Source organism: Haloarcula salina, from assembly GCF_010119195.1.
In the GTDB taxonomy this organism is placed as follows: Archaea; Halobacteriota; Halobacteria; order Halobacteriales; family Haloarculaceae; genus Haloarcula; species Haloarcula salina.
In genome coordinates this window covers 336999-391185 of record NZ_WRXL01000004.1, presented here as the reverse complement: position 1 = coordinate 391185, position 54187 = coordinate 336999, and the positions used below count along the sequence as shown (strand labels likewise).

Annotated in this window: 59 protein-coding genes (2 of these 59 only partly in view); 31 read left to right on the top strand and 28 right to left on the bottom strand. The window is 68.6% G+C overall.

The window, feature by feature from the left end; genetic code table 11:
* On the top strand, positions 1-127 hold the final stretch of the coding sequence (locus GM656_RS13330) for a molybdopterin synthase (protein ID WP_162414159.1). The gene continues 701 nt to the left of window position 1, outside the view; the window shows 127 of its 828 coding nt (coding positions 702-828); the start codon falls outside the window, past its left edge; its stop codon occupies positions 125-127.
* Between the two features lie 7 nt (positions 128-134).
* Here the strand turns inward: GM656_RS13330 and GM656_RS13325 are convergent, their stop codons facing one another.
* Positions 135-938 carry an ABC transporter permease subunit gene (locus tag GM656_RS13325; protein WP_162414158.1) on the bottom strand — a complete coding sequence of 268 codons (804 nt, stop codon included), beginning with the start codon at positions 936-938 and terminating at the stop codon, positions 135-137.
* Complete coding sequence (locus GM656_RS13320) at positions 913-1794, bottom strand: extracellular solute-binding protein (protein WP_162414157.1); 882 nt, start codon at positions 1792-1794, stop codon at positions 913-915. The genes GM656_RS13325 and GM656_RS13320 overlap by 26 nt, the downstream gene beginning before the upstream one ends.
* Before the next feature lie 132 nt (positions 1795-1926).
* On the opposite strand from GM656_RS13320, the gene thiC reads away from it, so the two are divergent.
* The 3 genes from thiC to GM656_RS13310 all read left to right on the top strand — a co-directional run bounded on the left by thiC (position 1927) and on the right by GM656_RS13310 (position 4490).
* The gene (gene thiC / locus GM656_RS13315) at positions 1927-3369 is read left to right on the top strand and encodes a phosphomethylpyrimidine synthase ThiC (protein WP_162414156.1); all 1443 of its coding nucleotides are present in this window, start codon (positions 1927-1929) and stop codon (positions 3367-3369) included.
* Positions 3356-3481, top strand: a complete 126-nt coding sequence (locus tag GM656_RS19535; protein WP_277815056.1) for a hypothetical protein — start codon at positions 3356-3358, stop codon at positions 3479-3481. The genes thiC and GM656_RS19535 overlap by 14 nt, the downstream gene beginning before the upstream one ends.
* A 184-nt stretch (positions 3482-3665) precedes the next feature.
* Positions 3666-4490 carry a hypothetical protein gene (locus GM656_RS13310; protein WP_162414155.1) on the top strand — a complete coding sequence of 275 codons (825 nt, stop codon included), beginning with the start codon at positions 3666-3668 and terminating at the stop codon, positions 4488-4490.
* A gap of 28 nt (positions 4491-4518) precedes the next feature.
* Here GM656_RS13310 and GM656_RS13305 read toward each other — a convergent pair whose 3' ends face one another.
* On the bottom strand, positions 4519-5088 hold the full coding sequence (locus GM656_RS13305) for an NUDIX hydrolase (RefSeq protein WP_162414154.1): 570 nt from the start codon (positions 5086-5088) through the stop codon (positions 4519-4521).
* Between the two features lie 156 nt (positions 5089-5244).
* Between GM656_RS13305 and GM656_RS13300 the strand changes: the two genes are divergently transcribed.
* The 6 genes from GM656_RS13300 to GM656_RS13275 all read left to right on the top strand — a co-directional run bounded on the left by GM656_RS13300 (position 5245) and on the right by GM656_RS13275 (position 8683).
* On the top strand, positions 5245-5430 hold the full coding sequence (locus tag GM656_RS13300) for a DUF1918 domain-containing protein (RefSeq protein ID WP_162414153.1): 186 nt from the start codon (positions 5245-5247) through the stop codon (positions 5428-5430).
* 7 nt (positions 5431-5437) lie between these two features.
* On the top strand, positions 5438-5863 hold the full coding sequence (locus GM656_RS13295; RefSeq protein ID WP_162414152.1) for an RNA-binding protein: 426 nt from the start codon (positions 5438-5440) through the stop codon (positions 5861-5863).
* Positions 5863-6567, top strand: a complete 705-nt coding sequence (locus GM656_RS13290; protein ID WP_162414151.1) for an RNase P subunit p30 family protein — start codon at positions 5863-5865, stop codon at positions 6565-6567. The genes GM656_RS13295 and GM656_RS13290 overlap by 1 nt, the downstream gene beginning before the upstream one ends.
* A complete protein-coding gene (locus tag GM656_RS13285) occupies positions 6564-7049 on the top strand; it encodes an Rpp14/Pop5 family protein (RefSeq protein WP_162414150.1) in 486 nt (161 codons plus the stop codon). The genes GM656_RS13290 and GM656_RS13285 overlap by 4 nt, the downstream gene beginning before the upstream one ends.
* Before the next feature lie 2 nt (positions 7050-7051).
* Positions 7052-7843: an archaeal proteasome endopeptidase complex subunit alpha gene (psmA, locus tag GM656_RS13280; RefSeq protein ID WP_162414149.1), complete on the top strand. Its 792-nt coding sequence runs from the start codon at positions 7052-7054 to the stop codon at positions 7841-7843.
* Positions 7844-7954: 111 nt separating this feature from the next.
* Positions 7955-8683 (top strand): ribosome assembly factor SBDS, encoded by a 729-nt coding sequence (locus GM656_RS13275; protein WP_162414148.1) that lies wholly within the window; start codon positions 7955-7957, stop codon positions 8681-8683.
* Positions 8684-8705: 22 nt separating this feature from the next.
* Here GM656_RS13275 and GM656_RS13270 read toward each other — a convergent pair whose 3' ends face one another.
* The gene (locus tag GM656_RS13270) at positions 8706-9053 is read right to left on the bottom strand and encodes an FUN14 domain-containing protein (protein ID WP_162414147.1); all 348 of its coding nucleotides are present in this window, start codon (positions 9051-9053) and stop codon (positions 8706-8708) included.
* A 176-nt stretch (positions 9054-9229) separates the two neighbouring features.
* Between GM656_RS13270 and hflX the strand changes: the two genes are divergently transcribed.
* Positions 9230-10540 carry a GTPase HflX gene (hflX, locus tag GM656_RS13265; RefSeq protein WP_162414146.1) on the top strand — a complete coding sequence of 437 codons (1311 nt, stop codon included), beginning with the start codon at positions 9230-9232 and terminating at the stop codon, positions 10538-10540.
* A 15-nt stretch (positions 10541-10555) separates the two neighbouring features.
* Here hflX and GM656_RS13260 read toward each other — a convergent pair whose 3' ends face one another.
* Genes GM656_RS13260 through GM656_RS13250 form a run of 3 tightly spaced genes read right to left on the bottom strand, consistent with a single transcriptional unit; the run spans position 10556 to position 13281 of the window.
* Positions 10556-11998, bottom strand: coding sequence for an NAD(P)H-hydrate dehydratase (locus GM656_RS13260; protein WP_162414145.1), 1443 nt, complete (start codon positions 11996-11998; stop codon positions 10556-10558).
* 45 nt (positions 11999-12043) lie between these two features.
* The gene (locus GM656_RS13255; RefSeq protein WP_162414144.1) at positions 12044-12319 is read right to left on the bottom strand and encodes an acylphosphatase; all 276 of its coding nucleotides are present in this window, start codon (positions 12317-12319) and stop codon (positions 12044-12046) included.
* A gap of 53 nt (positions 12320-12372) precedes the next feature.
* Positions 12373-13281: a DNA-3-methyladenine glycosylase family protein gene (locus tag GM656_RS13250; RefSeq protein ID WP_162414143.1), complete on the bottom strand. Its 909-nt coding sequence runs from the start codon at positions 13279-13281 to the stop codon at positions 12373-12375.
* 260 nt (positions 13282-13541) lie between these two features.
* Between GM656_RS13250 and GM656_RS13245 the strand changes: the two genes are divergently transcribed.
* Entirely contained in the window at positions 13542-14015 is a 474-nt protein-coding gene (locus GM656_RS13245; RefSeq protein ID WP_162414142.1) for a DUF555 domain-containing protein, read from the top strand.
* A gap of 152 nt (positions 14016-14167) precedes the next feature.
* Here GM656_RS13245 and GM656_RS13240 read toward each other — a convergent pair whose 3' ends face one another.
* Positions 14168-14404, bottom strand: a complete 237-nt coding sequence (locus GM656_RS13240) for a UPF0058 family protein (protein WP_162414141.1) — start codon at positions 14402-14404, stop codon at positions 14168-14170.
* Positions 14405-14905: 501 nt separating this feature from the next.
* On the opposite strand from GM656_RS13240, the gene GM656_RS13235 reads away from it, so the two are divergent.
* The 6 genes from GM656_RS13235 to GM656_RS13205 all read left to right on the top strand — a co-directional run bounded on the left by GM656_RS13235 (position 14906) and on the right by GM656_RS13205 (position 22073).
* On the top strand, positions 14906-15550 hold the full coding sequence (locus tag GM656_RS13235) for an alpha/beta hydrolase (RefSeq protein WP_162414140.1): 645 nt from the start codon (positions 14906-14908) through the stop codon (positions 15548-15550).
* A 125-nt stretch (positions 15551-15675) separates the two neighbouring features.
* Positions 15676-16860, top strand: coding sequence for a vWA domain-containing protein (locus tag GM656_RS13230; protein WP_162414139.1), 1185 nt, complete (start codon positions 15676-15678; stop codon positions 16858-16860).
* A 56-nt stretch (positions 16861-16916) separates the two neighbouring features.
* The gene (locus GM656_RS13225; RefSeq protein ID WP_162414138.1) at positions 16917-18155 is read left to right on the top strand and encodes an FHA domain-containing serine/threonine-protein kinase; all 1239 of its coding nucleotides are present in this window, start codon (positions 16917-16919) and stop codon (positions 18153-18155) included.
* Positions 18152-19495 carry a PP2C family protein-serine/threonine phosphatase gene (locus GM656_RS13215; protein ID WP_241692768.1) on the top strand — a complete coding sequence of 448 codons (1344 nt, stop codon included), beginning with the start codon at positions 18152-18154 and terminating at the stop codon, positions 19493-19495. Before GM656_RS13225 ends, GM656_RS13215 begins: the two co-directional genes overlap by 4 nt.
* Before the next feature lie 61 nt (positions 19496-19556).
* Entirely contained in the window at positions 19557-20774 is a 1218-nt protein-coding gene (locus GM656_RS13210) for a double zinc ribbon domain-containing protein (RefSeq protein WP_162414137.1), read from the top strand.
* 6 nt (positions 20775-20780) lie between these two features.
* Complete coding sequence (locus tag GM656_RS13205) at positions 20781-22073, top strand: zinc ribbon domain-containing protein (RefSeq protein WP_162414136.1); 1293 nt, start codon at positions 20781-20783, stop codon at positions 22071-22073.
* 28 nt (positions 22074-22101) lie between these two features.
* Here the strand turns inward: GM656_RS13205 and GM656_RS13200 are convergent, their stop codons facing one another.
* From GM656_RS13200 to GM656_RS13180, 5 genes are read right to left on the bottom strand one after another with little or no spacing between them, the layout of a single operon-like run.
* A complete protein-coding gene (locus GM656_RS13200) occupies positions 22102-22410 on the bottom strand; it encodes an Hsp20/alpha crystallin family protein (protein ID WP_162414135.1) in 309 nt (102 codons plus the stop codon).
* Between the two features lie 48 nt (positions 22411-22458).
* A complete protein-coding gene (locus tag GM656_RS13195) occupies positions 22459-23013 on the bottom strand; it encodes a COG1361 family protein (protein ID WP_162414134.1) in 555 nt (184 codons plus the stop codon).
* 16 nt (positions 23014-23029) lie between these two features.
* Positions 23030-24718 (bottom strand): b(o/a)3-type cytochrome-c oxidase subunit 1, encoded by a 1689-nt coding sequence (locus tag GM656_RS13190; RefSeq protein WP_162414133.1) that lies wholly within the window; start codon positions 24716-24718, stop codon positions 23030-23032.
* Positions 24718-25284, bottom strand: coding sequence for a cytochrome c oxidase subunit II (locus GM656_RS13185; RefSeq protein WP_162414132.1), 567 nt, complete (start codon positions 25282-25284; stop codon positions 24718-24720). Before GM656_RS13185 ends, GM656_RS13190 begins: the two co-directional genes overlap by 1 nt.
* Positions 25285-25288: 4 nt before the next feature.
* A complete protein-coding gene (locus tag GM656_RS13180) occupies positions 25289-26506 on the bottom strand; it encodes a halocyanin domain-containing protein (protein ID WP_162414131.1) in 1218 nt (405 codons plus the stop codon).
* A gap of 163 nt (positions 26507-26669) precedes the next feature.
* On the opposite strand from GM656_RS13180, the gene GM656_RS19140 reads away from it, so the two are divergent.
* The 5 genes from GM656_RS19140 (at position 26670) to GM656_RS13160 (ending at position 30981) form a co-directional block, all read left to right on the top strand.
* Positions 26670-26846: a hypothetical protein gene (locus tag GM656_RS19140; RefSeq protein ID WP_174242981.1), complete on the top strand. Its 177-nt coding sequence runs from the start codon at positions 26670-26672 to the stop codon at positions 26844-26846.
* Position 26847: 1 nt separating this feature from the next.
* Positions 26848-27621: a sulfite exporter TauE/SafE family protein gene (locus GM656_RS13175; protein ID WP_162414130.1), complete on the top strand. Its 774-nt coding sequence runs from the start codon at positions 26848-26850 to the stop codon at positions 27619-27621.
* The gene (locus GM656_RS13170) at positions 27618-30008 is read left to right on the top strand and encodes a heavy metal translocating P-type ATPase (RefSeq protein WP_162414214.1); all 2391 of its coding nucleotides are present in this window, start codon (positions 27618-27620) and stop codon (positions 30006-30008) included. The genes GM656_RS13175 and GM656_RS13170 overlap by 4 nt, the downstream gene beginning before the upstream one ends.
* 110 nt (positions 30009-30118) lie before the next feature.
* Positions 30119-30292 (top strand): hypothetical protein, encoded by a 174-nt coding sequence (locus tag GM656_RS13165; protein ID WP_162413810.1) that lies wholly within the window; start codon positions 30119-30121, stop codon positions 30290-30292.
* Between the two features lie 377 nt (positions 30293-30669).
* Positions 30670-30981: a hypothetical protein gene (locus tag GM656_RS13160; protein WP_162414129.1), complete on the top strand. Its 312-nt coding sequence runs from the start codon at positions 30670-30672 to the stop codon at positions 30979-30981.
* A 217-nt stretch (positions 30982-31198) separates the two neighbouring features.
* Here the strand turns inward: GM656_RS13160 and GM656_RS13155 are convergent, their stop codons facing one another.
* Together GM656_RS13155 and GM656_RS13150 are read right to left on the bottom strand one after the other, a co-directional pair.
* A complete protein-coding gene (locus GM656_RS13155; RefSeq protein WP_162414128.1) occupies positions 31199-32956 on the bottom strand; it encodes a MutS-related protein in 1758 nt (585 codons plus the stop codon).
* 35 nt (positions 32957-32991) lie between these two features.
* On the bottom strand, positions 32992-33660 hold the full coding sequence (locus GM656_RS13150; protein WP_241692767.1) for a DUF2089 domain-containing protein: 669 nt from the start codon (positions 33658-33660) through the stop codon (positions 32992-32994).
* A 53-nt stretch (positions 33661-33713) separates the two neighbouring features.
* Here GM656_RS13150 and GM656_RS13145 point away from each other — a divergent pair, with 53 nt between their 5' ends.
* A complete protein-coding gene (locus GM656_RS13145; protein WP_162414212.1) occupies positions 33714-34451 on the top strand; it encodes a sporulation protein in 738 nt (245 codons plus the stop codon).
* A 25-nt stretch (positions 34452-34476) separates the two neighbouring features.
* On the opposite strand, the gene GM656_RS13140 is transcribed toward GM656_RS13145, so the two are convergent.
* Complete coding sequence (locus tag GM656_RS13140; RefSeq protein WP_162414127.1) at positions 34477-37311, bottom strand: DEAD/DEAH box helicase; 2835 nt, start codon at positions 37309-37311, stop codon at positions 34477-34479.
* Positions 37312-37440: 129 nt separating this feature from the next.
* On the opposite strand from GM656_RS13140, the gene GM656_RS13135 reads away from it, so the two are divergent.
* Entirely contained in the window at positions 37441-38286 is an 846-nt protein-coding gene (locus GM656_RS13135) for a class 1 fructose-bisphosphatase (protein ID WP_162414126.1), read from the top strand.
* Between the two features lie 15 nt (positions 38287-38301).
* On the opposite strand, the gene GM656_RS13130 is transcribed toward GM656_RS13135, so the two are convergent.
* The 3 genes from GM656_RS13130 to GM656_RS13120 all read right to left on the bottom strand — a co-directional run bounded on the left by GM656_RS13130 (position 38302) and on the right by GM656_RS13120 (position 42179).
* Positions 38302-39051, bottom strand: coding sequence for a metallophosphoesterase (locus GM656_RS13130; RefSeq protein ID WP_162414125.1), 750 nt, complete (start codon positions 39049-39051; stop codon positions 38302-38304).
* Between the two features lie 78 nt (positions 39052-39129).
* Positions 39130-40899 carry a hypothetical protein gene (locus GM656_RS13125; protein WP_162414124.1) on the bottom strand — a complete coding sequence of 590 codons (1770 nt, stop codon included), beginning with the start codon at positions 40897-40899 and terminating at the stop codon, positions 39130-39132.
* Positions 40896-42179 carry a Single-stranded DNA binding protein gene (locus GM656_RS13120; RefSeq protein ID WP_162414123.1) on the bottom strand — a complete coding sequence of 428 codons (1284 nt, stop codon included), beginning with the start codon at positions 42177-42179 and terminating at the stop codon, positions 40896-40898. The genes GM656_RS13125 and GM656_RS13120 overlap by 4 nt, the downstream gene beginning before the upstream one ends.
* A gap of 243 nt (positions 42180-42422) precedes the next feature.
* Here GM656_RS13120 and GM656_RS13115 point away from each other — a divergent pair, with 243 nt between their 5' ends.
* Both GM656_RS13115 and GM656_RS13110 read left to right on the top strand, forming a co-directional pair.
* Positions 42423-42881, top strand: a complete 459-nt coding sequence (locus GM656_RS13115) for a hypothetical protein (protein ID WP_162414122.1) — start codon at positions 42423-42425, stop codon at positions 42879-42881.
* Between the two features lie 52 nt (positions 42882-42933).
* A complete protein-coding gene (locus GM656_RS13110; RefSeq protein ID WP_162414121.1) occupies positions 42934-43599 on the top strand; it encodes a 2,5-diamino-6-(ribosylamino)-4(3H)-pyrimidinone 5'-phosphate reductase in 666 nt (221 codons plus the stop codon).
* A 29-nt stretch (positions 43600-43628) separates the two neighbouring features.
* Here the strand turns inward: GM656_RS13110 and GM656_RS13105 are convergent, their stop codons facing one another.
* The 4 genes from GM656_RS13105 to GM656_RS13090 all read right to left on the bottom strand — a co-directional run bounded on the left by GM656_RS13105 (position 43629) and on the right by GM656_RS13090 (position 48584).
* A complete protein-coding gene (locus GM656_RS13105; RefSeq protein WP_162414120.1) occupies positions 43629-43916 on the bottom strand; it encodes a DUF7545 family protein in 288 nt (95 codons plus the stop codon).
* A 106-nt stretch (positions 43917-44022) separates the two neighbouring features.
* Positions 44023-45105 carry a CARDB domain-containing protein gene (locus GM656_RS13100; protein WP_162414119.1) on the bottom strand — a complete coding sequence of 361 codons (1083 nt, stop codon included), beginning with the start codon at positions 45103-45105 and terminating at the stop codon, positions 44023-44025.
* A 105-nt stretch (positions 45106-45210) separates the two neighbouring features.
* Complete coding sequence (locus GM656_RS13095; RefSeq protein ID WP_162414118.1) at positions 45211-47133, bottom strand: Ig-like domain-containing protein; 1923 nt, start codon at positions 47131-47133, stop codon at positions 45211-45213.
* 401 nt (positions 47134-47534) lie between these two features.
* Positions 47535-48584: an NAD(P)/FAD-dependent oxidoreductase gene (locus GM656_RS13090; protein ID WP_162414117.1), complete on the bottom strand. Its 1050-nt coding sequence runs from the start codon at positions 48582-48584 to the stop codon at positions 47535-47537.
* 99 nt (positions 48585-48683) lie between these two features.
* On the opposite strand from GM656_RS13090, the gene GM656_RS13085 reads away from it, so the two are divergent.
* The 3 genes from GM656_RS13085 to GM656_RS13075 all read left to right on the top strand — a co-directional run bounded on the left by GM656_RS13085 (position 48684) and on the right by GM656_RS13075 (position 50670).
* Positions 48684-48968, top strand: a complete 285-nt coding sequence (locus GM656_RS13085) for a DUF357 domain-containing protein (RefSeq protein ID WP_162414116.1) — start codon at positions 48684-48686, stop codon at positions 48966-48968.
* Positions 48969-49447: 479 nt separating this feature from the next.
* On the top strand, positions 49448-50419 hold the full coding sequence (locus GM656_RS13080) for a transcription initiation factor IIB (RefSeq protein WP_162414115.1): 972 nt from the start codon (positions 49448-49450) through the stop codon (positions 50417-50419).
* Positions 50420-50490: 71 nt separating this feature from the next.
* Positions 50491-50670 (top strand): DUF7836 family putative zinc-binding protein, encoded by a 180-nt coding sequence (locus tag GM656_RS13075; protein WP_162414114.1) that lies wholly within the window; start codon positions 50491-50493, stop codon positions 50668-50670.
* Position 50671: 1 nt separating this feature from the next.
* Here GM656_RS13075 and GM656_RS13070 read toward each other — a convergent pair whose 3' ends face one another.
* The 5 genes from GM656_RS13070 to GM656_RS13050 all read right to left on the bottom strand — a co-directional run bounded on the left by GM656_RS13070 (position 50672) and on the right by GM656_RS13050 (position 53657).
* Positions 50672-51076 (bottom strand): translation initiation factor IF-2 subunit beta, encoded by a 405-nt coding sequence (locus GM656_RS13070; protein WP_162414113.1) that lies wholly within the window; start codon positions 51074-51076, stop codon positions 50672-50674.
* A 137-nt stretch (positions 51077-51213) separates the two neighbouring features.
* Positions 51214-51387, bottom strand: coding sequence for a DUF7556 family protein (locus GM656_RS13065; RefSeq protein ID WP_162413809.1), 174 nt, complete (start codon positions 51385-51387; stop codon positions 51214-51216).
* A 212-nt stretch (positions 51388-51599) separates the two neighbouring features.
* A complete protein-coding gene (gene thyX / locus GM656_RS13060; protein WP_162414112.1) occupies positions 51600-52343 on the bottom strand; it encodes an FAD-dependent thymidylate synthase in 744 nt (247 codons plus the stop codon).
* Positions 52344-52408: 65 nt separating this feature from the next.
* Entirely contained in the window at positions 52409-53062 is a 654-nt protein-coding gene (locus GM656_RS13055; RefSeq protein WP_162414111.1) for an RAD55 family ATPase, read from the bottom strand.
* A 10-nt stretch (positions 53063-53072) separates the two neighbouring features.
* Entirely contained in the window at positions 53073-53657 is a 585-nt protein-coding gene (locus tag GM656_RS13050; protein WP_162414110.1) for a response regulator transcription factor, read from the bottom strand.
* A 135-nt stretch (positions 53658-53792) separates the two neighbouring features.
* On the opposite strand from GM656_RS13050, the gene GM656_RS13045 reads away from it, so the two are divergent.
* Positions 53793-54187, top strand: partial view of an MBL fold metallo-hydrolase gene (locus GM656_RS13045; RefSeq protein ID WP_162414109.1) — the 5' portion only. Its footprint extends 181 nt past the window's final position; the window shows 395 of its 576 coding nt (coding positions 1-395); the start codon lies at positions 53793-53795; its stop codon lies off the right edge, out of view.

Here is a 54187-nt window from a genome sequence, read left to right as displayed (position 1 = left end):
CCTCGCGGGCCACCGGACCGAGGCGTTCCGCGCGGTCGAGGACGGCATCAACCGACTCAAAGAGGAGGTCCCGCTGTTCAAGAAGGAAGTGACCGTCGACGAGGCGTTCTGGGCCCACGAGCGGTAGCGCCGTCTTACCGCCACGGCGTCGCCCGCAGGCCGTGGACGATCAGCAGCGTCCCGAGCGCGACGCTGAGCAGGACGACCGCCACGGGCAGCGCCGCGTCCAGGCCGTCCGAGATGAACGAGGCCCAGATCTGGACCGGGAGCGTCCGCGGGTAGTACGCGAGCATCATCGTCGCGCCGAACTCGCCCATCGCGCGAGCGAACGTCAGGACGAGGCCGGCGAGGATGCCGGGCTTCGCGAGCGGGATGGTCACCGAGCGCATGGTCTCGGTCCAGTTCCGACCGAGCGAGCGCGAGGCCTCTTCGAGGTGGGCGTCGATGCCGTCGAATGCGGCCTTCGCGGTGACGACGAAGAACGGCGAGGCCACGAACGTCTGTGCGGCGACGACGCCGAGCAGCGAGCGGGTGAGCGCCAGGTCGGTCAGTCCGCCGAGGCCGCCCGGCCCGACGACCGTCAGGAGCAACATCCCGCTGACGACCGGCGGCAGGACGAGCGGCAGGACGACGGCCCCGAGCGCCGCCGTCGCCAGCGGCCCGCTGTTCTGCGAGAGCCAGTACGCGAGCGGCAGGCCGAACGCGACGGCGATGGCGGTGCTACACAGCGCGGCCACGAGCGAGGTCACCGCCGCGTCGACGACGTAGGCGTCGGTCAGGCTCGTCGCCAGCGCGGTCGGCGAGTACGTGACGACCAGCACCGCGACGGGAACGACGAAGTACAGCAGCAGCACCGCTCCGAGGACCGGAACGAGTTCGCGCACCCCCGCGCCTCCGTGGGCGGACGGGGCCTCACCGCGTGAGTGCGTCCGGGACATCTCCGGCTAGTCGTGGATACTCCTCGCGGACGGTAAATCCGTGGGGTGTGAGCCAGTCGCTCGCGAGGACGGCTTCGAAGGCGGTTCGCGTCCGCGGGCCGTCGTCGCGGCGGACGGCCCCGTACTCGATGGGACCGCCGCGCGCGACCGTCCCGTCGGGCAGTTCGTACGTAACGGTGCGGTAGCGCTCGGCGTGGGCGGGGTCGCCGAGATTGAGTTCCGGCGGGAACTCGCGGAACGGGTAGTCGCGCTCGACGGCCATGCTCCGGTAGACGAACGCGGCGTCGACCGCGCCCGTCTCGAACTGCGCGAGCAGTTGGGTCTCCGGGTAGGTCTGGTCGGCCGAGAGGACGGCGTCGGCCAGCCCCGGATCGTCGTAGTAGTCGGCGGCGAGGTCGAGGACGAACAGCGTCCGGTAGCCCAGCGGGTCGAGTGCCGGGTCGGTCCGCCCGAGCGAGACGCCGCCGTGGCGCAGCGGGTCGGTCCACCGGTCCGCGTCCCCGACGTGGCCCCCGCCGTCGGTGTCCGGGTTGTAGGCCAGCACCATCTCGTTGCTGGCGACGACCGCGTACCAGGCCGCCGACATGATTCGCTCGAACAGCGCGGGGTCGGCCAGCGCGACGATAGCGGGGTCGCGCTTTCCCTCCGCGACCAGGCGCGCGGCCTGGACCGACCCGCGGGCCTCGACGGCCAGGTCGGCGTCGGTCCGCCTCTGGAGCGTCTCGCTGGCAGCCTTCTGGAGGCTGCCCGCGACGAGGACGCGTACGCGGTCCCGCCCGAACGCCCCGCAACCGGCCAGGGCGGTCGCGGCGCTCCCCAGCGTCGCGAGCACCGCCCGGCGACTGGAGGCGTCCATCGTCCCTCTGTTTCGCGTTGGGACACATCCCTGTTCGGGTCGCCCCCACAATTGTCGGGGCGTTGTTGGCGGCCGCCTGGTGACGGCGCGGCCGGCCGGAGATTTATAATCTAGTAGTATAACCTAGTGATTATGACGCAGATCGAGGCGGCCCGCAACGGCACCGTCACCGAGGAGATGGAACGCATCGCAGCGCGCGAGAACGTCGACCCGGAGTTCGTCCGGCGACAGGTCGCCGACGGGCAGGCCGTGATTCCGGCGAACGTCAACCACGACTCGCTGGACCCGATGGTCATCGGTCGCGAGTTCGCGACGAAGGTCAACGCGAACATCGGCAACAGCGAGGAGACGAGCGACATCGAGGGCGAACTGGAGAAGCTCCACACCGCCGTCCACTACGGGGCGGACACGGTGATGGACCTCTCGACCGGCAGCGACTTGGACGAGATTCGGACGGCGAACGTCGCGCACTCGCCGGTCCCGGTCGGGACCGTCCCCATCTACGAGGCCGTCAAGCGAGCGGGCGACGCCGCGGACATCACGCACGACCTCCTGCTCGATGTCATCGAGAAGCAGGCCCGACAGGGCGTCGACTACATGACGATCCACGCGGGCGTCCGGATGGAGCACCTCCCGCTGACGGACGGCCGGACGACCGGGATCGTCTCCCGCGGTGGCTCCATCCTCGCGCAGTGGATCGAGGAGAACGGCATGGAGAACCCCCTGTACGCGACGTTCGAGGAGATCTGCGAGCTATTCCACGAGTACGACGTGACGTTCAGCCTCGGCGACGGCCTGCGGCCGGGCTGTCTGGCCGACGCCGGCGACGACGCCCAGTTCGCCGAACTCGACACGCTCGGCGAACTCACGCGGACCGCGTGGGACCACGACGTGCAGGTGATGGTCGAGGGGCCGGGCCACGTCCCGATGGACCGGGTCGCCGAGCAGGTCGAGCGCCAGCAAGACGTCTGCGACGGCGCGCCGTTCTACGTCCTCGGACCGCTCGTGACCGACGTAGCGCCGGGGTACGACCACATCACGAGCGCCATCGGCGCGACCGAGGCGGGCCGGGCCGGCGCGGCGATGCTGTGCTACGTGACGCCAAAGGAGCACCTCGGACTGCCCGAGAAGGCGGACGTCCGCGACGGACTGGCCGCGTACCGCATCGCGGCCCACGCCGCCGACGTGGCCAACGGCCGCGAGGGCGCGAGAGACTGGGACGACGCGCTCTCTGAGGCCCGCTACGCCTTCGACTGGCGCGAGCAGTTCGACCTGGCGCTGGACCCGGAGCGGGCGCAGGCGTACCACGATCAGACGCTCCCCGGCGACAACTACAAGGAGGCCCGCTTCTGCTCGATGTGCGGCGTCGACTTCTGCTCGATGCGCATCGACCAGGACGCGCGTGCCGAGGGAGAGATGGACGAGATCGAGACCGACGGCGACGACCGCACGGATCTCACGGACTCCGCGGCGGCCGAGGTGAACCGCCCGCCGGTCGGCACGCACGACGAAGCGGCGGTTCCAGAGACAGACCGCGCTTCGGCCGCCGAGACGGAGGGGCGTGCTGACGACTGACACGGCGATAGTTCTTTATAATTGGTGTCCGTCATCTGAAACGATGCAGAAGAAGCTCATTGCCCTCGTCGCGGTCGCGGCCATCGCGCTCGCGTACGTCGCCAAGCGGTAGGGTCACGTTTCACCGGCGTATCGCCACTCGAACAGCGCTGTCGGCCGCCCCGTTGGTCCCCGGCGGTCTCGACTCGCCGGACCGTCGCCCGGTACCGGCCGACAGTGTTCTCACAGGCTTCTCTTCCAGCGGTCGCTCCGTCGCTTTCCGAACCCTTACCCGCGGTTGCGCCGTACCCGACGGTATGTACGGCGTCGTCACCCGCAACGAGGAGGAGACGCAGTGGTCCGAGTTCGACCGGGCGTTCTACGAGGTCAAGGACGTGACCGGCCGGGCCGCGGAACCGGTTTCGGACGCGGTGAACATGGTGTCCTGCTTCGGCGACAACGCGGTCGAGAGCGAAGAGGAACTGCTCGCCTTCGACGACGAGGGCACGCCGGCGACGCGCAACCAACCGTACTTCGACTGGACGTACGTCTGCCCGACCCACGACCGCTATCGCGAGGGCCTGCTCGACATCATCTCTGACGCCGCCGCGGTCAACGAGGACGTTCGCCTCGACGACGTGGGCTTTCCCCGCGACGAGTACTGCCACTGCGACCGCTGTGAGCGCCGGTTCGCCGAGAGCGACTTCGAGGACTGGTCGGCCTGGCGGACGAACGTCATCACCGAGTTCGTCGCCGAGGCCCGCGAGCGCGTGCCCGGCGACCTGTACCTCACGCTGTATCCCGACCCCTATCCCGGCCACCTCGAAGCCCGCTCTGGCGTCGCCGTCGACGACATCGCCGCGTACGCCGACGAGTTCGTCGTCCCCATCTACGACATGGCCTACTCCACGACGTACTGGCTGGAGATCCTGGCGAAGGGGTGGCAGGACCGCCTCTCGACGCCGTTCAGTATCGAACTGTACGCCGTCGACGTGGACGTGGACGACCTCTCGAAGGCCGTCGAGGTGGCCGCCGAGTACGGTGATTCCGTGCTGTTCGGCTACGACGCGAGCAACGCTCGGGCAACCGTTCGACGGCTGAACGCCGACGCCAGAGAGGGGAAGTCCTTCGGCCCAGAGTGAGTGACGACTGAGTTCGGCCGCCGCTCGGCTACGCCCCGCGCTCGAAGCGCCGGTCGCGCCACTCCTCGATCTCCTCGCGGTCGCGCGTGTCCGCGGGCAGGTCCTCGAACCACCGCGCCTCGCTGATCTCGAAGTCCGGGTCGTCGACGCTGACTTCTGTCGTCTCGGCGCGCGCCTCGTACACCGGGAGGACCCCCCAGGCCATGTTGCCGTCGCAGTAGAACTCCACGCGGCCGAGCAGTCCGAGGCCCTCGATGGACGCCTCGATGCCGCCCTCCTCGCCGAGTTCGCGGAGCGCGGCCTCCCGGAACGACTCGTTGCCGTCGAGTTCACCGCCCGGCAGGACCCACATGTCGACGCCCTCGTGGCGGACCAGCAGCAGTTCTCCGGAGGGCCGGTAGGCGAGCGTGTGCGCGCCGTAGGGCGCGCCGTGGTCGCGGGCCTCGCTGGCGACCGACCGGAAGTGCTGGCGCGGGACCCGTCGGTGGCGCGTGAACTCGACGAAATCGTCGTGACGGTCTCGGAGGCTGTGATACGTCTGCTCGGCGGTCTGGCGCGCTCCGTCGGCGAGGTACCACAGTTCGTCGACTCGCGTCATGTGTCTACCGGGCGTAACTCCGAAGCGTCGACGGTCGTCTGGGACTCCCTGCCGTGGTGCACATGGCGGCAGGTCGTTCCGAGTCGTCTATAACCCTTCGACACCGCGCCGGACCGAATCAGTCCCTTTTTGACGAGCCACCGAGTACCGCCGGGTATGGCATTCGAAGAGGACGACAGCGTCATTCTCCACGACGAGCACAGCGACTACGACGGCGAGACGGGCACGGTCACGCAGGTCGTCGAGACGATGTTCGGCGACGCCAACTACACGGTCTCTTTCGAGGACGGGCAGGAGCAGGGCGTGCCCGAGGACAACCTCGAAGCCGCCGAGGACGAGTAGGCGCTCGATGTCGTCGGTCCCGTTCCACTACGTCGACCTCCGGACCTTCTGCTACGCGACCGAGGACGACAAGCGCGTCGAGCAAGCGTTGCGGACGTTTCTGCCCGAGGACTACCCCATCGAGCGGGCGAAGAGCGAGGGCCACTACGGCGACCGCATCGTCGTCCTCTCGGCGCGGGTCGAGAACGCAGACGAGGTTCGCCACGTCCTCTCGCAGGTCGCGAGCGCCCCCGACATCGAGGCGGTGCGAGCGGAGCTCGACGACCGGGTCGACGACAACTGCTCCTTCTTCCTCACCTTCGACAAGCAGGCGGCGTTCCGCGGCGACGTGGAACGCGGCGACGGCATCACGCTCCGGGCGAAGGTCGAGGCCTACCCCGCCAAGCGCGAGAAGGCCGTCGAGAACGCCCGCGAGGTTCTAGAGGAGCTGTGATGTACGAGGCCGTCTACGCCCACCCCGACGGCGACAGCACCGTCGCCCGGCACGCGCTGACGGCCGCCGAGTCCGGCTTCGACGGCATCGTCGTCAGGAACCACGGCGACGAGCCGGCCGACTACGACGCCGACGCCATCGCCGACGAGTACGGCGTCGACGTGGCCGAGGGCGTCGAGGTCCGCGCAGAGAATCCCTCGCGAGCCAGCGGCTTCGTGGGCAACCACCGCAGCGAGGCGACGGTCGTCGTCGTCCACGGCGGCGATCCGACGCTGAACAGGTTCGCGGTCGAACAGCCCGCGGTCGACGTACTCGCCCACCCGATGCGCGGCGACGGCGATTTCAACCACGTCCTCGCCAACGAGGCCGCGGCGAACGGCGTCCGGGTGGCGTACTCGCTCGGGCCGGTCCTTCGCGCGTCGGGCGGCAGCCGCGTCCGGGCCATCAAACAGCTCCGGAAGCTCAGGGAACTGCTCGAGGACGCCGACGCGCCGTTCGTCGTCACCGCGGGCCCTGTGAGCCACCTCCAGCAGCGGGCCCCGCGCGAACTCGTCGCCGTCGGCGAGGCCGTCGGTTTCGACGCCGAGACGATCCGAGAGGGGCTGGCCGAGTGGGGCCGACTCGTGGAGCGCAACCGCGAGCGCCGGCGCGACTCGTTCGTCGAGCCCGGCGTCACCGTCGAATCAGAGGAGGAGCGGCCGTGAAACACCTCCCGAAGCACCTGCGGCCCCGGTGGCGCTACCTCGCCGTCGAGATCGAGTCGTGGCCCGACGCCGCCTTCGACCGCCGGGCGTTCCAGCGCGAGGTGTGGTACGCCGCCCAGAACTTACTGGGAGACACCGGCAGCGCGGAGACCGATATGACGGTCCTGCGCTTCGAGCGCCGCGGCGGCGCGGGCCACGCGATCGTTCGGACCCGGCGCGGCGAGACCGACGCGGCCCGCGCCGCCCTGGCCTGTCTCGACAGCGTCGACGGCGACGCGGTTCGCGTTCGGATACGGGGGATTAGCGGCACGGTGCGCGCCTGTGAAGAAAAGTATATAGGCGGGCCGCCGGAAGCACCGCAACAGAGACACGTCGTGTTCGAGAACGCAGACCGGAGCGCCACCGTACGGGATCCGCGATACGACGTCGAAACGGCCTCCGACGGCGCGTTCGTGGGCGCGACAGCACTCGATTTCAGATAACTATGCAGGGACAAAACCAACAGCAGGCCTACGACCGCGGGATCACCATCTTCTCCCCGGACGGACGCCTCTACCAGGTCGAGTACGCCCGCGAGGCGGTCAAGCGCGGCACAGCGAGTATCGGCGTCAGGACGAGCGACGGCGTCGTCCTCGCCGTGGACAAGCGCATCCGGTCGCCGCTGATGGAGCGCTCCTCGGTCGAGAAGATCCACAAGGCCGACGACCACATCGGTATCGCTTCGGCCGGTCACGTGGCCGACGCCCGTCAGCTCATCGACTTCGCCCGCCGCCAGGCGCAAGTGAACCAGCTGCGCTACGGCGAGCCGGTCGGCGTCGAGACGCTCACCAAGGAAATCACCGACTACATCCAGCAGTACACGCAGGTCGGCGGCGCGCGCCCGTTCGGCGTCGCGCTCATCATCGGCGGCATCGTCGACGGCGAGCCCCGCCTGTACGAGACCGACCCCTCGGGGACGCCCTACGAGTGGAAGGCGCTGGCCGTCGGGGCCGACCGCGGCGACATCCGCGACTACCTCGAAGCGAACTACGACGCGGAGATGGACCTCGACGCGGGCATCGACCTGGCGCTGGCCGCGCTCGCGTCGGTCAACGACGACGAGCTCGCGCCGGAAGGTATCGGCGTCGCGACCATCGACGCGGAGACGGAGACCTTCGGCGTCCTCTCCGACGACGAGAAGGAGACGCACCTCGCCGAGGCCGACCTGCTCGAATCTGACGACGGGGACGAGGATGGGGACGAGGCCGAGGACGCGGACGACGAGACCGAGGAGTAACGCGCTCTCGCCGGCCGAACTCGGCCCGCTGCGTCCCGTCAGTCGGACTGTTCTATTCGGACCCAGCGCCGCGCAGTAAGGCCTTTAAGCTGCCCACCGCTACCCTCGGGTATGATATCGCTTGACGAGGCGGTGACGGCGCGCCTCGAATCCCACGGGCAGCGGTTCGAGGTACTGGTGGACCCGGACGCGGCGCTGGCGATAAAGCGCGGGGACTTCGAGGGGGAGTTAGAGGACGTCATCGCGGCCGAGGACGTGTTCGAGGACGCGTCTCGGGGGGACCGGCCGCCCGAGAACATGCTGACGGAGGTGTTCGACACCACCGACCCGATGGCGATCATCCCGGAGGTCATCAAGCGCGGAGAGATCCAGATCACGGCGGACCAGCGCCGCGAGATGCAGGAGCAAAAGCACAAGCAGCTGGTCCAGCGGATCACCCGCAACGCGGTCAATCCGCAGATGGACGACGCGCCGCACCCGCCCGAACGGATCGAGTCCGCCCTGGAGGAGACGGACTTCAGGGTCGATCCGATGGAGCCCGTCGAGAGCCAGGTCGACGACGCGCTCGACGCGCTCAGACCGGTGATCCCGATCCGCTTCGACGAGGTCACCGTCGCGGTGCAGGTACCGGCGGACTACGCCGGCAGCGCACAGGCCCAGATCCGACAGTTCGGCGACCTCGAACGCGAGGAGTGGCAGTCCGACGGTTCGTGGGTCGGTGTGCTGACGTTCCCCGCCGGGCTCCAGAACGACTTCTACGACCTCGTGAACGAGCACACGAGCGGCGAGGCGGAGACGCGGATCATCAAAGACGAAGACGACATCAGCACGCGCGGCTGAGGCGGACCGCAGCCGGTTCGCGTTATCCCTTCTTGAAGCCGATCAGGAAGCCGGCGGTGAACCCGGCGCTGACCGGCAGCGCCGACAGCAGCGACATGAGCCAGGAGGGCGGCTGGGTCGCCGCGGCGTCGCCGGCGGTCCCGGTCGCGTTCCGCGCCGCCCCGCCGATGGCTTCCCAGTTGACCTCGAGGATGCCGCGCGTCTCCAGGAACTTGAACAGCGCCAGCTCGATGCCGACGATGACGGCGATGAGCTTCGCGACCTTCTTGGCGGCGAAGCCGATGATACCGCCGATGAGGCCGCCGCCGCCGAACTCAAGCCCCATCTGCTGGAGACCGAATCCGTCCAGTTGTAGTGCGAACGTTTCCATACCGCGTACCTGACTGTCCATTTTTAAATCCTTTGTGCTCGTGTCTGTCCCTCTTTTTATCGTCACGGGTCGGTCGCGACTGGCCCCAGCGTGCCGAGTTGTTCGCCGTCGGCCGCCGGACGTCGGGGCGACCCACCCCGCAGATTAAATAATCGGACGCCCTACTTTCGCGACGAGTGACGGCGACACACACCACGGAACGGGCGGTGGTCGCGAAGCGCGTCGACAGCGGCACCGCCGACACGGAAGAGATCCGGGACCTCGCCAGAGCCGCCGGTTACGAGGTCGTCGGGGAGATCACCCAGACTCGGACCGAGGACCCCGCCTATCACCTCGGCGAGGGGAAGGTGGCACGGCTGAGCAACGCGGTCGCCCGCGAGGACGCGACCGTAGTGATCTTCGACAACCAACTCGGCCCGTACCAGACCTACAACATCGGGAACGAGCTCCCCGACCGGGTGCGGGTCATCGACCGCTTCCGGCTCATCCTCGAAATCTTCGGCCAGCGGGCCCAGACCCGGAAGGCGCAGCTCCAGGTCGAGCTCGCCGAGTTGCGCTACGAACTCCCGCGGGCCGAGGCCAAGGCGAGCCTCGCCAAGCGCGACGAACGGCCGGGGTTCATGGGGCTCGGGGAGTACGACGAGACCCGCGAAGAGGACATCAAGAAGCAGATCTCCAACATCCGCGACGACCTCGAATCCATCGAGGAGACCGAGCGCCACCGCCGGGACCAGCGCCGCGAGTCGGGATTCGATCTCGTCGCGCTGGCCGGCTACACCAACGCCGGGAAATCGACGCTGCTGCGCCGGCTCGCGACCGAACTGGACGTGGACGAGAACGAGGACCTCCACCCGGACCTCGACGCGACCGCCGAGAGCGAGGACCGACTGTTCACGACGCTCGGGACGACGACGCGGCGCGCGGAGGTCGGCAAGCGCGAGGTGCTGGTGACCGACACCGTCGGGTTCATTCAGGACCTCCCTCACTGGCTCGTCGAGTCGTTCAAGTCCACGCTCGGCTCGGTGTACCACGCCGACCTCGTCTTGCTCGTCGTCGACGTCACCGAGTCGGTCGAGGAGATCCGCGAGAAGCTGGTGACGAGCCACGACACGCTGTACGAGCGAAACGAAGCGCCCATCGTCACGGTGCTGAACAAGACGGACGCGGTCGACGACGAGGAGGTCCAGCGCAAGAAGGCGGCGCTCTCGTCGCTGGCTCCGGACCCCGTCGCGGTCAGCGCCAGGGAGGGGCTGAACGTCGACGGCCTGGCTGAGCGCATCGACCGGGAACTGCCCGACTACGAGCAGGAGCGACTGGTGCTCCCGATGACGGAGGACACCATGAGCCTCGTCTCCTGGATTCACGACCACGCGAACGTCGAGGCCGTCGACTACGGCGACCAGGTGGTCATCGAGTTCGAGGCGCGGCCGGCGATCATCGAGCAGTCCCGGGCGAAGGCCGGCGACCTCGTCGGCGCGTCGGCCTGAGTGCCTGCTGGGCGCTTATTCTCCCGCACCGCGACGCCACAGCACCCGCGGAATCTCGTCAAGCAGGTCCGTCGCCACCAGCCCGTAGCCGCGGTCCTCGACGACTCGGTCTCCGACGCTCCCGACCGCGTAGGCGGCGATAGCCGCGGCGTCGAGCGGGGTCTGGACGCAGGCGAGCGCGCCGGTCACGCCGGCGAGCACGTCGCCCGTTCCCCCGACAGTCATGCCGGGGTTGCCGGTCCGTCCGACCCGTGTCTGCTCGCCGTCGGAGACGATGTCGTAGGGCCCTTTCACCAGCAGCGTCTGGCCGATCTCGGCGGCAAAGGACTCGACGAGGGCCATCCGCTCGCGCCAGTCTTCGTCCGTCTCCCCGCCCATCCCCACGAGTTCGCCCTGATGCGGCGTGCAGACGAGGTCGGCGTCCGTCTCGATCTCCGGAACCACGGAGAGGGCGTCGGCGTCGACGACGGCCGTCCCGTCGAACCTCGAGAGCATGTCGGCCACGGCGTCGAGCGTCGCGTCGGCGTCGCCGAGTCCCGGTCCGAGGACGAGCGCGTCGTGGGACGCCGCAAGGTCGGCGAGCCGGTCCACGTGGGCCGGCGCGAGGCGGTCGCCGTCGTAGGGCCTGAGGATGAGGTTCTCGCTGTAGCCCTGGATCTCGCGGGCGACCGCGGCCGGGCAGGCGACGCGGACGAGGTCGGCTCCGCCGCGGAGCGCGGCCTGCGCACTGAGCGCCGGCGCGCCGGTGTAGGGACCGCCGCCGACGACGAGGACCTCGCCGTTGTCGCCCTTGTGGCTCGCGGGGTCGCGGTCGAGTCGCGAGAGGTCGCCGCGCTCGACGAACAGCTCCGCCGCGTCGGGGATGCCGATGTCGGCGACGGTGACGGGCGCGTCGAGGTTCGGGAGGCCGGGTTTCGTGTCGTGGAAGGTCACGACGTGGTCGGCCCGGACGGCGTTCTCGGCCAGCCGTCCGGTCCCGGCGTCGAGGCCGGAGGGAACGTCCACCGACAGGACCGTCGCGTCGCCAGCGTTCATCGCGGCGGCGGCCGTCGCCTCGGGTTCTCGGAGGTCACCGGCGATGCCGGTCCCAAGCATCGCGTCGACGACGAGGGCCGGGTCGCCGAGATCGAGCGCGGCGGAGTCGGTGACCGTCTCCGTGGGGTACTCTGCACGCTGAAGGGCGTCCCAGTTCTCTCGGGAGATGTCCGTCGTGATGGTCTCGGGTCGTCCGAGCAGGAGGACGCGGAGGTCGAAGTCGTCGAGGAAGCGGGCGGTGACGAGCGCGTCGCCGCCGTTGTTCCCGCGGCCGGCGACGATCGTCACGCTGTCGCCGGGGTCCGCCAGCCTCCGAACCGCTCGGGCGACCGCGTGGCCGGACGACTCCATCAGTTGCTTGCGCGGCACGCCGAGGGCCTCGGCGTTCTCGTCGACGACGCCCATCTCTGAGCCGGTGAGCATGCGCGGGGATTGCGCTGCCACCGAAGTAACTCTACGGGACGACGGCTACCAGCGGACCTCGAAGCCGTCGAGGCTTTCCGGGTCTCCGTACTCGACCTCCACGTCCGTCACGTTCGCGCGCTCGCTGCCCTCGCGGCAGAACTCCACCATCGCGTCCACGTCGTCATCAGGTCCCTCGAACACCGCCTCGACGCGGCCGTCGTCGAGGTTCCGGACCCACCCGTCGACCCCGCGCTGTTGCGCGCGCTCTCGTGTCGTCGCTCGGTAGTAGACGCCCTGGACGCGGCCGGAGACGAAGACGTGCGCTCGCGTTCGAGACATAGTCAGACGCTTGCCCTGCGACCCTCGTTATACTGTCGGCTGGTCGCCGTCGGTCACTCGGCGTCGCCGCCGGTGCGGAGGTAGTGAAAGAGGTACGTCTGGGCGTACCCGGCGTACTCGCCGCCGAGCGCGGCCCGAATCGCCCGCGAGGTCTCCGCGTAGTTCCCCCGGTCGCACTCGGGGTAGTACTCCTCGATGGTCGACCGGATCCACGTGTCCAGCGGGACCGCTTCGAGGAAGTCGAGCGAGAACAGCAGGACGCAGTCGGCGACCTTCTCGCCGACGCCGACGAAGCGCGTCAGCGATTCGCGCGCCGCCTCGTAGTCCATTCCGGTCGCCTCGTCCGGGTGAGCTTCGCCGGTGGCCACCATCTCCGCCGTCCGCTGGACGTACGGCGCGCGATAGCCGAGTCCGAGGTCGCGCAGCGCTTCCTCGCTCGTCTCGGCGAGCGCGCTCGGCGTCGGATACGCCCGGTAGGTCGCGCCGTCGAACTCGACAGGCTCGCCGTACGCCTCCCGGAGCGCCCGCTGCATCCCGTGGATGCGCGAGACGCGCATCTGCGCCGAGCAGATGAACGAGACGAGCGATCCGAACGGCGGGTCCCGGACCAGCCGCATCCCCCAGTACGCGTCGTAAGCGTCCTGTACCACCTCGTCGTCCGGGGCACCGGCGCGGATCTCGTGGAGATCGTCGTCCAGGCGCAGCAGTCGGCGCACGTCGCGTTCGGCGTCGACGGTCGACTCCCACTCCAGGCGCTCGTCTCGCTGACGGACACGGACGACGTGGGGTGTGCCGTCGCGCCTGACGGTGGTCCAGTACCAGCCGTCGTCCCCGGTCGCGCCCTCCGTCTCGTACATCCGGCCGTCGTCCCGGTTCCAGAGATAGGACTGCCCGCTCTCGACGGTCGACTGTAACTCGATGCCCCCGGCGAGCGGCTCGGTGTCGATGTCGCCCTGTTCCATTGTGTCTCGAAAACCGCCCCACGGCTATCGGCGTTTCGAGTCGTGCCGAGCCCGTCGAGCGAGCGAATCGCGCCGAAGCAGTCGACGCCGCACGCCAGTCACACGGTATCGTCTGTCTTTCGAGGGTGTGATGATTTGGCTGGCCGGATGCGATTTTGCTAGATCCAGCGATCCATCCGTCTATCGGCGAAATACGCGATGTGAGCGGCTCTCTCGACGCCGACCTAACCTTCATTATATTGGAAAATGTACATGCCAATATGAATTGCCGAGTTGTCGTCGAGGCCGCCGTGCCAGTCTACGACGTCGAATCCGCGGACGAGGCGGTTCGGATCGCGATCTCGAAGACGGGTGAGATGCTGAACCCGGACCTCAACTACGTCGAGATCAACATGGGCGACCGGCACTGTCCCCATTGCGGGGAGACGCTCGAACCGGCGTTCCTCGCCGCCGATGAGAGCCTCGTGGCGCTCGAACTCGAGATGACCGTGTTCAACGTCGAACGCGACGAACATGCCGCACGGATCGCGCGCAAAGAGATCGGCCAGCGCCTCGAGAACATCCCGCTAGACGTACTCGAAATCGAGGAGATCCCGGAGGAATCCGACGACGATGACGGAGACGAAACCGCGGAATCGGCAGACGACACCGGGCAAGAGGCCGACGCGGCGACCGACGCCGAAGCCGAGTCCGAGGACGTGCTCCCGGAGTTCGAAGAACTCATCGACGAGTGAGCCGCCTGCAGGCGCGACTCCTCGCGGCCGTCCTAAAAACATACGATCACTAACTGGTTTCGGTGTCCGGCAACCCACAATTTCTGACAGATCCGTTCGGAGAAGCGCCGCCGCTGTACCGGTGTGATTGTTGGTGAAACAGCGGGAGGTCGTTAGTCCGCGGCCGCAGAAACAGGCTCTTTCGCCTCGTCGCTCATCTCGGATGCGATCCCGTCGGCGATCGCGAAAACGGCAGCCTTGTGGTCGGTCTTCGACTTGTGAATCGATGTCGGCTTGACGCCCAGTTCCTCGTATTCGTCGTGGTCGACTTCTGTCCCGGCCTCTGCTTCGTAGTGGTTCTGTACCTGTGCAAGCAGGCCGTGAAGGTGGATGAGCTCCTGCTTTTTCATGGTCAACCCAAGCTAACAACTGGAAGGTTATAGTACTACTCTGATGAAGGTTAACACACTACTTTTCGGTACTCCCTCGTAGTTAGCGACTGGATAGCTTCGTTCGAATTTATTTTATATCCAATTCTCAGAATTTATGGAATCTCTTATGTGATGAGTCCCGGATACGTCACCACCTGTCCGGGCGATCGACAGTGACGGCCACCGGCGCGGCCGCACGTGAACCCCCGGAGGTGTGTCTCGATGTACGCCTAGCACCTCGTTAATCGCTCAATTTTGGCTCAACGACGCGCGTCGGCGTCGGCATGAGTCGACGAGCGTTCGGACGGTCTCGACGCGCCAACCCGTCCGTCGGTTGACTGATGTTCCCAGTCAAGTGCCTCCGGCCGGTACAGATGATATGAACGGTGACGCGAACACGCGAGTACTGATCGACGATGACAACCGATTGACCGAGCACCGCGTTCGAACAGTTTCGGCCAATCCCGGGGAGGGTGCGCGATGAACGGGCCACACCAGGACCAGCAGCGGTCGACCGCGGGGACGCCGCTCGCCGAAGCGAGCGCCGCGGCGGTGCTCGTCCACGGGCGGGGCGCGACCGCGCGGAGCATCGTCCAGATGGCCTCTGAGTTCCAGCGAGACGGACTGGCGCTGCTCGCGCCGCAGGCGGCCCGAAACACGTGGTACCCGAACTCGTTTCTGGCTCCGGTCGAGCAGAACGAACCCGGTCGCACGTCCGGGCTACAGGCGGTCGACGACGCCGTCACTGAGGCGACACAGGCCGGGATCCCGACTGACCGGGTGCTCGTCCTCGGATTCTCACAGGGGGCGTGTCTCGCGAGCGAGTTCGTCGCGCGAAACCCGCGGCGGTACGGGGGACTGGTGGCGCTCAGCGGGGGACTCATCGGCGAGACCATCGACGAGAGCGAGTACGAGGGCGACCTCGAGGCGACTCCGGTGTTCGTCGGCTGTAGCGACGTGGATCCACACATTCCCATCGAACGCGTCCACGAGACCAGGCGCGTGTTCGAGCGCCTGCACGGCGACGTGGAGGAACGGATCTACGAGGGAATGGGTCACGGCGTCAACCAGGACGAGATCGAGTACGTCTCCCAACTGGTCGATGACCTCCTCGCCGAGACGTAGGCCGAGTGGGTGGTAGATACTGATTACTTCGCCCGGACTCAGGGTTATGTACTCCCTAGGGACCCCTCTTTTTTCACCCGATTCGGGGAAAACATATAATTAGGACGTATGTCCCATCATACGGTATGGCTGCAACTGTCGTGACCGAGGTCAACAGACCGTACGTGCCGACGGAGGGGGCGAAACTGACGGCCGAGATCGAAGTCGAACCGGGGGCGATGGAGGAACGGCCCACGCGACAGATCGCACTCTGTATCGACGCGAGCGGATCGATGGCCGGCGACGATATCGAACAGGCGCGAGCGGGGGCCGAGTGGGTGTTCGGCCTCCTCGACGAGGACGACTACGTCTCCATCGTCGCGTTCGACAACGATGTCACGACCGTACTCGCGCCCACTCGCTGGGGGGACATCACGCGTGAAGAGGCGCTCGACGCCGTCACGGATATCTCTGCGGGCGGCGGGACCGATATGTACCGCGGGCTGCTCGAAGCGAAGGCCTCGCTTCAGGACCTTCCGAGCGACGACACGACGGCGCGGCGAGTGCTCTTGCTCTCGGACGGGAAGGACAACTCACACGATCCCGAGGCGTTCGCCGAACTGGCCCGCGAAATCGACAGTGAGGGCATCCGTATCAAGGCCGCCGGCATCGGGAGCGACTACCGCGAGGAGACGATCCGGACCCTCGGGACTGTCGCCCGCGGCGAGTGGACCCACCTCGATGCCGCCGGCGACATCGAATCGTTCTTCGGTGACGCCGTCGAGGAGGCCGGGACCGTCGTCGCGCCCGACGCCCGACTCGAACTGGACGTGGCCGACGGCGTCGAGGTCAGCGGGGTGTACCGCGCGCTCCCCCAGACCCAGTCCGTGGATCTCGACTGGGCGGACAACGCGACCGTCGTGCCGCTCCCGGACCTGCTCGAACGCGAGACACAGCGCGTGGTCCTGAAGATCCACGCGCCGGACCGCGACCCCGGACGTGCGGTGTCGCTCGCGAACGTCACGCTATCGGCCGGGGGCGAGACGGCGCGCGACGCGATCACGGTCGACTACACCGACGAGGAGTCGAAGCTCGCGACCCACAACGAACAGGTGGACGTCGATCACCGACAGACGGTCATCAAGACCGAACTCGGCCGCGGCAACGTCGCGGAGGCCCAGACGCAACTGGAGCGCATGACGCGCATCCACGGCGAGGACACCGAGGCCGTCCAGTCCGCCGAACGCGAGACGCGGATCGTCATGGAGGGTGGGCGCAAGGAGCAGAACCGGGCGACGAAGATCGTCACAGACGAGGGCATCCAGAAGTGACCGCGCCGCGCCGTCGAGACAGCGCAGCCGTCGCCGGCCGGCCGAGCTAGCGTGTTATGACCTGGGAACCAGAGACGGGCGACGTCGTCGCCGGCCGATACGAGCTGGAGGCGTTCCTCGGCAAGGGCGGCTTCGCGAAGGCCTACCGCGCCCGCGACACGGAGACCGGTGACACCGTCGTCCTCAAGCATCCGAACTACACCGAGTCACAGAACGACCCCGCCATCATCGAGGAGTACTTCGGCAAGGAGGCGGAGTCGCTCGAACGCATCCGGCGCGCCGGCGGACACGAGAACGTGATGGACTACTACGACACCGTCAGGGAGCGCGACGTGCCCTTCCTCGTGGTCGAACTCGTCACGGACGGCATCGAACTCGACGAGGTCATCGACCAGCACGGTCCCATCGCGGACACCGACCAGGTGCGCCAGATCGGGATCGACCTCTGTGACGCGATGGGGTTCCTCCACGAGAACGAGATCGTCTACCGCGATCTGAAGCCGGAGAACGTGATGCTCACGCCGGACATCACGCCCACGCTCATCGACTTCAACACGGCGACCGGCTTCGACGCCTCGGGCGATCCCTCGACCGGGAACAACGGGACGACCATCCTGGGGCCGTTCAAGCCCCGCGAAGTGGCCGAAGCGAGCCGCACCGACGTTCGCCAGGGGCCGTGGTCCGACGTGTACTCCATCGGGAAGATCCTGCTCTTCCTGCTCAAGGGGAGCGTCCCGAAGAAAGACGGCGTGAATCCACAGGCCTTCGGCGCGGACTGCGAGGACTACCTGGCCGAAATCGTCGAGCGCGCGACGCAGACCGACTACCGCGATCGGTACCGGAACGCGACCGTCCTGAAGGAGGTCCTCGAACGCAAGGACCCCGGACCGCCGGCGACCGCCTCGATCACGTACATCCAGGCGGGGACGCGGTTCACGGTCGAGCCCGGTGACACGATCGGTCGCGAGGGCGCGAACGGCCCGTCCGCGTCGATCACCATCGAGGATCCGCAGGGCGAGTACATCTCCTCGGTCCAGGTCCAGTTCGACACCGAGGACGGCGACTGGTACCTCCACGACCGGAGCCTCAACGGCACCTTCGTCCAGAAGGGGGCCGGCTGGCAGCGCGTGCTCTCCTCGCCGGGCCGCGAGCGACTGCGGACCGAGGGAGAGGACCCGACTGACAGACACGGCAACGTTCCACCGGAGTCGATCCGGCTCAGGGACGGCGACCTGGTATCGCTCGTTCACCCGACCTACGGCGTCACGTTCGAGTTCCACCCGGAGGAGTCATGAGATACAGCACCAACTACGACATCGGCGAGCGGAAGCGAGGACAGGGAATCAACGAGGACAGCGTCTCCGTGACGGTGTTCGAGGAGGGCCACCGCGACGGCTACCGCGGCCAGGACCGACCGGCCGACGAGGAGGCAGACGCAGCGGCCGCGGACCTGAATCCAGCGGCCGAGACGGACGGCGAGGACGGCGAACTCGGCTCGGTTGACGACGGCGAAGTCGGAGCCTCCGACGCGGACGACGACTCGGGAGCGGCCGGAGAGACGGACGGAGAACGCGACGACACGGGATCCGACGCCGAGGAGGAGTACGGCGACGACGCGGCGACCGCGGCCCAGACCGGGCTCGGGGCGAGCGGTACCACCGACGCGGACGACACGGGCGAGGGCGCCGAGTCCGATCGCGGTCGGCCGATGAACCGTTCGGCCGCCGTGTTCGTCGTCGCAGACGGCGCTGGCGGCCACGACGCGGGCGACGTGGCGTCGTACATCGCCACGACGGTCGTGGCAGAGGAGCTCGCGCCGATGGCGATTCGGACGGCCCGGAGCTACCCGAACGGGTTCGACGTCGACGTGGCCCGCGGGGTCCTGCCGGATCCGCCCGGTGAGGGCGAGATTCGAGACGCCGTGGCGGAGGCGATCACGGCGGCGCACCGCGAGATTATCCGCTACGCCGACGAGACCGGGACGCAGTCCTACACGACCGTGGTCGCGGGCATTTACGTCGACGGCAAACTCCACTACGGGTGGGTCGGCGACAGCCGAGCGTACGTCGTCAACGGCGCTCGCGAGACGATCTCGGCGCTCACCCGTGACCACGCCGTGGTCCAGGAGTGGGAAGACAGCGGCGAGATCGACCCCGTGGAGGCCCACGTTCACCCGAACGGCAACGAGATCACGCGCGCGCTCGGTGGCTCGGGCTACGAAGACCCGGAGCGCGCGTCCGTGGATGTCGATACGCGCACCGTCCGCCTGTATGCCGAAGACACCGTCGTGACGACGAGCGACGGCCTCATCGACGCGCAGACCGACGCCCCCCAACTGTACGAGGAGTACGTCGAGTCCGACGGCTCCGAGGAGGTCGCCGATAGGATCCGCGAGCGGGTCGTCACGGACGACGACATCCGTGACCTCGTGCTCGAATCGGCCTCGCTCGACGCCGCCAGTCGCGACCTCGTCACGCTGGCGAACGACCGCGGTGGGAAAGACAACGTTTCGGTGCTCTTGTTCGCCGACGACGCGCTTCCGGAAACGCCGGATGACGGCGGCATCCCGATCCGCGACATCGACCCCGACATCGATATCTCCGAACGTGACACGGTGATTATGACAGACGAATAGTGAGAAAGTTTAGCGGGAGTAAGTATTTTATTTCCTCCCCAATTATTCCCAAACGAATATCATGCCCGAACCCGACCGAACCGTACAGTGCCCCATCTGCGACGCCGACTTCGACCCGGCCGTCGCGGGCGGGTGGTGTACGAATCCAGATTGCGGCGAGTGGCAGTACGACGGCGATATCGAGGAGGGAGACGCCGGCGGCGAGGGGACGACGGCCGACGTCGAACTGCTCGAAGACACCGCGTCGCCAGAACGACTGCCTTCGACACCCGGCCCAGCGTCGAACGGTCACCACGCCGAGGAAGCCGACACTCCGGTTGAGGCGGTGCCGGCCGAGGCCGTCGACGACCAGCGCCGCGACACCCCGGCAGTGGCCGCCGATGCGACGGCCGACGGGGCGGTGGACGCACACGCATCAGCGGACCACGATGGCGACGACGCGACACCGTCTCCCGACCACGAGGCCGATTCGAAGGCACCAGCGGCCGCCGAGCACGACGTCCCGACCGACGGCGACTCAGTCCCGAACGACGCCGAACCGGCGGACGAGCGGCCCGATGATGCTGAACCGACAGAGGAACAGACAGGCGACGCCGAACCGGCGGGCGAGCGGACCGGCGACGCCGAACCCACGGACGAACAGACTGATGATGGTGAACCGGTGAACGAGCCGGACACTATCGACTGCCCGGACTGCGGGCGGGAACTCGACGCCGACGCGAACTTCTGTCTCGACTGCGGGGCTGACGTGCAGGAGATCTCGGCCGGCGGCCCCGAACCGCTCGACGCGTGTCCGGAGTGCGGCACGGCCGTCGACGACGACGCGAGCTTCTGTATCAACTGCGGCGAGAACCTCGACGCCCACCGGAACGGCGCGAGCGAAACGGGTTCGGGCGACGACTCGGCCGCCGACGGGTCGCCGACCGGTGGCGCCGTCGAGGCCCTGTCCTCGCAGTCGTCGGACGAACCGACCGTCCCCGACGGACTCGTGCTCTCGGTGGCGGGCCGCGACATCGACGTTTCGGACGGCGACCGGGTCGGCCGCGAGATCCGCGCAGCGCTCATCGACGCCGGCCAGCCGGAGGACGAGGCGGTTCGGATCCACCGCGAGCACGTCCGGTTCGACCGGGAGGAGGACGGGTACTACCTGGTCGATCTGGGCGACAACCCGACCCGGCTCAACGGCACGCCCCTCCAGAAAGGTGACCGTGAGCGCGTCGAACCCGGTGACGAACTCGAACTCTCCGGCGTGGTCACCATCGCCATTCGGGCTCGGTGACGACGCGTGAGCGGTCGGTCGGGAACGGGCCGGTCGTCCCCCCGCGGACGACTGGTCACGGAACTCCGCGAATCCGTCTCCGTACTGCGGGCTGAACGCTGGCTGTTTCTCGGATTGGTTCTGGCATGGGTCGCGTACGGCGCCTGGGTCGTCGCCACCGGGCTCGCACTGCGCCGCGTCGCACCGAAGCTCGATAGCACGACGTTCGCCGCGGCCGGTGGCGTCGAGATCACTGCGACAGTCGCCGTCGCGGCCGTCGCGTGGCTCGTGGTCCCGTCGCTGGTGGCCGTCTGGCTCGTCAACCGACGGCTCCGAAACGACTACGGCAACCTCGCCGACGCGTACCGGTTCGACCACCCCGCCCTGTTGCTGGTCGTTCCCGGCGTCGCGCTCGCGTGCTGTCTCGTTCTCAGCGTGGCGCTCGGTCGGAGCGGCGCGCTGACGGTCCTGGCTGTGGCCGCGACGGCACACCTCGTCGTACGCACCGTCGCCTACGGCCACCGGGTGTACACCCTCTCGTCACCCGCGGCGCTCTCGGTGCTCGTGTTCTTGACGGCGCTCACGTTCGCCGTCGGGTGGCTTGCTCGGGCAACCGTCCTCGACGTTCCGACGGCGGTCGACTGGCCGGCCCGGGCCGGTGTCGACCGGACGGTCGGTCCCGTTCTCGACGCGACTGCCGTCACGCCGACGGTGGCGGTCACCGCCGCCGTCGCCGTTCCGGGGACGCTGGTAGCAGCCTATCTCGTCGTGCAGTCCGCCGTCGGGGCCGTCGTTCGATCGCGCGCCCCGCTCGCAGACCCGCAACGACGGCCGGACCAGCGATTCCCAATCATGCCGCCGGTGGCGACGCGCGACGCCGAATCTGAGGGTGCTCCGACTGATACAGAAGAATCGGACCGTTCGAGCCCGCCGGCGGAACCAGAAGAATCGACAGCCGATATCGGCGGTTCGGACGCGACGCGACACACCGGGACGCGGGTGTATTCGCCGGGCGAGACGGCGGCCGCTGAGCCGTCGCCCCCGGGTGACGGATCGGCGACCGACGCGCCCGCGGTCGACGGTGCTCGGGCCGATGAGTCCGTGACGGACGAAGCCGTGACGGCCGAGACGGACCCCAGTCGGACCGAACGCGTAGAGACTCCGTCCGAATCGGCGGACTCGGACGAGTGGATCGACGACACGTCGGTGTTCACGCCAGAGCGCCGAGCGGGGTCGCCTGACCGACACTGTCCGAACTGCGGGGAAGTGGTCTCACCCGGCGCGAGTCGCTGCCCCAACTGCGACTCGCGAGGCGAGTAGTTCCGGCAACAGTCCGTCTGGCCCGCCGTCAGTACTCCACGTCGATCTGGTGGTCTTCCGGCGTCTCGTCGCTGATCGGCGCAGTGACCGTGAGGACGCCGTCCTCGTACGACGCCGAGATGTCGTGACCCTCGATTGGACTGGAGAGGCCGATGCTCCGGTGGAACACCCGGTGTCGCTCCCCCGACGTTCCCTCGACGGCCTCGACGTGAAGCCGCCCGTTTCGCCAGCGGACCTCGATGTCCGACGGATCGTGGTCGGGGAGATCGAACAGCACGACGTAGGTGTCGTCTTCTCGGTACAGTTCGATTCCCTTCCGCGGGTGATGTTCTGTCATCCTTCAGGATTGTTCACGCCCCGGAGGCAAAAACGGTTCCCACGGATCTCACCGGTTGGAAACCGGGATGTCGCCGAGCGTCACGGTGTGTGTCTCCGTTTCCGGCGTGCCGTCCGGCGGGTACCGCACGGTCGTGACGGTGAGGCTGCCGGGCCGCTCGCCGGGCGGCAGGAGCCACGATTCGGTCACCGACGCCGACTCGCCCGGCTGGATCCGGTCCGTCGACGCGGCCCCGTCGACGGTCGACCCGCTCCGACTGGTGACGCCACCGAGGCGCACGGCGGCAGGTGTCTGCCCGGTGTTCGTGGCGTTCACCGTGAGGGTGACCCGCCAGCCGTCGTTCTCTGTGACGACCGAGGCCGACGCGATTCGCGCCGTCAGGTTCGGCTCGTCGAGAATCTCGTCGCCGGCGACGGCTCCCGTCTCGACGGCCGTGGGCGTTCCGGTGGCTGCGTCACCGCCATCGCCGCCGTCACCGACGACGTGGTGGCCCAGCATGCTCCCGAAGGTGGCCACCTCGATGAGGATCGGCAGGCCGATGCCGATGACGATGAGGAGGCGGATGAGCGTCTTCTGTTCCGGTCCGTCGACGTCTTCGAACATGATGTGAGAGGGGGTGTTAGACGGGGATCGGCGGGCTACCGGGCGCGAAGATGCCGTCGATGACCATGCTGGCCAGCGGCGGGCCGTACGCGATGACGATGAGCAGCAGGGCGATGGCCGTCCAGAGCTTGTAGTTGTCGAGGATGCGCGGGCTGTGCTCCGGCCCGGACAGCGGGTCCGGGATGCTGCCGTTGACAGACAGCGTCCCGCCGCGGCGGGCGAGCAGCGTGTCCGCCATCACCACGAGGAACAGCGCGGCGCCGACGAACAGCAGGAAGCCGCCGATAGCGATCTGGAGGCGCATCTCGGCGACCGTCCCGGCGACGCCCTGGAAGGCGAACTCGTCGTAGGTCGGCTCGGCGGTCCGCCGGGGGATGCCGGCCAGCCCGGCGCGGTGCATCGCGTTCGACATCAGCGCCATGCCGACGAACCAGACGTACGGCTGGAGGACGGCCAGACTGCGCTGGCGAAGCGGCTTGCCGGTGAGCTGCGGGACCAGCCAGTAGCTGATCGCCATCGCCGTCAGCGCGAACGCTGTGCCGACGGTGAGGTGGAAGTGGCCGGGCACCCAGATGGTGTTGTGAATGAGGTAGTTGATGTTCATCCCGGCGTTGATCATGCCGGAGAAGCCGCCGGCGGCGAACATCAGACCGGCCAGCGCACAGCCCGAGAAGGCCGGTTCGTCCCACGGGAGGTTCCTGAGCCACGAGAGGTAGCCGGAGCCGCCGTTCTGGCGCGCTCCGTGTTCGAGCGAGGCGACCACGGTGAAAGCCGTCAGAAGCGAGGGCAACAGCAGGAACATCGTGTTCGTCATCGCGATGAACTTGTAGCCCTCGGGGATGCCGGGGTCGACGTACTGGTGGTGGAAGCCGACCGGGGTCGAAAGCAACAGGAAGGCGACGAAGACCACGCGCGCGAGCGGGTCGCTGAACAGTCGCCCGCCGGCGAGCTTCGGCAGGATCGTGTACCAGACGAGGTACGCCGGCATGAGCCAGAAGTACACGACCGGGTGGCCGAAGTACCAGAACAGCGTCCGGGTCAGCAGCGGGTCGACGTTCTGGATGAGCCCGAGCGACCACGGGATCAGGAAGACGACGACTTCGACGGCGACGCCGATGGTGGAGATGTACCACATCAGCATCGTCGTCAGCACCATGAACGTCTGCAGCGGGATGCGCTCGTCGGGGTTGTCCGAGCGCCACTCCCAGAGTGCCTTGAAGTAGGCGGCCCCGGCGATCCAGGAGCCGACGATGATGAGCGCGGCCCCGATGTAGAACGCGGGGTGGGCCTTCATCGGCGCGTAGAAGGTGAAGAGCACGTCGGCGCTCAGCGAGTGGCCGAACACCGACGGCGCGCCGAACAGGCCACCGAGGATGGCCACGGCGGCCAGCACGGTCCCGGTGAGCATGATCCAGAAGGCCGGCCAGGCGAGGCGCTGTGGCAGTTCGCGCTCGAGACTGCTGGAGACGGCCCACGCGAACAGCCCCGCGATGAAGAACGTCGTGAACACCAGCGCGAGGAGGACGCCGTGGGCCGTCAGGAGGGTGTAGTAGTCGGCCGAACTGACGAACCCGCGGAACGCGCCGGTCCGGTGAAGCGCCTGGATCACGCCGAACAGCGCGCCGATACCGAGCGCGACGAAGGCGACGATGAACTCGCTTCTGACGAGTTTTGACGTTTTCGGATAGGAATCGACGAACACCATCAGTTACCCACCTCCGGGGATTGCAGCTGTGTCTCGTTCATACTCTGTTGTTGCTGGGATTCGTACTCGTCCTGTGGGACGACTTCGACGGAACCGCCCATCGTGTGGTGGGCCGCTCCGCAGTACTCGTGACAGACCAGTCCGTACGTGCCGGGCTCGTCGAAGCGCGCCGAGACCTCCGCGACCTGCCCGGGGATGACCATCGTGTTGATGTTGGTCTCGACCACGGCGAAGCCGTGAACCACGTCCGCGCTGGTCACGCGGAACGTGACCTTCGCGTCCGCTGGCACGCGAATCGGGTCGTCACCGGACCCGGGGACGAACTGGAACTGCCGGGCGACGACGTAGACGGCGTAGTGGTCCTCGCCCTCCCGGACCACGCCGGGGTCGTCGAACTGCGTTCCGGTGTTACCGCTCTGTACCGCCTGCGCGTTGATCTGCCCGCCCGAGTCGTCGACCATCGCGACGCCGACGCCGACGCTGCCGTAGGCGACCGTGGCGATGAAGCCGACGATGAGCAGGAGCGCTGCGCCGAGCCAGACCTTTTCGAATCTATGAACCTGCATGGTATCACCCGATCACCGTGACGCGGCCGAGGAACTCCACGAAGTACATGAACACCCACAGCAGGGCGATCAGCACGAAGTAGAAGGCGACCAGCGCCGCCGTCCCCTTCGGGTCGTACTCGTCGTGGCCGATCTCGACCGCCGGTTCCGTCTCCGCCGCTTCTTCGACCGGTGCCGGCCCGGTCGCGAGCGTGAGGTCGTCGCTCGTCGCGGGCGGTTGTTCGCTGTAGCGCCGTCGCATCGCCGCCGCGAACAGCAGCGGCGAGAAGAACGCGAGCAGCACCGACCCGGAGAGCAGCCACTGCGGGCCGGACAGTTCGATGTCAGCGCCGCGTCCGCCGCCACTGCCACCGCCGCTGCCGCCGAGCGGCCCGCCGACGACGACGGCGCCCTTCATGCCGAGGGACTCGTGGGGCACGCAGACGTAGTTGTAGATGCCCATCTCCTCGAAGGTGTGGCTGTATGTGGTGCCGGCCTCGGCGACGGCCGAGCCGGAGTCGAGCGGGCCGTCGCCGTCGGAGACGACGTTGTGGCCGCCGCCCTTGCCGTTCCAGCGCCAGACTACCTCCGTGCCGGGCGTGACGCGTACCGCCGGCGGATCGAACGCGAAGTTGCCGTTGTTGCCCTGCGCGCCGACGGTGATCTCGACCGTGTCCTGGTCGGTCCTGTCGACCGTCGTCCCGTCGAAGTTCGAGACGCCCTCGAACCAGCCGCCGTAGTCGGGATTCGCGGGCGGCCCTTCCGGCGTGCCGCCGCTGCCGCCACTACCGCCGCTGCCGCCACCGGGGCGGACGACGACGGCCCCCTTCATGCCGAGGGTCTCGTGAGGCACGCAGACGTACTTGTAGATGCCCTCGGAGTCGAAGGTGTGGCTGTAAGTGGTGCCGGCCTCGGCGACGGCCGAGCCGGAGTCGAGCGGGCCGTCGCCGTCGGAGACGACGTTGTGGCCGCCGCCCTTGCCGTTCCAGCGCCAGACCACCTCCGTGCCGGGGTTGACCATCACCGCTGCAGGGCCGAACGCGAAGTTGCCGTTGTTGCCCTGCGCGCCGACGGTGATCTCGACCGTGTCCTGGCCCCGCTTGTCGACCGTCCCGTCGAAGTTCGAGACGTCGTCGAACCAGCCGCCGTAGTCCGGTTCTTCCTGTGCCGATGCCGTTCCGGCCGCGCCCAGTGCCGCCGCGCCGGCCGCGGCTCCGACGAACTGTCGACGATTCAGTGCCATGTTCGCTCCCCCGTCGAACCGGGCGACAGCCCTCCGTTCAGTCCAGCTATTCGTCGAGCCATACACGAGTGGACAGCCCTCTATTCAAAAAAGGCACCGTCGGTTTTTCAACGGTCAGGAACGCCCCTATTCTTTTTATACGCCCTCCAACTTACGGCCACGCATGGCAGGCTCGAACCCTCGAATCGTCACACTGCTCGCGCTGCTCGGACTGGCCCCCGTCGCGTACTACATGCAGGGGACCGGGCGGACCATCGTCGCGCTCTCGCTGGTCAGCGTCGTCATCATCGCCGCAAGCCTGTACCTGATGACAGCCACAGCGGAGTCGAGAGCGGCCTGAGATGGACCCGGGGACGGCGGGACTGAGCACGGGCGACGCGGCCGGGCTAGCCGCGTTCTTCGGCCTCGGCCTCGTCGGGAGCGTCCACTGCCTCGGCATGTGCGGCCCGCTCGTCACGACGTACGCCGACCGACTCGGCGACGACGGCCCGGTGTCGGGCCGGGAAATCCGCCAGCACGCGCTGTTCAACGCGGGCCGGACGCTCAGTTACGCCTTCGTCGGCGTGGCCCTGGGCGCGGTCGGCGGCGTCCTCTACGACGCGGCCGGCGTCGCGCGCCTCGGTACCGCCGTCCGAGGTCTCGTCGGCGTCGCCGTGGGCCTGTTCATCGTCGCGGTGGGCGTCGGCTACCTCTCGCGCGGGAGCGCGGTCGACGTGGCCGCGTCGCTCCCGCTGGTCGGCGGACTGTTCCGCCGCGTCTCCTCGGCGCTCGTGGCCCGCGTCGACCGCTGGGTCGAGGGCCCTGGGATGGTCGCGCTGGGCGCGATGCACGGACTGCTCCCCTGTCCGCTGCTGTACCCGGCGTTCCTGTACGCCTTCGCGACCGGATCGGCCCTGACCGGCGGGCTCTCGCTGGCCGCGCTCGGCCTGGGGACGTTCCCGCTCGTGTTCGCCTACGGGACGGCGTTCGGGTCGCTATCGCCGTCTCGACGGGCGGCGCTGCACCGCGTTCTCGGTGCCATCTTCGTCGTCCTCGCGCTCGTTCCGCTCTCGAACGGCCTCGCGGCGTTCGGTATCGCCGTCCCGAAACCACCGCTCCCCATGCCATGGATGTGACTCACTGCACGCTCTGTGACCTGCCGGTCGACGCGCCCGTCACCGACGACGCCGTCGACGGGACGTTCTGCTGTCGGGGCTGTCTGGAAGTCGCGCGCACGCTCGACGACCCCGCGAGACAGACCCGCGAGGACGCCGACACCGGCGCGGACCCCGACGAGGTCGACGGCGAGACGGCCTTCGTCTCCGTCGACGGGATGCACTGTGCGACCTGCGAGACGTTCCTCGAAGCCCGCGCGACGGACCACGAGGGCGTCGAGGCGGCCGCCGCCAGCTACCCGACCGGGACGATGCGGCTCACCTACGACGACGCGGTGCTCGGCGAAGACGACCTCCCCGACGTGGTGGCCGGCACCGGCTACGGCGCAAGCCTCCAGACCGCCGAGCGCGACGACGAGTACGAATCGGAGGGTCGGCTCATCGTCGGCGGCTTCTTCGGCATGATGACGATGCTGTGGTACGTCCTGTTCCTGTATCCCGCTTACCTCGGCGTCGACCCGTCGCTGCTTCTGCTCGACCCGAACGGGACGGCGGGGGCGTACCTGCTGTGGAACATGGCGGTGATGACCGGCGTCGTCGTCGGCTACACCGGCTGGCCGATGCTGCGCGGGGCCTACGTCAGCCTGCGGGCCGGCCGGCCGAACATGGACCTGCTCGTGGCGATGGCCGCCGCGACCGCATTCCTCTACAGCGTCGTCGCCGTCGTCCTCGGCCACACCGAGGTGTACTTCGACGTGGCGACGGTCATCGTGATGGCCGTCTCCGTCGGCGACTACTACCAGGACCGGGTCCGGCGGGCCGCCCTCGATCGTCTCACCGAGTTCACGACCCAGCGAGCCGACAGCGCCCGGCGGCGCACCGCCGACGGCCACGAGGAGGTCGCAGTCAGTCACCTCGACCCGGACGACGAGGTGGTCGTCCGCTCCGGCGACCGCGTGCCGGTCGACGGGACCGTCGTCGAGGGGGACGCCGCCGTCGACGAGTCGCTGGTCACCGGCGAGTCGCTGGCCGTCCGCAAGACCGCCGGCGACGAGGTCATCGGCGGGTCGCTGGCCACGCAGGGCGGGGTCGTCGTCCGTGTCGGCCCCGACGCCGAGAGCACGGTCGACCGCCTCACGAACCTGCTGTGGGAGGTCCAGAGCAGTCGCGGCGGCGTCCAGCGCCTCGTCGACCGGGTCGCCGCCGTCTTCGTCCCGCTGGTGGTGGTGCTGGCCGTCATCGCTACCGGCGCGCACCTGTTCGTCGGCGCGACCCCCACCGACGCGATGCTGACCGGCCTCGCCGTCCTCGTCGTCTCCTGTCCCTGCGCGCTGGGGCTGGCGACGCCGCTGGCGACCGCCGCGGGAATCCGCCGGGCGCTCGACGCCGGCACCGTCGTCACCGGCGACTCGGTGTTCGAGACGGCGACCGACGTGGACGTGGTGGCCTTCGACAAGACGGGGACGCTGACGACCGGCGAGATGGAACTGCTGGAGCGCGCCGACGAGGACGCGATGGCCCGGGCGGCCGCCGTCGAGCGGTTCGCGGACCACCCCGTCGCCGCGGCGGTGACCGACGCGACGGCCGTCCCCGACGCCGAGGTGACCGACTTCGAGCAGCACCCGGGACGGGGCGTCAGCGCGACGGTCGACGGCGAGCGCGTCGCCGTCGGCACGCCCGACCTGCTCGAATCCCTCGGACTCGCGGTCCCCGATCCACTGCGCGAGCGCTGCGAGCGCGCCGCGGAGAACGGCCGCGTCCCGGCGCTCGTCGGCTGGGACGGCGCGGCACAGGATGCATTCGTCGCCGGCGACCGTCACCGCGAGGGCTGGGAGGCCGTCGTCTCGACGCTCTCGCGCGACCGCGAGGTCGTCGTCATCACCGGGGACCGTCCGGCGGCGGCGACCCCGTTCGAGCGCCACGAGGGCGTCGACGAGGTGTTCGCCGGCGTCCCGCCGGAGGCGAAGGCCGAGGTCGTCGAGCGCCTCCGGTCCCGCGGAACCGTCGCGATGGTCGGCGACGGGAGCAACGACGCGCCGGCGCTCGCGACCGCGGACCTCGGCATCGCGATGGCCTCCGGCACGTCGCTGGCCGCCGACGCGGCCGACGCCGTCGTGACCAGCGACGACCTGCGTGCCGCCCCGGACGTGTTCGCGGTGACGGCCGCGACGCGCTCGCGGGTCCGTCAGAACCTCGCCTGGGCGTTCTGCTACAACGCCGTGGCGCTCCCGCTCGCGCTGCTGGGCCTGCTGAACCCGCTGTTCGCTGCGCTCGCGATGACCGCGAGCAGCCTGCTCGTCGTCGGCAACTCCACGCGGACGCTCGCCGGCGACTCGTCGCTGGCGCGTGCGGACGGGAGCGACGCCGACCCGCCCGCACCCCGAAACAAGCCGGCGGCGGCCGACTGAGCGCCACCGACGACCGTCCGGACATTGGCGTGTGGTACCACGTCTGAAACAGATTTATCATATCACCGGTTCAGGGTTCAGATACGTCGAATACGCCGACGTGTGACTCCATGACCGATACGATTCCCGTACCCGCGCCGACCTCGTTCGCCCGCTGGCTCTACAGCGGGCGGTCGGCCATCGAGCGCGCCAATGCAGGTGCGCTCGGTGCGACGCCCCTTCTTCCGGGCCGGGACGCGGTCGTGGACGCCCGTCGAACGGCCCCGCCGCTTCCCGCACGGTAGGCCGTTTCGCCGCCGTGGGACCGGCGTCCCACTCACGGACGCCGCACTGCGCCGGCGCGTCGTCTCTCGTCGCTCCCGAGCGGTCGGCCAGTCTCTCCGAGGCCGACCCCGACACGTCGTCACGCTCAGTTCACTCTCGGCGTGACGCTGTCGCTCCGAGCGTCGTTCCCCCGTCGTATCGTCGCCCAGCGAAGGGTTCCCTGTGGAATCCAGCGCCGGCCCAATTCCGGGCCGGAAGCACGCCCCTCCCGTCACCGACGCACGGTTTCCATCCACCGACGCGCAGCCCCCCACCGACGCGACTCGTTCGGCGAGTGCCCTCCCCGACGGACGCCGGTCCGTCCACCGGGCCCGGTTCGACCCCGGCCGTCGGCGTTATGTCGCTCCAGGCGACTCCCCCGACCGAGGTATCGGCCGACGTATCACTGCGCGTCCCGCGTGGCGGGTCCGAGACCCTCGAGGCGGGCGTCGCCGAGGTCCTCGCGGCCGTCGACGGCGTCGATTCGGTGACCGTCGACCGGGTGACGAGCGTCCGCCCGACGGGGACCGACATCCGCGTCGACGCCGACGTGTCACTGTCGCTCCGCATCTCCGACGAGTCCGACCGGGTCGACGCGAGCACCGCGCTCCTCCAGCAGGGCTTCGGCGTCATGGCGGTCAACCGGGTCGAGGTCGACCGCGAGGCGTGACCGAACCGGTCGCGTTCTCCCGCTGTCGCGCTGTCCCGCCCCGCCGTCCCGGTTAGCCGCAGGCGGCTCCGGGCCTCGCCCGGCGCGGGTTCGACTCCCGTCGGGACGACGATCATGATGGAACACGTCTATCTCGCCGCCGTCATCGACCGACGGCGACGCGACTCGAACAATCGAACACAGTCTCGCCGCACCAGACGGCTGTAACAGCGCGACCCTATTCGTCCGTCCACATCGCGTCCGACAGCGTCCGCTGGACCGCCTGCTCGCCGACGGCGGTCGCGAGCGTCTCGAAGCCGTTTCGCTCGACGGGGTCGGCTGCGTTGGCGACCAGCCGGGAGACGATGAACTCCGGCGTCGACTTGCCCACCGTTCCGAAGCGGGGCTGGTAGTCCACCTGGAGGTCGAGGTCCTGACTCAGCCCTTCCGCGAAGATGCCGTCGGTCCGCGCCTCCTCGGGCAGCGGTTCGAGGTCGTCCGCGAGGTGGGTGACGAACACGCCCAGCGCGTCGCGGTCGACGGTCAGCGTCACGAGTCCGTGCAGCAGGTCGGCGGCGGAGCCGGGCTCGGTGATGGCCTCGAACTCGTCGACGAGCATCAGCGTCCGGTCGCTCTCGGTCAGCGGTGGGACGACCGACCGGAGCGTCGATTCGAGGACGCCGGCGTTGAACGAGGCGTGGCGGCGGTGAAACACGACCGTGTCGACGAGCCCGACCTCCGCTGCTTCGGCGGGCACTGGCAGTCCCATCTGCGCGAGCAACTGGACCTGACACAGCGTCTCGAGCAGGGTCGTCTTCCCGCCGGAGTTCGCGCCGGTGAGCACGGCCACCCGGTCGCCGCTGGGCGGTCGGTTCGCTCGGTCGAGGTCGAGCGAGTGGTCGCCGACGGCGTAGGTGACCGGCTGGACGCTGTCCACGTCCGAGAGCGCGAGGTTCCGCGCCCGCTTGACCGCGATGGTCTTTCTGCCCTCGACGAACGTCGGCCGCGTCAGGTCGAACGCGATGGCGAAGCGGGCAAGCGACACCGAGAGCGCCAGGGCGTCGACCGCCGCGACGGCCGCGTCGATGTCGTCGCGCGCGTCCGCGAGGTCGTCTTCGAGGCGGTCGGCGACGGCCTGCTCGCGCTCCTGGGCGTCCGTCCGAAGCGAGCTTCGGAGGTCCCGGAGGGCGGCGTCGACGAAGTCCCGCGCGTCAGTCGCCTCCCGGGGCATCGCGTCCCGGACCCGCGCGGCGTCGATACCCGTCTCGTCGGTGACGTGACGGACGAGCGCGTCCTGGAACTCTGCAGGTCGGCGCGCCCCCTCCTGGACGGCCTCGACGACCGACATCGATGCGGCGGCGAGGTCCTCGACCTGGCCCAGTTGGTCGCGGAGGCGGTCCAGTTCCTCGTCGGCTCCCTCGCCGACCGAGTCGCCGTCGCCGGCCAGCCCGGCCAGCGCCGCCCTGGCGGCCGAAAGCGCATCGCCGTCCAGCGACGCCACCGACTCGAACACGCCCCCTTCGACGCCGGTCTCTTGGAGCGCCAGCGCCGCCTTCACCGCGGCCAGTTCGCCCCCGCTCGCGTCGTAGCCGTCGAAGGCGTCGAGCACCGCGCGCTGGTCCGCGTCCGACAGGTCGGCCCACGTGTCGCGGGCCGCGAGCACGTCGTCGAGTCGCTCGTCCATCGCCTCCCGCGTGGGAAGCGGCGTCAGCACACGGATCTTGTCGGCCGCGTCCGCCGTGACGGCGTACTCCTCGGCGAGGTCCAGTAGCTCCTTGTACACGTCGCGGGTGTCGCGGGTGGCGAGCAAATCCATCGACTCGGCCCCCGTCGCCCGTCGGAGGATGCGCGTCGCCCGGCCCCGAGAGAGCCCCGCCCCGGTCAGCGCGCGCGTGTCCGCCGACTCGATGGCCTCGATGGCCCGCTCGACGCCCAGCTCCTCGGTGAGCAGTTCGGATGTCTTCGGGCCGATACCCCAGTACTCCTCCAGTCGCATGGGCGTGTGGATGGCGGGGCCCCGCTTAGGCGTTTTCAGTTGTTCGGCCCGTCGTCGTCCAGCCCGAACCGCTCGTGTATCGGGCCCGGATCGCCGCGGGCCTGCCGGGCGGCCCGCCGCGCTGCGCGACGCGCGACGAGCGCACCGAGCGCGGCCGGGACGGCGAGCAAGAGCGACACGAGCGCCGTCTCCTCGGAGACGACCGACGGCCCGTCGGCGAGCAGGACCTCGTACCCGACCGCGAGGACGACGGCGGCCACGCCTGCGACGACGAGGTAGAGCCCGCGTGCGAGCGCCTCGCTGGGGTTTCGAAGCCGCGAGAGGTACCCCGCAGGCCCGAGCCACCCGGCGAGCAGGACCGCCGCGGCGACGGGCAGCGAGAGGTCGCCGACGAGGATGACGACGGCGTACAGGACGAGCGGCGCGACGGCGATTCCGAGCGACAGGCCCGCGAGCGCGACGGCCCACCTGGGTGCGCTGCGATTCACCTCCGGAATCGCCTCCGCCGCCCGCTCGTCCAGCAGTTCGACCTGCTCCTCGGTGAGCAGCGACTCCTCGCAGTGGGGACAGCGCAGCGCCGTCGCCGCAAGCGCCTCTCCACAGGCCGGACAGGTCGGGTCCGACGCCTCGCGCCAGTCTGCCATTGCCCCCCGTTCGCCGCCCAGCGGCTTGAGTTGCCCGCCGTCGGCGGGGCCGTCACTCACTCGCAGCCCACCACGAAGTTTTTACGCGATGGCGTTCCCATCACCCGGTGGACATGAAAGACGTCCTCTCTCGCATCGGTATCGGCTCCGCGACGGTCGATACCGTCCTGCCCTCCAGCACAGTCCGCGCCGGCGAGTCCGTCGACGCCGAGGTCCGTGTCGAGGGCGGTTCGACCGACCAGGACATCGACGCCGTCTACTTCGCCATCGAGACGGAGTACAAGACCGACGAGGGCTTCAAAGACGCTATCGTCGAGCAGTGGCAACTGACGGAGCCGTTCACCATCGAGGCCGACGGACAGCGCAGATTCGAAACGACCATCGACGTTCCCCGTCGGACGCCGGTGACGACGCGCTCGACGGCCGTCGAGATCGAGACCGGACTCGACATCTCGATGGCCGTCGACCCCGAGGACGAGGACCACGTCGAGGTCGAACCGACGCCCCGGACGCAGGCCGTCTTCGACGCGCTGTCCGACCTCGGCTTCACGCTCCGCTCGTCGTCGTGTCAGGCCACGCGCGGGAGCCTCTTTGGCACGTCGGCGAGCTTCGTCCAGGAGTTCGAGTTCCGGCCACAGGGCGGCGAGTTCGCCGGCGACGTGGACGAGGTCGAGGTCGTTCCCGTGTTCGACGACGACCGGCTGACCGTCTACGTCGAGGTCGACCGCCGGGGCGGCCTGCTCGCCGAGGTGACCGACACGGACGAGCGCCACACGAAGCTCACGGTCGAGGACGCAGACGCCGAAGCTGTCCGGCCGCGACTCGCGAGCGCTGTCCGCGATCTGAGCTAGGGGCCACATCCGCAGGGTCCCGCGCTCACTCCCAGAAAGACTGCGTCCGCGCGTACTCCCGTTCCTGCCGGAGGATGTCGCGGTAGAACTCGTCTTCGTCCTCCCGCAGGCGGTTGATGATCCGGGCGGCGTTGTGCGGGCCGACGCCGCGGGCGGCGAGCGCGACCACGGCCCGCTTCCCGTGGCTCTGGACGAGCGAGCCCGAGCGGTAGGCCCGCTCGGTCATCTTCTCTTGCTCCGCGTCCTTCTCGTCGGCCCGGACCGCCGAGACGACCTCCTCCGCCCAGGGGTTCAGCGCGGCCACGCGCGTCGACCCGCACTGCGGACACGACGGCTGGTCGCGGACGCGCTCGACCTGCTGTTTCCGGTCCCAGTCCTTGCAGTGCAGGCACAGGAGGATGACGCGGTCGCTCTGGATGCGCTCGCGCACGGTCTGGATGACGCTGGCGTCGGCGTTCTCCGGCGACAGCAGTTCCCGGCCCGACGAACTGCCGCCGGTCCCGATGGCCGTGTGCTCGCCGACGGTCTCGAGGGCCACGTCGCCGGTCTGGATATCCCGGAGCAGGTCGGCCGTCTCCCCGATGGCGAGGTCCTCGTGGCGGACCTCCCGGAGCGCCTCGTCGTACATCGGCGTGTCCTCCAGCGCGGCCAGCAGGCGGTCGCGGCCGAAGTCGGTCGATCCGCGGCCGCGCCAGCGCTTGAGCGATCCGAACTTCGTGGCGACCTGCGCGAGCTTGAACTTCAGCGCGTCGGCGTTCTTGAGGCTCAGTTCGACCAGCGCGGGCAGGTGATCGGGGTCGGTCTCCTCGACGACCTCGATCACGTCGCCGGCGGTGATCCGCCGCGGGACTTCGAGCGTGATTCGGTAGGGATCGACGTCCATCGCCACTGACGACCCCGCGCGCTGGCCGAGCAGCGCCGACAGCACCCGGCCGAGCGTCTCGTTGATCTTGTGACCGAAACAGGCGTTGACGATCACCTCGCGCCCGTGGAACTCGACGACGACGGTCGCGTCGTCGGGGATCGGCCCCTCGTGCTTCTCCACCTGCGAGAGCCCGTCGGCGACGGTGGTCCGGCCAGCGTCGTAGCGGGTCGCCACGTCGCGGGCGACCGCGCCCACGTCCGCGCCGGCCCGTAACTGCTGGCCCGCGACGCGCCGCAGTTCGCCGACCTCCGCCGCGACCGCCCGCGGGACCGGAATCTCCTGACCGACCCACGACGGGACTTCGCCGGCGGGGTCCTCGATGGGCGAGACGGTCACGACCTCTTCCTCCTCGTCGATGGTAGTGATGCGCCACATCTCGCCGCGCTGGACGAACACCTCGCCGGGGGTCGCGAAGTTGACGACGAACTGCTCGTCCAGCGTCCCGACCTGCTGGCCGGAGGCCACGTCCTCCACGTCGTAGGTCGCCTCGTCGGGGATCATCGAGAGGTTCTGATAGAAGTACTGCCACGTGCCGCGGCGCTTCTCCAGGGTGTCTCGCTCCTCGTCCAGCCAGACGACGTTGTTGGCCGCCAGTTCCTCGACGACTCCTTTGAACTCCGCCTCGGCGATGTCGCGGAACGGATAGGCCCGCGTCAGGATCTCGTAGGCCCGCATCGCGCGAATCTCGCCGGTGTCCATCACCAGGCCGGCGATCTGGTTGGCGACGGTGTCGAGGCTCCCGTCGTGGATCTCCGCGGGCTCCACGTCGCCGTTTCGGGCCTGTCTGGCGATGGCCAGCGCCTCCGGCGTGTCGTCGGCGTCGGTGGTGACGACCGTGCCCGAAGAGACCTGGTCGCGGCGGTGGCCGGCGCGGCCGACCCGCTGGACGAGCCGCGAGACCTGCCGCGGACTGCCGTACTGGACGACGTGGTCGACGTGGCCCACGTCGATGCCCAGTTCCATCGAGGACGTACACAGCAGGGCGTCGAGGTCGCCGGCCTTGAAGCGGTCCTCCACGTCGATGCGGGCCTCCTTCGACAGCGAGCCGTGGTGGACGCCCAGGTCCGTTCCGAGCTCCTTGAACCGCGAGCCGAGCGCCTCGGCGGTCTGACGCGTGTTGACGAACAGCAAAACGGACTCGTGGTCGTCGATGAGATCGGCGATGTAGCGGACGTGGCTCGCGGTCCCCGCGTCGGTGACGAGCGTACTCGACAGCGTCTCGTCGCGGTCGGTGATCTGCGGTCGAACGACCTCGATGTCGAGGCGGCTGCCGATGTCGACCTCGACGATGGCACAGTCGCGGCCGGCGGTGAGGAAGCGGGCGACCTCCCTCGGGTCGCCGACGGTCGCCGAGAGACCGATGCGCTGGAAGGACCCCGACAGTTCCCGGAGTCGCTCGAGGCCGACCGTCAGCTGTGCGCCGCGCTTCGCCGCGGCGAGTTCGTGGACCTCGTCGACGACGACGTGGTCCACGTCTTCGAGCGCCCGGCGGAGCTTCGACCCGGTGAGCATCGCCTGCAGCGTCTCCGGCGTCGTCACGAGCACGTCCGGCGGGTCGTCGGCCTGCTTCTGGCGCTGGTAGTCGGTGGTGTCGCCGTGGCGAACGTCCACGTCGAGGCCCAGGGTCTCACCCCACCAGTCGAGGCGCTGGCGCATGTCGCGGTTCAGTGCCCGGAGCGGCGTGATGTACAGCGCGCCGATGCCGAACCGGTCGTCGGCCTCGGCCAGCGCGTCGAAGACGGGCAGCATCGCCGTCTCGGTCTTGCCGGTGCCGGTCGGCGCGACCACGAGGGCGTCCCGTCCGGTCGAGAGCGTCGGGATGGCCTTTCGCTGTGGCTCGGTCGGCGTCGAGAAGCCCCGCTCGGAGAGCGCGTTCCGCACCGCCGGCCCGAGCGCCGTGAAGGCGTCCTCGCCGCGAGCGACCCCGTCAGTCATCGCCCCTCCCTAGCGGCTACGTCGGGTTAAACACGTTGTCCGCGGTGGGCGCGGGTACAGCCTTATGCCCCTCCCACGAGGAGTGTGGCGTATGACAATCGACGCTCGTTCCCCGGCGGGTGGTCGCCGGTGAACACGCTCGACGAGATCGAACGGGCCGTCAAGGACACGGCGCACTACGTCAGCGGCAATCTCGCCAACCATGCCGACCGCTCCGCCGGCGAGAACCCGAGCGGCGAGGCGCAGGTCGGCGGCGACGTGTGGGCCGACGACCTGTTCTTCGACGCGGTCGCCCACATCGACGGGGTCGGCGCGTACGCGAGCGAGGAACGGGCCGACGTGGTCGACTGCGGCGAGGGCTACAGCGTCGCTATCGACCCGCTCGACGGCTCCGCGAACCTCGCGTCGAACAACTCCGTCGGGACGATCATCGGGGTCTACGACGCGCCGCTCCCCGCGAGCGGCCGGTCGATGGTCGCCTCGATCATGGTGCTGTACGGGCCGTACACGACGCTGACCGTCGCTCGCTCCGATCGCGACGTGGTCCAGGAGTACCTGCTTCGGGATGGCCACAGCGAGCGCTGGGGCCAGTTCAGCCTCCCCGATGAGCCGACTGTGGTCGGCCTCGCGGGCAAGACGGGCGAGCGCAGCGACGCGGTCAACGCCGCTGCCGAGCGCTTCGAGCGGGACCTGAAGCTCCGCTACGGCGGCGCGACCGTCGCCGACCTGGCGCAGGTGCTCGAATACGGCGGCCTGTTCGGCTACCCGGCGACGACCACGTATCCGGGCGGCAAGCTCAGGATCCACTTCGAGGCCGCGCCGCTGGCCTACCTCGTCGAGGCCGCCGGCGGCGCGTCGAGCGACGGCGAACAGTCGCTGCTCGACGTAGACCCCGAGGGAATCCACGACCGGACGCCGACGTTCCTCGGGAACGAGGAACTGGTCGACGAACTCGAGGCGGCGCTCGCCGAGTAGTCGCCGAGACCGCTCTCAGACCCGCCGGTACGCGCCCAACCGCGTCCCGTCGAGCAGGAACGCCTCCGAGCCAGTCATCCCGTCGGGCAGGAACGGCGCGAGAAAGTCCTGTCCATCGACGTTGACCCACGTCCCGCCCGAGCGGTCGTTGAACGCCGGGAAGACCACGAGGTCCGCGTCCGCGTCGAGATCGCCGTCGAACCGTTCGGCGAACGGCTCGGGGACGAGCGAGCCGCGGAGCCACGCCCGCTCCTTGCGCGACCCCCCGACGCTGTCCTCCAGTCTGACGACCGGGTGCTCGTGGCCAACGCAGACGACCTCGGCGGCGAGCACGTCCGGCGCGGGCCACGTGTGGCCGTGGGCGAAGCCCACGTCGCCGATGCGAACCCCGTGCCCGGGCGTCACCGTCACGTCGGGAGCGAGATCGGCCACCACGTCCGCCAGGCCGCCGTCGTGGTTCCCCTTCACGACTGTCACTGGCACGTCGAGAGCGTCGAAGAGTGCCGACAGCTCCTCGCGCTCCGCCCGAAAAGGGTCGCCGATGGCGTGGCCGAGGTCGCCGACGACCACTAGCCGGTCGGCGCGGGCACGGTCGAGCGCGTCCAGCAGCCGCTCGCGGCGGTCCTCGGCGGCCGACTGGAGTTCGACGCCCTCGTAGCGCAGGCCGGCCTCGATGCCGGCGTGGTAGTCCGCGACCGCCAGCAGGCGCTCGCCGTCGGTGTCGACCGTCGCGGCCGGAACGCCGGGCAGCGGTTCGACGCGCATCGGCGCTCGGTTGGGTCCCTGCGGAGAAAAGGGCCGCGGCTCGACTGGCGGCGGCGATCCGTCGGACGGCAGGCCGCCTCAGATCGGAGTGAGCCTGCCGTCCTCTGGCTCGTAGCAGCGCCCGCCCATCAGCGCGTCCTGGATCGCGTCCTCGACGGCGTCGGTGTCCGCGCCGTAGCGGCTCGCGACCGTCGAGCGAAGTTCCTCGCGGTCGGCCCCGCCGCCGTCGTCGAGGTCCTGCATGACCTCCATGACGGCGTCTTCGAGGTCCACGTCTTCGGCGGGCGCGTCCTCGCCCGCGGAGTCGCCGGCGGTGGTCTCGTCGGCTCCGGCGTCGGTCGCGGTCTCGGGGGTCTCGGCGGGCGCGTCGCTCGTCGCCGCGCCGGTACTCGGCTCGGGAGACTCGTCGCCGGCCGGCGCACCGGACGAGTCGGGCGCGGGCTCGGCGTCGGCGGCGTCGGCTGGCGCGCCCTCCTCGGCCGCCTCGGCCAGGTCGTCGGGGTCCGGCGTCTCGATGTCGGCCTCGCCGGGGTCGTCGACCTCGGCCCCGCTCTGGAAGGCCGTGCCGTACTCCTGTTCGATCTCCTCGCGCTCGTCCTCGTCCAGTTCGAACTCGGTGTCGAAGTCGCCGAGGTCGTCGTCGGATTCGGACGACGATTCGGGCTCGTCCTGCACCGTCGGGTCGGCGTCGGTCGCCGACTCGCTCGACGCCGACGACGTCTCCGCGGGCTCGCTCGGTGCGGGCGTCGAGGGGACGTCCTCGCCTGCGGAGTCGCCGGCGGTGGTCTCGTCGGCTCCGGCGTCGGTCGCGGTCTCGGGGGTCTCGGCCGGGGCGTCGCTCGTGGCTGCATCGGTGCTCGGTTCGGCGGACGCGTCGCCGGCCGGTGCGCCCGGCGAGTCGGTCGCGGGCTCGGCGTCGGCGGCTTCGGCGGGCGCACCCGTCTCCGCCGCCTCGGCCGGATCGGCGTCCGCCGTCGGTTCGCTCTCGGCGGAGCCTGTTTCGACCGGCTCCGCCGTTTCGTCCGACTCGTCGGCAGTCGTGTCGTCGGACGCGATTTCGGACGGCGAATCGTCCGCCATCCCGGCGGTCGTCGCATCTGTGGCCGTCGCGTCGATGTCGGTCGTCGCCAGAACGGGGAGCGGGTCGTCGGTCCCGTCGCCGGGCGACAGCGACAGCGGGTCCGCCTCGCCCGTCTCGCCGGCGACGACGCGGGCGGCGTCGAGCGCCGTCTCCCGGAGCGCCTCCAGGTAGTCCCCGGTCGTGCCGTAGTGGTCGAGCGCCAGCGCGATGCCGGCCGCGGCGCTCTCGTCGACGCCCTGTTCGAGGAGCGCGTTCCGGAGGTCCTCGCCGGTCAGGCCGGTCTGCTTGGCGCTCGCCATCTGTCCCACGCGGGCCGCCGTCTGCTCGGCCGCCTGGACGACCCAGCGGTCGCGCGTGTCGGCGTCGACCTGGCTGATGCTCTCCGGGCGGACGGAGGTGAACACGCGGTCGCTGTCCTCGGGCTGGAACGTCCGGGCCTTGCCCGTGACGGCGACGAACATCGGGGGTTCGGCCGCTTCGAGGACGGCCAGTTCGTCTGGCTGGTACTGGCCGGCGTAGACGACGAACGGTCCGGTCGGATCGACGATGCGGGCGCGCAGCACGTCGTCGTTGACCCGCTCGATCTCGGTGAGGACGCCGACGAGGAACAGGCGGTTGACCCGCGCGCCGGTCGGCGTGACGACGTAGTTCGGGGCCCGCTCCTCGTCGGACTCGGAGTACGAGAAGTCGGCGTCGTCGAACTCCGCGGCGAACAGTCGGTAAGCGACCTCGCGCCGGCCCGCGCCGCTGTCTTCGGACTCGCTCATGCCTCCGCCTCCCGGAGGAGGGTCTCCGCGCGGGTCGCCGGATCGTCGTCGGCCTCGGCGAACGTCGAGGCGGTGAGGTTCGCGCCGTACTCGTCGACCGACAGCGACCCGCGGACGACGTACTCCCGGCCGACGATGCGGTCGGCGATGCGCTCGGCGACGACCTCCTTGTCCATGGCGTTGCGGGCGTGCTCGCGGGCGTCGTCGATGTCGCCGCCGTAGACGGCCGCGGTCAGTTCGTCGCCGAGGACGACGGTGACGGTACCGGTGCCGTCGTCGAGGATCGCCTTCGTCCGCAGGTCGTCCTCGCCCTCGACGGTCCCGTGGGAGCGACACTGCCCGTTCTGGATGACGCGCCCGCACTCGGGACAGCGCTCGATGAGGCCGGAGCCGTCGCGCACCTCGATGACGTTGCCGACCAGTTCCACGTCGAACAGGCCGCCACTGTCGACGGCCTCGTGGACCGAAATCCGCGGGGCGTCCTCGGCCACCTCGACGGTCCGGTCGAGCGCGGTGACCGTCGAGAACTCGGAGACGTTCACCGAGGGCGCGCCGCGGAACTCGCGGACGAACGACTCCTCGATGCGGACCGACGCGCCGACCTCGATCTCACCGTGTGGTTCCCAGTCGGTAAAGGGGAGCCGCCCGCTCTCGTCGCCGAGCACGCCGCTGAGGATGGTCGTCTCGCCGTCGCGCCCGTCGATGACTTTCTGCTCGCACTCGAGGACCTGCACCTCGACGGTGATGCCGCGGTCCCCGGGTTCCAGGTCTGACAGCGACGCTCGGCCGCCGACCTCGTAGTCGATGGCGAGCGTCTCGTCGACGACCTCCGGCTGGGTGCTGTCGCCGAGGTTCAGTTCGGGCTTGCCGTCCCACTCGCGGACGCCGGCGTTGCCGAGCCGGACGGTCTGGCCGGGTTCGAGGTCGCCGGAGAAGCCGTCCCACGCGGTGTAGGAGATCTTCCCGGTCTCGTCGGCCAGTTCGCCCTCGCGGATGACGTGCTGTTCCCCGTTGTACTGGATGGATCGCCGGCCCGACGTGAGCACCACGGCGGTGACCGTCACGTTCGAGTCGCCGGTCGTGACCTCGCTGATGGCCTTGCTCGACGGCGTGCCGTCGCCGCCGCTCGAACTGCCACCGCCGTACTTCCGTCTGAGGCTCTGCTTGGCCTCGTCCATCGGCACGGAGTAGTTGACGAGGTTCTCCAGGTCGCGTTTGACCTCCTCTTTGTCGACGCCGAGGTCGGAGGCGAGATCCTCGGCATGGTCTTCGAGAGACATCGACAGACGGTTCGACGGGGCCACTCAAAAGCGTTGTCTGCGACCGTCACTGCTGCCAGTACTCGCTCCGTCTGCAAAAACGGCCAAAATTCTTATCTACGATACTGGGAGAACATTCAATCATGGATCTGAAACGCGTCATCGCCGATTTATACGCCCTTTACTGCCGTTATAGAGCCTCTCTTGGACGCGACTCAGAGAATTTCAGTAACGAAAACAAGGCGGAGATGACGGTGTCCTGACGTGCCCGGAATCTTCGGTTCGAAACCGTCCGATGCCCACGTCATCTGGCGGAGCGGTCGAAACAACGACGGCAAAAAGAAGTTCGACTTCGAGTACCTGGAGCTGTGGGCTGCGCACTTCGGCGTCGACTTCGAGCAGTGGACCCGGGTCGACCACGACCGGGGGGACGAACCCCGCGAGCAGTTCGCCTGCGTGTTTCGGTGGTCGAAAACCGGCGGCCAGGAGCTCTCCGTCGGCGACGAGGAGTGGACGATGGGGACACAGCGCAAGCCGCGGACGTTCCTGGAGATCGACGAGGAGGGGATGGTCAGGCTGCGGGGCTGGAGCACCGAAGCGACGCTCGACGTGGACGAACTCGTCCTGCAGAAGACCGTCCTGAAACTGCGGACCGCCGACGGAACCGTGAAGAAGCTCGACGTGCGAAAGCTCTCGAAGCGGCCCGAGCGGGCCACGTCCTGAGTCGGTCGCCGGCAACCGAAAAGCGGTTTGGCGGCCGCCGACACGGACGGGTATGCACGTCGTCGTCAACGCCGCGATGAGCGCCGACGGGAAGCTCTCCTCTCGCCGCCGCGAACAGATCGAGATCTCGGGCCCGACGGACTTCGACCGCGTCGACCAGCTCCGGGCCGACAGCGACGCGGTGATGGTCGGCGTCGGCACGGTGCTCGCCGACGACCCGTCGCTGACCATCGACGACCCGGAACGGCGCGCCGCCCGGGCCGAGCGTGGCGACCCCGAGAACCCCGCCCGCGTCGTCGCCGACTCGCGCGTCCGGACGCCGCCGGACGCCACCGTGCTCGACGGCCGCGCGCAGACGTACCTCCTCGTCAGCGAGGCCGCGCCGCCGGACTTCATCGAGGAGATGGAAGACGCCGGCGCGTACGTCATCGCCGCCGGCCGGGACCGCGTCGACCTGACGACGACGCTCGCGAAGCTCGAAGGCGAGGGCATCGACCGGCTCATGGTCGAGGGCGGCGGCGAACTCATCTTCGGCCTGTTCGAGGAGTCGCTGGTCGACGAGCTGTTCGTCTACGTCGGCCCGAAGATCATCGGCGGCCGCGACGCGCCGACGCTGGCGGACGGCGACGGCTTCGTCGAGGACTTCCCCGAACTCGAACTGGCCGGCGTCGAACGGGTCGACGACGGCGTGGTACTCCACTGGACCGCGGAGAACTGAGACGCGGGTCGGGCGGCGCGATCGGGCGCTTAGTGGTCGTGACCGGTCAGTTCCGCGAACGTCTGCCCGAAGCGCTCCTCGAACAGTTCGCTCGTCTGCTCGTCGAGCGTGACGAGGTCCTCGTCGGGTTCGCCCTGGCCGTGGTGGACGGCGCTGTGGATGCGCTGGGCCAGGCCGAACATCGCGATGTCACCGACGACCTGCGGGTCGGTCTCGTCGGGAGACTCGCGGAGGATCTCCAGCAGTTCGGCCGGGACGGTGAGCTCGTCGGTTTCGTCGTCTGTCTCGATCGTCAGCGTGACAGTCTCGTTTGCCATGCACAGGTGTCCGTCGCCGGACCTAAAGGGTCTGTGGATGTGCGACCGGGGGACGCGTCGGATCGCCGTGATCCGAATCCGCGCCGCGGACGCGACGCGGTCGCACTCAGTACCCGAGGTAGATGGCGAGCGCCTTCAGCACCGCGTAGACGGCGACGACGAGGCCGGCAACGTACATGGCGATCGTCTTGAGCAGCCCCCACGGCACGAGGCCGCCGCTCTGGCCGACGCTGAGCGTCCCGGCGGACGCGAACCCGACCGCAACGGCGTGGTCGCCGGTCTCGGCGGCTCGGTACCGGAAGCGGACGCTCCGTGACTCGCCCGCCCGGACGGTGACGTTCCGCGAGGCGGCGGGCTCGCCGGCGACCGTGAGCCTGATCGGACGCGTCGCCGTCGCGTTCCCCTCGTTGCGAACGGTCGCGTTCACGGCGACGACCCCGCCGACGGGGACCTGGCTCCGGTTCAGCGTCGCGTTCGTCACGACGAGAGCGGCGCGCCGTCCGTCGCCACCACCCGTGTCGGCCGACTCCGCGCCGGTCGAGAGCTCCGTTCCCGGCCCGTCCGTGGCCGGTTGGTCCGGGCCCGAATCGCCGGACGCGTCGCCCGTCGAGCCCCCCGGCTCGCTCGACTCAGTCGGCCGGGTGTCCGCTGTCGTCGTCTCCGTCACGGCGTCTGTGGCGGTTTCCGTTTCTGTCGCGGTCGTTTCGGTCCCCGTCGCTGTCTCCGTCTCGGTCTCCGTCGCGGTCCCTGTCTCGGTGGCGGTCTCCGTTTCTGTCGGCGTCTCGGTTTCGGTCGGTGTCGGCGTCGGCGTGGGACCGCCGAACGTCCCGCCCGGGAACGTCAGGTCCAGTTCCTCGACCTCGCCGGTGGGGTTCGGGTCAGTCTCGGCCGCTTCCGGGCCGCTCGCGTCGTCGACATGGAACGTCACCGTCGAGTCGATGTCGCTACTGACCCGCAGTTTGTCGGCGGTGGGGTCCGAACCGCCGTACTCACCGGCCGTCTCGACCGTGATCGAGTCCTGTATCTCGCCGTTCGCCACGGCGACGATGGTCGTTCCCACGGGCGCGTCGGTCCCCGTGCTCGATACCGCGGCGCCGTAGTACGCGTTCGGGGGTGCGGTCTGCCCGAGCGTCGGGCCGGCGACGACTCCGGTCGCGGCCAGCAGGACGAGGAATGCGGCGGACGCCACGAGTCGGCGGCGCGTCGTAGCTGTGACGTTGGGATTCATTCGATCACGTTCGGCCAGGTCTCTGTCGTCGGTCCGTCACTCGTCGGCTGCGAGCGAGCAGGTGTCTCAGCTCCCCTCGCTCGGGTCGTAGCCTTCCCCGTCGACGGTCCGGATCTCCTCGCCGGAGTCGAGGTAGACGAAGTACCCCTCGTAGTCCGAGAGGGTCTCCGAGCCGGAGGCGGTGGTGAACGCCGACACGTCCGCGTCGCCGGACGGATCGGTGAGGTCCTCGCTCTCGTCGCGGACGTAGACCGTGACGTCGCTGTCACTCACCGTGACGCCCTCGCCGAGGTCGCTGTCGACCGTCACCGACGACCCCGAGTTCAGGTCGGGCGTCGCGGCGACGAGGTTGTATCCCTCGTGGAGGTATCGGGAGTGGAGCTGGCCCGTCTCCTCGTAGGTGTACCCGATACGGGCGCTCGAATCGGTCCCGTAGACGTAGTAGCCCTCGCCGGCCTGGTTCTCGTTCGGCGAGACCCACTTCGTGTTCGTCGCCGTGGGGTCGTACGTCGTCACGTCGCTGACGTTCTGGAAGACCACGTCAGACGTGTCCATCGGCGTGCCTTCGACCTGGTACCCCTCGTCCAGCCCGTTGGCCTCGTGGACGAGCCTGACCGCGTCCGTGTCCGACTGCGCGTCGGCCTCGGCGATTTCGACCGTCGTCGACCCGGTGCTCACGTCGTCCGTGATCTCCGTCGGGTCGATCCGCGCCTCGACGGCCCCGTCGTCCACGTCGACGGTGTAGCTGGTTCCGGCGATTTCGACCGTCGCGGTTTCGGTCGCCGCGCCGCCGCTGGCGACGAGGTTCCCCTGGGCGTCGCGCACGCCGTCGGCCGTCACCCTGATCGAGGTGTTCGTGTCCTCGACGACGCCGACGAACTCACTGTGGACCCGGAGGCTGTCGACCGACTCGATGGCGGTTTCGAGCGTCACCGAATCGGTGTCGGTCCGCGTCGAGCCGAAGTAGTCCGACGCGGTCACCGTCAGCGTGACCGAACCGTCGCTCGCCGACGGGTCCGAGACGGTAAAGGAGTCGAAGTAGGTGTCGCCTGAGGTATGCGACAGCGTCAGCGAATCCGGGCCGCCTAGCGCCGACGCGTCGGTCGTGACGGTGTCGACGCCGGCCGTCGCGTCTGTCACCGTCGCCGAGACCGTGACCGTGTCACCGACCTCGACGGTGTCGTCGCCGTCCTTCTCCGTGACCGTGACGCCGCTGATGGAGGGCTTCGTCGTGTCGACGGTGTAGTCGGCCCGAAGCGTGTTCGCGTCGGGCGTCGGCGGGCCGGACGAGTACGAGCGGGTCTGTCCCGCCTCGTCCGTGGCGCGGACGCTGACGGTGAACGCGTCGTCGCTGCTGATGCCGTTCCCGCTCGTGTCGTAGCTCCAGTCGGTCGTCCCGGACGTGCTCAGCCACGTCTCCGAGCTCTGCCAGCCGGAACCGGTGTAGTACTTCCCGTCGCTGCGCTGGATGGACACCTCGACGGTGTCGAGTCCGGCGTCGTCGGAGGCCGTCCCGCTGATGGTCGGCGCGCCGGTGAGGTTCGCCCCGTCGTCGGGCGAGTCGATGTCCACCGTCGGATACTCGTTGTCGACGACGAACGTGTCCTGGGCCTCGGCCGACTTGAAGCCGCTGTCATAGTCAGCAGAGAGCCTCGCTTCCCCGTCGTCGAGGCCGTCGCCGAAGCTCATCGAACTCAGGTCAATCGTCACCGAGAAGTCGGTGTTCTGGACGTTCTTCGTCACCGTGGCGATGTCGTCGTCGTCCGGATCCTGGACCAGGAAGGTCACGTCGCCGGCGGAGTCGAGGTTCCCCTCGACGGTTATCGTCCCGTCCGGCGTGACGGGATCGTCCGTCACCTCGAACGTCGAACTGTTCACCGCGGCGGCGGCGCTGGCCGAGATCGTCACCGTCGCCGCGAACACCGCCGCGACCACCATCAGTGACAGCGCGAGCGCCTGGATTCGCGTACGCGGAGTGGAACGTGTCATTGTTGTCGAGTGTAGCGACTCGGGGGTGACTGGGCCGCCGATCCGACGATCTCGTCCGCCGCTCGCCGTGAACGGGTCAGTGAGTCGGTCGTCCGCCGCCGCCTCCCCGACGGAACGCCCGGTTTCAGATGCCACCGTCACACCACGCCCCGCTCGTCGGCCGTCCGGTCCGAGTCCGCCCCCGTATCTATCAAGTAGTTCCCGCAGCCGCGTAGTAATATCTTTGGCTAATATTATCGAATCTGACAATAGCTATCTACGTCACGTCAATTCGGAGACGTGTCTACTGATACTGGCGACGAGTCAGCGCGGCCCTTCGGCTCGCGTGAGCGAGTTCCTGTCGAACTGGTACGAGGATACGCATCTCGGTGGCGGTTCGGAACCGCCGAGAGACCAGCGGTTCAGTCGTCGGCTTCGGCGGGCGATTCGGACTCCGCTTCGGCCGCGGCCTCGGCCTGCGATTCGAGGTACCCGTCCGCGTCGATGGCGGCCTTGGTCCCCATCCCGGCGGCGGTGACGGCCTGCTGGTAGTGGAAGTCCACCACGTCGCCGGCCCCGAACAGTCCGTCGACGTCTGTGGCGGTCTGGTTGGCGCCGTGCCCGCCCTGGGTCCTGATGTAGCCGGTGTCGTCGAGCTCGACGCCGGTCGATTCGAGGTATCCTGTGTTGGGCGTGTGGCCGATGGCCACGAAGACGGCCCCCACGTCGAAGTCGTAGGTCTCGGTGTCCGGGTCGTCGATATTGTCCGCGGGGTAGCCCTCGTCGTTGGTGGCCAGCGTGACGTGGTCGACGCCCTCCTCGGCCGAGCCGTGGATCTCCAGCAGTTCGGTGTTGCGCAGGAGTTCGATTTCGCCCTCGTCGACCTTCTTCTGGACGCGGTCGATCCAGTAGTCCTCCGCGCGGAACTCCTCGCGACGGTGGGCCAGGTACACCGTGTCGGCGAACTTCGTGAGGAAGTGGGCCTCCTCGAAGGCGGCGTCGCCGCCGCCGACGACGAGCATGTCCTCGCCGCGGAAGAACGCGCCGTCGCAGGTGGCACACGTCGAGACGCCGTAGCCCATCAGGTCGTCCTCGCCGGGGACGCCGAGCGTGCGGGCGCTGGCTCCCGAGGCCGCGATGAAGGCGTCGGCGGTGTAGACGTCGCCGTTCGCGAGTTCGACGCGGAACGGCCGCTCGCTGTCGTCGACGGCCTCGACGATGCCGTGTTCGACCTCGGTCCCGAAGCGCTTGGCCTGCTCCTTCATGTTGTTGATGAGGTCCGGTCCAGAGAGGCCCTCGGGGAAGCCGGGGAAGTTCTCGACCTCGCTCGTGAGCGTGAGCTGGCCGCCCGGCTCGTCCCCCTCGAGGACGAGCGGTTCGTTGTTGCTTCTGGCGGCGTAGATGGCGGCAGTCAGCCCCGCTGCACCCGTGCCAGCGATGATGAGTCGTCGGTGTTCGACCGGTTCTGTCATTGTCCGTGTTAGTCTATCGGACCGTATTTAGCTTGCGTTGTCGCACGCCGAACGCGCGACAGCGACACGCTTAGGCCCGCCCCGCCGCTCTCTGGCGACATGGCCGCCGACCTCGACGAGAAGACCGACCGCTACGAGGGACTGCTCGCGGAGGCGCTCGACGCCGCCACCGTCGCGCCGCCGGTGGGGACCCCGATGCACGACGCCGCACTGGAGTGTGCCGAGATGGCCGAGTCGTACCTCGAAGACGGCCGCCACTTCAGGGAGGACGACGACCTCGTCAACGCGCTCGCGTCGTTCTCGTACGGACACGCCTGGCTGGACGCGGGCGCGCGAATCGGTCTGTTCGACGTCCCGACCGAGGGTCACCTGTTCACCGTCTGAACCGGCTGACCAGTCGTCCGTCCCGATCACGCCTCGAAGACGCGGGGCGGACTGACGACAGCGCGGCTGTCGTCTGGACCGACGGGCCAGATATCACCAATCGAACGTAACTGGTACGTATCTGATGTTACCGATAGTGTATCACGTCGCTATCTGGGAAAATCGTTTTTTATAACATCTGTGTCCTTCCGCATGTGCGCCGCCGACCTCAACCGCGCTCGACGTCACGACCGAGGCGGCGACTCGGTCGGGCAGATGGGCGGCCCGTCTCCCGGACGTACCGACGACGGGGAGGCGCGTGGACGGATCACGATATATAACTGAATCGATTTCTATGCTACACGCTATCACGGCCCCGTCGTGCGATTCGATGCCACTGTCGGCGAAAGATTTAAATACTTTACGGACTAACTATAGGGTAAGACAGTTTCCCCAACTGAACTTAAAATTTCTGCACCCGGCAGAAGAGGACCCCAATCATGAGTGAATCATCAGCACGAACCAGCACACGAGAACGAGACGAGGAACTTACCGAACGAGAGACGGAGCACGAGGCGACGGAGGCCTGCCCGGAGTGTGGCGGCGACGTCGTCACGGACGCGGAACACGGCGAGACGGTCTGTGAAGACTGCGGTCTCGTCGTCGAGGAAGACGAAATCGACCACGGCCCCGAGTGGCGCGCGTTCGACTCCGCCGAGAAGGACCGAAAGTCCCGCGTCGGCGCGCCGACGACGAACATGATGCACGACAAGGGCCTGTCGACCAACATCGGCTGGCAGAACAAGGACGCCTACGGCCGCTCGCTGTCGAGCGAGCAGCGCCAGAAGATGCAGCGCCTGCGCACCTGGAACGAGCGGTTCCGCACCCGCGACTCCAAGGAGCGCAACCTCAAGCAGGCGCTGGGCGAGATCGACCGCATGGCCAGCGCGCTGGGGCTCCCCCAGAACGTCCGCGAGACCGCCAGCGTCATCTACCGCCGCGCGCTGAAGGACGACCTGCTCCCGGGCCGCTCCATCGAGGGCGTCGCGACCTCGGCGCTGTACGCCGCGGCTCGCATGGCCGGCAACCCCCGGTCGCTCGACGAGATGTCGCGCGTCTCCCGCGTCGAGAAGATGGAACTGACCCGGACATACCGCTACATCGTCCGCGAACTCAGCCTCGAAGTCCAGCCGGCCGACCCGGAGAACTACCTCCCGCGGTTCGTCTCCGACCTGGGCCTCTCCGAGGAGACTCAGCGCCAGGCTCGCGACCTCATCGAGGGCGCGCGCCAGGCCGGGATGCTCTCGGGTAAGTCACCGGTCGGCCTCGCCGCCGCCGCGGTGTACGCCGCCGCGCTCCTGACCAACGAGAAGGTGACCCAGAGCCAGGTCAGCGACGTGGCCGACATCTCCGAGGTCACCATCCGCAACCGGTACAAGGAACTCCTCGAAGCCGAGGACATCCCGGCCTGAGCCGGGTGAAGGCAGCCCGGTGGGGAGACGCGAACTTTTTTGTCCGTAGCTAATGTGTGTCAATACCATACATGGAGGAAGCGTACGTTCGGTTGCTCTGTCCGGAGTGTAAGAAGGACTGGGAGTCGACGCCGACCGAGTTGCCGCGCCACGATACGACCTATCACTGCCCGAACTGCCACGCGAGCCATCGGCTCGCGGTGTTCACCAGGACCGACCGCGACCTCCAGACGCTGAAGGGCTTGCAGTAGCTCACTCGCTGGTCGCCGAACGGGCTCCGCACGCCTCACAGCGCAGCAACAGCGCGCCCTGTTCGCGTTCGAGTTTCGTGTCGGGGAGGCCGCACTCCGAGCAGATGACGAACTCCTCGACGTACTCGTCGAGCGCCGCGGCGATTCGGTCCGCGCCGAACTCACCGGTCAGGCGCGCCCGCCCGCTCTCGTCGATGTGGCCGCTGGTTCCGAGGTCGTTCTGCAGGAACTTCATCACGTGGTCGTCCTCCCGACCGAGGCGCGAACACGTCGCCTGGAAGTTCTCGTAGACGGTCGCGTTCCCCTCCTGGCGAACCTCGGGGTCGGGCACTTCGAAGCGCTCGCTGGTCCCGTCGATCTCGGGCGTCTCCTCGATCGCCCGGTCGAGCATCTCGTCGTACTCCATACAAGGGTCTGGCGGGGCGCCGAACAAAAATCTTTCAGGGCCATCGCCGGGTGCACGCGGCGTATCTCATCGCCGCGTGCGGTCGTGAGTCGCCGTCGAGCGACGACGTGCGGGGTCTCGGCAGGCCGCCGACCCGCTTACTGCCACTCGTCGAGGTGGCAAGTGGTCGCCGTGATGGTGGAAATCCAGGCGTCGTCCCGGGCGATATCTGCGATGACGAGTCGTCGCTGACCGTCGACTTCGTCGACCGAACACATCACCTCGGACGCCGTTCCCGACCGCCGGTCGGGATGTTCCACCTCGTAGGACACGATTGTTCATTCAGGTTGTGGTAGTATGAATGTGTCGGACTGGTTTCGTCTTTTGATACTGTGAGAGCCGATGACGGGGCTTCGTACCCGCTCTCAGTCCGTCTATTTCCCTCGTGAAAACCGAGCCGTATCGGCCTGTCGGGTCGATTGGATGCCACGGACGACGCCCATGGGGCCGTTCCGGGGTGACCTCCGTAGACGACCGACTGCGGTCAGGGCGCGAGCCGGTTCTTCCGTCCCTTCATCTCTCGCTCGTAGTACTCGAACGTCTTCGGGCACCAGTCGGCCGCGAGGTCGAGCATCTCCTCGGTCATCTCGCGGATCTCCCACTGGGCGTCCGCGGCCGCGCGCATGTCCGCGACGTGCATCAGCATCCGCGCGTTCATCGACATCACGATGTTGACCTTCGTGCCGATCGGCAGGACGAATCGCGCGTCCTCCGGCGGCATTCCCAGGTCGAGCAGTTCCTGGTAGGACTCGACGGCCTGCTCGATGGTGTCTTTGAAGATCTCCGTGCGCCGCTCGAACTCCTCGTCCGAGACCGACGCGCGCTTCTGGTTTCGACCGACCCAGTCCGGGTCCGTCGCCGACGGCGGCGTGACGACGAGTTCGCCCTCCCGGACCGCTTCGGGGTCGACGTCGTCGAAGGAGACGTACCGCATCGACTGCACGTCGAAGGAGACGTGGCGGTGACGGGTGATCTGGGCCATACACGATCGAGAGACGCCCTCGACGGCGAACGTCGCCTGGGCGTGCTCGAACGGCCCGAAGTGGCCGTGTTCGAGGAGGTGGGCGATGAGGGTCTTCTTCTTCTCGTCGAGTGTGTCGCCGTCGACGGTCGCCATCGTCTCTTCGAGGGACTGGCCGCCGACGAACTCGCCGCTGTAGTCGTTGCGCGCCGCCTTGCAGATGAGGTCCTCGGGGTCCGAAGTGGCTTCGAGCAGCGTGACTTCCATATCGGGTGGGTGACGCCGAGCGTGAAAAGTACTTCTCAAACCGCCGGCGATCCTCGGTGTCGCTGTCAGATTCGCTGCCAGTCGGTCGGCTCGCCGGCGAGACCGAGGACGCGGGCCTCCCGGCCGCCGCCCTCGGCGTCGCGCACGTCGATCATCCCGTCGAATGCCTGCTTGATGACCTGGAGCGTCTGGTCGTCGTGGGCCCCGGAGTCGATGGTGAACACGCCGATGTAGCCGGCTGAGTCCAGCCGCGAGGACAGCACGTGGCAGAACTTGAACACCGTCTTCTTGTCCGTGTAGGTCAGCATCGTCGACAGCGAGATGAGCGCGAGTCGACCGCGTTCGTTCCCGGCGTTGTGCAGGCCCTCGAGGGCCTTCGTGATGCCGATCCCGATCCCGGTCAGGTCGCCCGGCGAGGACACGTGGTGGACGTGGGCGTTGCCGACCGCCTGATCGCCGCCGTCGCCCCGGCAGTCGATGACGCCGAGCTGGGCGTCGTTCATGTCGGGCACGAGCGAGCGGAACTCCTCGACGACGTCGCCGGCCCCGTCGCCGGTCGTCACGACGACCGCCCCGTCACCACCGTCGATTCCGTCCGCCAGGATGTCGTACGCGAGCCGTTGCTTCCCGCTCATCGCCGGGCCGGAGATCAGGATGCTGGATCCCGGTCGGATCTGGCTGAGCGCGTCGAACTCCAGTACTGAGGTGAGATCATACATTGTTGGTCGCTCAGTTGTTATCGTCTTCGCTCAGTCCGCGAAGCGTTGCGATGAAATCGGAGTCGTCTTCGATGCCGCCGAGCGTGTCCGAGAGCTGGTCGCGCATCTCGGCGACGCGTTCGGTCAGTTCGTCGTACTGGTCGCTCTCGGCCAGTTCGGCGCTCGACTTCGTCGCCTCCAGCGTCGCCTGCTTCTCGACGAGCGCGTAGTACTCCTGGAGCAGCGAGTCGTACTCCGAGCGGTCGAGCAGGTTGTCGACCGTCTCGTGGAGCTGTTCGCTGCGAATCGGCTTCGAGAGGTACGCGTCGAAGCCCATCTCCAGAATGTCGAAATCGGGCTCGACTGCCGTGACCATCGCCACTCGACAGCCGAGGTCTCGCTCCCGAATGCGCTCGAGCACCTCGTCTCCCGAGAGGCCCGGCATCATCCGGTCGAGCAGTACCACGTCGACCGCTTCGTCGAGCAGGTCGAGCCCCTCGTCTCCGTTCTGTGCCATACGGACCTCGTACTCCTCCTGGAGCCACAGCTTGTACGTCTCGGCGACATCCGGTTCGTCTTCGACGATAAGTACGACAGGTAGGTCCGAATTTGACATAATAGTCTCTACTGTCCCCGTTTGCATATCCACGTACATAGCCCTGTGGGTGCGCGATTGCGGCGTGTTTCAGGGCTGCCGACACCTCCGTGCGAGAGCGACATGCACATTGGTGACGGGGTCGAACGACGGTCCATGATTCGCAATCTCGCTCGCGGTCAGCAGGTGTTCACGAGCAACGCCTTCCTCGTCACCGGCGACCGGACCGTCCTCGTCGACGCGGGCAACGAGTTCGACGTGGTCTCCGTCGTCGAGGACCACGTGGAGGCTCTCGACGCCCTCGTCGTCACCCACACCCACTACGACCACGTCGGGAACCTCGCCGCTGTCGCCGACGCCTTCGACGCGCCCGTCTGGGGATTCGACACGGACCAGGACGGCATCGAGCACGCTATCGGCGACGACGAGACGGTCCAGTTGGGCGACCACGACTACCGGGCGCTGCACACGCCCGGCCACAAGGACGACCACCTCTGCTTCTACTCGCCGCAGGCCGGCGTCCTGTTCGCCGGCGACCTCGTGTTCGCCAA

Coding starts and splice junctions, on each gene's coding strand:
- GM656_RS13175 (WP_162414130.1), top strand. CDS start 26,848: ATGGACCCGGGGACGGCGGGACTGAGCACGGGCGACGCGGCCGGGCTA.
- GM656_RS13215 (WP_241692768.1), top strand. CDS start 18,152: ATGAGATACAGCACCAACTACGACATCGGCGAGCGGAAGCGAGGACAG.
- GM656_RS13295 (WP_162414152.1), top strand. CDS start 5,438: ATGTCGTCGGTCCCGTTCCACTACGTCGACCTCCGGACCTTCTGCTAC.
- GM656_RS13240 (WP_162414141.1), bottom strand. CDS start 14,404: ATGAAAAAGCAGGAGCTCATCCACCTTCACGGCCTGCTTGCACAGGTA.
- GM656_RS13195 (WP_162414134.1), bottom strand. CDS start 23,013: ATGTTCGAAGACGTCGACGGACCGGAACAGAAGACGCTCATCCGCCTC.
- GM656_RS13310 (WP_162414155.1), top strand. CDS start 3,666: ATGTACGGCGTCGTCACCCGCAACGAGGAGGAGACGCAGTGGTCCGAG.
- thiC (WP_162414156.1), top strand. CDS start 1,927: ATGACGCAGATCGAGGCGGCCCGCAACGGCACCGTCACCGAGGAGATG.
- GM656_RS13325 (WP_162414158.1), bottom strand. CDS start 938: ATGTCCCGGACGCACTCACGCGGTGAGGCCCCGTCCGCCCACGGAGGC.
- GM656_RS13050 (WP_162414110.1), bottom strand. CDS start 53,657: ATGTCAAATTCGGACCTACCTGTCGTACTTATCGTCGAAGACGAACCG.
- GM656_RS13260 (WP_162414145.1), bottom strand. CDS start 11,998: ATGCTCACCGGCTCAGAGATGGGCGTCGTCGACGAGAACGCCGAGGCC.
- GM656_RS13120 (WP_162414123.1), bottom strand. CDS start 42,179: ATGTCTCTCGAAGACCATGCCGAGGATCTCGCCTCCGACCTCGGCGTC.
- GM656_RS13255 (WP_162414144.1), bottom strand. CDS start 12,319: ATGTCTCGAACGCGAGCGCACGTCTTCGTCTCCGGCCGCGTCCAGGGC.
- GM656_RS13235 (WP_162414140.1), top strand. CDS start 14,906: ATGAACGGGCCACACCAGGACCAGCAGCGGTCGACCGCGGGGACGCCG.
- GM656_RS13070 (WP_162414113.1), bottom strand. CDS start 51,076: ATGGAGTACGACGAGATGCTCGACCGGGCGATCGAGGAGACGCCCGAG.
- GM656_RS13105 (WP_162414120.1), bottom strand. CDS start 43,916: ATGGCAAACGAGACTGTCACGCTGACGATCGAGACAGACGACGAAACC.
- GM656_RS13185 (WP_162414132.1), bottom strand. CDS start 25,284: ATGCAGGTTCATAGATTCGAAAAGGTCTGGCTCGGCGCAGCGCTCCTG.
- GM656_RS13245 (WP_162414142.1), top strand. CDS start 13,542: ATGAATTGCCGAGTTGTCGTCGAGGCCGCCGTGCCAGTCTACGACGTC.
- GM656_RS13180 (WP_162414131.1), bottom strand. CDS start 26,506: ATGGCACTGAATCGTCGACAGTTCGTCGGAGCCGCGGCCGGCGCGGCG.
- GM656_RS13155 (WP_162414128.1), bottom strand. CDS start 32,956: ATGCGACTGGAGGAGTACTGGGGTATCGGCCCGAAGACATCCGAACTG.
- GM656_RS13230 (WP_162414139.1), top strand. CDS start 15,676: ATGGCTGCAACTGTCGTGACCGAGGTCAACAGACCGTACGTGCCGACG.
- GM656_RS13145 (WP_162414212.1), top strand. CDS start 33,714: ATGAAAGACGTCCTCTCTCGCATCGGTATCGGCTCCGCGACGGTCGAT.
- GM656_RS13200 (WP_162414135.1), bottom strand. CDS start 22,410: ATGACAGAACATCACCCGCGGAAGGGAATCGAACTGTACCGAGAAGAC.
- GM656_RS13290 (WP_162414151.1), top strand. CDS start 5,863: ATGTACGAGGCCGTCTACGCCCACCCCGACGGCGACAGCACCGTCGCC.
- GM656_RS13140 (WP_162414127.1), bottom strand. CDS start 37,311: ATGACTGACGGGGTCGCTCGCGGCGAGGACGCCTTCACGGCGCTCGGG.
- GM656_RS13190 (WP_162414133.1), bottom strand. CDS start 24,718: ATGGTGTTCGTCGATTCCTATCCGAAAACGTCAAAACTCGTCAGAAGC.
- GM656_RS13090 (WP_162414117.1), bottom strand. CDS start 48,584: ATGACAGAACCGGTCGAACACCGACGACTCATCATCGCTGGCACGGGT.
- GM656_RS13095 (WP_162414118.1), bottom strand. CDS start 47,133: ATGACACGTTCCACTCCGCGTACGCGAATCCAGGCGCTCGCGCTGTCA.
- GM656_RS19140 (WP_174242981.1), top strand. CDS start 26,670: ATGGCAGGCTCGAACCCTCGAATCGTCACACTGCTCGCGCTGCTCGGA.
- GM656_RS13225 (WP_162414138.1), top strand. CDS start 16,917: ATGACCTGGGAACCAGAGACGGGCGACGTCGTCGCCGGCCGATACGAG.
- GM656_RS13275 (WP_162414148.1), top strand. CDS start 7,955: ATGATATCGCTTGACGAGGCGGTGACGGCGCGCCTCGAATCCCACGGG.
- GM656_RS13320 (WP_162414157.1), bottom strand. CDS start 1,794: ATGGACGCCTCCAGTCGCCGGGCGGTGCTCGCGACGCTGGGGAGCGCC.
- GM656_RS13250 (WP_162414143.1), bottom strand. CDS start 13,281: ATGGAACAGGGCGACATCGACACCGAGCCGCTCGCCGGGGGCATCGAG.
- GM656_RS13130 (WP_162414125.1), bottom strand. CDS start 39,051: ATGCGCGTCGAACCGCTGCCCGGCGTTCCGGCCGCGACGGTCGACACC.
- psmA (WP_162414149.1), top strand. CDS start 7,052: ATGCAGGGACAAAACCAACAGCAGGCCTACGACCGCGGGATCACCATC.
- GM656_RS13085 (WP_162414116.1), top strand. CDS start 48,684: ATGGCCGCCGACCTCGACGAGAAGACCGACCGCTACGAGGGACTGCTC.
- thyX (WP_162414112.1), bottom strand. CDS start 52,343: ATGGAAGTCACGCTGCTCGAAGCCACTTCGGACCCCGAGGACCTCATC.
- GM656_RS13300 (WP_162414153.1), top strand. CDS start 5,245: ATGGCATTCGAAGAGGACGACAGCGTCATTCTCCACGACGAGCACAGC.
- GM656_RS13305 (WP_162414154.1), bottom strand. CDS start 5,088: ATGACGCGAGTCGACGAACTGTGGTACCTCGCCGACGGAGCGCGCCAG.
- GM656_RS13165 (WP_162413810.1), top strand. CDS start 30,119: ATGACCGATACGATTCCCGTACCCGCGCCGACCTCGTTCGCCCGCTGG.
- GM656_RS13210 (WP_162414137.1), top strand. CDS start 19,557: ATGCCCGAACCCGACCGAACCGTACAGTGCCCCATCTGCGACGCCGAC.
- GM656_RS13270 (WP_162414147.1), bottom strand. CDS start 9,053: ATGGAAACGTTCGCACTACAACTGGACGGATTCGGTCTCCAGCAGATG.
- GM656_RS13075 (WP_162414114.1), top strand. CDS start 50,491: ATGGAGGAAGCGTACGTTCGGTTGCTCTGTCCGGAGTGTAAGAAGGAC.
- GM656_RS13110 (WP_162414121.1), top strand. CDS start 42,934: ATGCACGTCGTCGTCAACGCCGCGATGAGCGCCGACGGGAAGCTCTCC.
- GM656_RS13055 (WP_162414111.1), bottom strand. CDS start 53,062: ATGTATGATCTCACCTCAGTACTGGAGTTCGACGCGCTCAGCCAGATC.
- GM656_RS13125 (WP_162414124.1), bottom strand. CDS start 40,899: ATGAGCGAGTCCGAAGACAGCGGCGCGGGCCGGCGCGAGGTCGCTTAC.
- GM656_RS13080 (WP_162414115.1), top strand. CDS start 49,448: ATGAGTGAATCATCAGCACGAACCAGCACACGAGAACGAGACGAGGAA.
- GM656_RS13160 (WP_162414129.1), top strand. CDS start 30,670: ATGTCGCTCCAGGCGACTCCCCCGACCGAGGTATCGGCCGACGTATCA.